The sequence below is a fragment of the Streptomyces sp. 8P21H-1 genome (assembly GCF_013302945.1).
This window is the reverse complement of sequence record NZ_JABTYA010000266.1, coordinates 4350-61290: the sequence shown is the minus strand read 5'-3', so window position 1 is coordinate 61290 and position 56941 is coordinate 4350. Positions and strand designations below refer to the sequence as shown.

Genomic DNA, 56941 nt, shown 5'->3' with positions numbered 1-56941 from the left:
GATCCAACCACCTCGAAGATCATTTCGTTAGGAGTTCTTAGAGGTCCTAACAGAAGCGGTTGATCATGTGACTATCGGCTTGATCGCTCGTTGGTCTGGTTATGGCGAAGCGTGAGTCGCGGCCGTGGATCGTGTCGGATGAACTGTGGTCGCTGATCGAACCGTTGCTGCCCGAGTCGGCGCCGAAGCTGGTCGAGGGCAGACCGCGGGTGCCGGACCGGCAGGCGCTGTGCGGGATCCTGTTCGTGCTGCACACCGGCATCCAGTGGGAATACCTGCCCCAGGAGCTGGGCTTCGGCTCGGGCATGACGTGTTGGCGGCGTCTTGCCGCGTGGAACGAGGCCGGCGTGTGGGACGCACTGCATCTGGTGCTGCTGGAGAGGCTGCGGGCCGCGAAGAAGCTGGACTGGTCGCGGGCGGTGATCGATTCCTCCCACGTCAGGGCGGCCCGGCGGGGCCCAAAAGTGGCCCCAGCCCGGTCGACCGCGCGCGGCCGGGCAGCAAGCACCACGTCGTCACCGACGCCCAGGGCATCCCGCTCGCGGTGTCGCTGACCGGCGGGAACCGCAACGACGTCACGCAGTTGCTGCCGCTGCTGGACAAAGTTCCGGCGGTGGCGGGCGTCGTCGGCCGACCCCGGCGCAGACCCGACGCGCTTCTCGCCGACCGGGCTTACGACCATAACAAGTACCGTCGCCTGCTCTGGGCCCGCGGCATCCGCCCCGTCATCGCCGAACGAGGCGTGGAACACGGCTCCGGCCTGGGCTTTTTCCGCTGGGTGGTCGAGCGCACGATCGCCTGGCTGCACGGCTTCCGCCGCCTGCGCATCCGCTGGGAACGACGCGACGACATTCACGAAGCCTTCCTCAACCTCGCCACCTGCCTCATCACCCACCGACACGTCCAACGCCTTTGTTAGGACCTCTAACGCTGGCGCAGTCAGACTTCTTCCGCCTGTGTAGCCGCAGGCCGGTTACCCGTCGCGTCAGACGGGCTGCCCGTGCGGAACGCCGTTACCAGGAGTGTGTGGGCGGTGCGCGGCCCTGGTCCGCTGGGCAGCACCTCGGTACTGATTTGGGTGAACCCGGCTTCGTCAAGGAGTCTGGTCCACACATGTTCCTGGAGTACCCAGCGGCGGATGAGGGCTGGCCCGCGGTCCGGCGTCTTCGCACCGATCTCGGTGTACTGCACATCTGAGTGTGCAGGCGCGCCGCCGAGATGGTGGGCCAAAGTGGAGAACACCAGTCGTCCGCCGGGCCGCAGCGCGTTCACCGCCGCGGCCAGCAGTTTCCGCGGCTCGGAGAAGTCGACGGCGCCGAAGACGCTGTAAAGCACGTCGTAGGTGTTGGTGCTGGCTCGCAGGTGCAGCAGCACGTCGCAATGAGTGAGGCGCAGGCGCGGGGCGAGATGGCCGTAGAGGTCGCTGGCCATGGCGTGCTGGGCTGGCGAGGCGTCGACAGCGGTGACACGGGCGGGCTGGTGGTGGGCGGTCAAGTGGGCGGCGTGCCGGGCGGTTCCGGCGCCGAGGTCGCCGAGCAACCGGCCGGTGACGTCGCCGAGGGTTTCAGCTCCAGGTCCGCTGTCCTGGCTCCAGTTCCAGAAGAAGCGGTCGGGCACGGTGCGGTCGATGGTGTGCCGGGTGCGGCCGTAGTGATGCCAGAGGTCTGCGGTGCGGGTCACCGGCCCATCCTGGCGGGCGCCTGAGGCAGGCGGGCACGTTCAGTCGAATCTCACCCGGGCGTATTCCGGAGGGTCCCGGCCGCCGGCCGGGACCCGGTGGTCATCGCGCAGCGGGCTGGTCAGTGCGAGTCGCTGCCGGGATGGCAGGGGCCGCACTTGGCGGCGTCCGTCCACAGCGGCAGGTCGACCTCCCAGCCGTCGGCGGCGATCAGGGCGGCCGTGCGCAGCACCGAGCCGTCGTCCTTGGCGTCGACCTCGGGCACGTGGTGCAGGAAGTGGCCGTTGTTGAAGCGCTCACACAGTTGTAGGTAGGTGACGGTGTCGAGGATGACGGTGTGGACGCCGATGTCGACGAGTGTGCTCGGGGCGAGCCCGAGACGCTCGCCCCGGTGGCGCATCGCGGTCAGCAGGTAGGCGTAGCCCTGGTCAAGGACCCGGGCTGCCGTGACCGAGTCGTAGGGGTAGTCCCGCATCAGGAGTTGGACCTGCTTGTCCCACAGGGCGGCCGGTACGGCCTGCCGGGCGCGGCGGACGGTGCCGGTCGCCGGGTCTGCAGCCAGGGGGAAGACGGCGGTTGTCATGGTGCCTCCGATTGAATGGTGCCCCGCGGCTCGGGGCGATGTGCCCAGCACACCGCGCTGGCCAGCTGCACGGTGGTCATCTGCCGTGCGGCGCAACGGCTTTGCACATCGTGCAAGTGGCCTCGACGCCGCCCCGGAGTCCTCTTACCGTGGGATGCCTCGGTAGTGCGTGCGGTGTGGGAGGGTCCTGTGCCCGTAGACCCGCTCTGGAACAGCACGAAAGCCACCCAGTTGGCCGTACAGCGCCGTCCCGGCGCCCTGATCCGGCTCGGGCGCGAGCACCGTGCGTGGACGCTGGCTGCGCTCGGGGGACGCATCGGCTGCTCGGCGGCCACCGTCTCGCGTCTCGAACGCCGCTCGCGGGTGATCGATCTGGCGCTCGTGCACCGGGCGGCGGCCGAGGTGGGCATGCCCCGACACGTCCTGATGACTTCTCTGGCGCCACCCCTCACGGCGGCAACGGTCGGCACTAGAGTGACGGCCTGTTCGCGTGACGCCGAGGAGGACCCCATGCGCCGCCGTACGCTGCTTACCGCCACGGCGGCCGCCGGACCGGCCGCCCTGCTCATGGGGCTGGACGAAGCCCTCGCCGCCACCCCCGCGCCCACCAGCGGCCTGGGACCGCTGGACAGTCGCCTGGCCGCTGCCCGGGAGTTCTACGACAAGGGCGTGCACGGCCGGCTCCTGGCCGTGTTGCCCGGCCTCATCGCGGACGGGCACCGTGCCGCCGCTTCCCGCCAGGACCTCGACCAGGCCCGGCTGTCCGCCGTCTACACCCTGACCTCCTCGGTGCTCAGCAAGGTCGGCTCCTACGAGCGGGCCCGGCTCACCGCGGACCGGTCCCGCACCTGGGCCGAAGTGTCCGGCTCCCCACTCGCGGAGGCCGCCGCCGCCCGGGAGCTGGCGATCGTGCTGCGCCACCAGGACCGCCACGGCGAGGCCCAGCGACTCATGACGTCAGCGGCCGCCGGCGTGGAGGCGACCGGCCTGCGCACCGACGCCTCGGCGGCTGCGTACGCGCAGATGCTGTGCACGCTGGCCTATACGGCCGCGCGCGGCGAGCAGCGCGGTGAGTCGCTGGCGATGGTCGAGGAGGCCCGCCGCTCCGCCCGCCAGCTGCCCCAGGCGCCGCCGCCGGGCCGCTTGTTCCCGATCAGCCCGGCCGGCGTCGCCCTGTATGCGGTCGGCGTGCACTGGGCGCTCGGCGACGCGGGCGCCGCACTCGAGGCCGGGAAGGATCTGCGGCCCGATCAGTTCCCGACCGCCGAGCGCAGGGCGCGGCTGGGCACGGACATGGCGCGGGCCTGGTGGGCATGGAACCGTCCCGAGCAGACCGCCCGCGCGCTGCTGGACGCGCACCGGGCCAGCCCCGGCGAGGTCCGCGACCGGCCCGCGATCCGCCGCATCGTCAGCGAGCTGGGCGAGCGGCACCCGCACACCACCGGCGTACGCGAACTCCACGCCGCCGTGGCGATGGCCGGCTGACCATCGACACCACAACAGGAACACGGCGTGGGCGCACGCGCCTCTGCGGGGTGCCGCCACGCCGCGCTGTGCCTGTTCTTGACCTGTTTAGCCAGGACCGTGGCCCGGATGCGGGCGCCTTCGGCGTCATCGCCCTCCAGCGGTTTGCGCAGCTCCCACGTTCGAGCCCATGGAGCTTTCGGCACTGCAACCCGCTGCGGGCATCGGGCGCCGAGCGGAACAGCACGGCCGGACGCAGTCGGCGCGCACTGGTTTTGGAGCAGTCCGTTGCCGGCGGGGATCGTCGTGCCGGTCCAGCAGGGTCTTGACCGTGCAGGCCCGCCGCCGGACAGAACGCCCGCCTGACATGCTCTGGTGGCCGCAGTGCGGGATCACCCTCTCCTGGCGGGGCGGGCCTGTGGTGATACGCGGGCCGGCCCTCGCCTCGGGCTTCGCCGTACTCAGCGCGGGTGGTTCGGCTAGCGGGTCCTGATGAAGCAGAGCCTCCGGCCGTTCTCATCGGGCGTAGCGTACGCGCACGCCGACTGCCATCCCTCGGGGAGCGACGGTGTGGGGCCGGACTCCTGCCGGCCCTGTCGCTGCGGCTCTGGCGCGTCCTGCCACCACAGGGTCAGCCCGCCCGCGGTGGCCACGAGGACCAGCCATACCGCCACGGCCCACCGCCATGCCCCGCGCCGGCCCGTCACCGCCACGGCTTCACCTCAACCACCGCGTCCACCGGAATCGGGCCGTACACATGCGGGAACTTCTCAGCCCCGGGCTCCGACGCTTCGTACTTCACCGGCACATCCAGCCGCGCAGGGTCCACGACGAGCACCACCAGCTCGTCGGGGCCCTCGTAGGAGCCGTACAGGAAGGCCGCCACGGAGGGGAGTTGGGCGGACGTCGAACAGTGGATGAAGCCCTCCTGCTCAAGGGTGCGACCGCGCGTCGACATCCGATACGCGCCGTGCTCACGAGCCACGTCCCACAAGGAGCGCTCGGTGAGGTGGAGTATGTGCGTGCGTTCAGGCATGAGCCCACGCTACGACCTCAGCCGCACCCTGCTTGCCAACTGCCGCCCGCCCAGCGGCTATTGAGATCCATTGACCTCGGCAAAGCGCGCAGCTCGAACCGGGTGCCTGCGTGCAAGAAACTCCGCCGCAGAGCGGACACGTTGGGATCGGGTGTGGGACGGTGGGGTTCAGGCCTGGTCCCTCACTCCCCCCGTGGTGACGGACCAGGCCTCCGGCGTACTGACGGTCGGCGTCTGCCCGGGCAGGGCCGGGGTGAGGGGCTGTCGCAGGTCGAGGTACAGACGTACCCGTGACCCGGGCTGACCCGGGTCACGGGTGGTGCGGTCGACGGTGGCGGCCCAGGTGCGGGCGATCGCGTTCTGGAAGGCGTACACAGTGTCGTCGTCCAAGGCGGCCACGTCGAGGACGAGCAGGCCGGGTTCGGACAGATGGGTTTCCTGGATGGGGTCCACGCCTGTGATGTACGCGTTCGCGGACATCATGGTTCTGCGCGGGCGCCGGATTCACCCGACCGGGTGCGCCAGCCGACGCCCGCGAAGTCCTTCCGCAGCGGGCGCGGGCCCGCGGGCAGGCTCCCGCCGAGCCCGTTAGGGTGCCGGCTGGTAGCCAACCGCCTGCTGTCCGCAGCTAGCGGCGAGTTCGGTGAGGGCGGAGGCGTTCGCGGTCATCGGCCGTCAGCTGCCGGCGTAGCTTGGTCGCGCCCCAGTTTGCGGCGTAGGACAGCGGGCGTCGGCGAGCGGCGGGGTCCAGTCGGCCGGGTCCTGATCGGACTTCGAGCGGTTGCTGCGGGCGGTGACGGCGACCCTAGACGGAAGTCCTGCAGCATGGTGGTGCCACTCTGAGGGCGGCAGGATCCGCCACGTCTCCGCTCCCGCCTGCCGGCTTGCGAGGGTCCATCCCGTCCGTCAGGTATCGCAGCCGATGCCGTCCCCGTCACGGTCGAGGTGGCTGGCGTAGCCGGGTTCGCCGCGGTGGACGGGCGCGGCGCCGGCAGCGCGGGCCGCATCGCAGTTGGCGTAGTAGGCGCTGCCCTCAGCGCCGTCGTCGTTGTCTGCGCTCCCGGTATCGACGGCGGGCTGCGCTGTCACGGTCTCGGTGACCTTGATCTTGACGGTTTTTGTCTCGGTGACGGTGGGCGCCGGCTTCGCTTTCGTGGACGCGGTCGCCGTGGTCGTGACGGTTGCGGTGGGGCGAGCTGTGCTGGCCGAGTTTTTGGTGTCGGCTGCGGGTTCGGGGGTTCCGGCGCCGGCTCCGATGCCAAGGAAGAAGGCGAGCCCAAGGGCGGGTAGCACGTAGCGTTTGCGCGCCCATCTGGGAGCGGTGCGACTGGGCTGCGGGGCCGGCGGTGTGATGTACGGGCTGCTCATATGTCCCCCTGCTGCTGTCGTAGAGAGGCGAGAATAGGCCCGTGAATGCCGGACAGTGTGGGGCTATTGGTGGACAGTGACTGTTCTGTAACGTGATTATCCGGTTGTCGCCACCGGCCGTCCAAAGGTGAAGCCGCGATCTCGCATTGCCACCAGGGGCACGCACGATGGTGACCGCACCCGCTACAGAAACGGTGACCATGACCGAAGCCCATGAGACCGCTCCAGCGATCAGCCTGTCCAAGGTGCAGGCCGAAGCCCCGGACCTTGTCAGTCTCTACAAAAGGGCAGGTTCAAGCCTGCGCACGCACGGCCTCGAGGGAGTGCGCGCCGCTGTGTACCTGGTCCTGGACCGGTCCGGATCGATGCGGCCCTACTACAAAGACGGCACCATGCAGCACTTCGGTGAACAGGTCCTGTCCCTGTCCGCCCATCTCGACGACGACGGCACCATACCGGTCGTGTTCTTCTCCACCGACGTCGACGGATCCACTGACCTGCACCTGGGCAACTACCCGGGCCGCATCAACAAACTGCACGAGAACCTCGGGCACATGGGACGTACGAACTACCACTGGGCCATGGACGAGGTCATCGACCACTACCTCGAATCCGGCAGCACCGACCCCGCTCTGGTCGTCTTCCAGACGGACGGTGGACCCACCAGCAAAGCCGCCGCCGAACGTTACCTGTGCAAAGCCGCTCCACTACCACTGTTCTGGCAGTTCGTCGGATTCGGCGACCCCGACGACAACGAGTTCGCCTTCCTGCACCGCCTCGACACCCTGGCCGTACCCGCCTGCCGCATCGTCGACAACGCGGGCTTCTTCCACGCCGGCCGCGACCCCCGCACGCTTGATGACGGGCTGCTGTACGACCGGCTCCTGCAGGAGTTCCCTCACTGGCTGACAGCCGCACGCACCGCCCGAGTCATCATGTAAGACCGTGTCCTACGTGGTGAAACTATCGAAGAGCCCGCACCCCGGAATCGGGATCCGCGCTCTCCAGTGTCCGCCCATTTACAAACGTCCTGTCCAAAAAGACGTAGGGGGCCGGACACTCGGCGCCCCTCGCCCACCCCCACCGCCCCGGCCGGCCTCCTCCGCTCAGCCGACATGCGGGCCGCCAGCGCCGGGGCGCATCAGGCCCGCTGGCGCACCAACTCTCCCAGCAACCCGTTGAGCTGAGCGAAGATGCCGTTACTCTGCCATCTGGCGAAATAGCCATAGACACTCTGATACGGCGGGAAGTCGTGCGGGAGGTAGGCCCACTGCCAGCCTGTGCGGTCGATATACAGGATCGCGTTCGTGATCTCGCGCAGGTCATGCCGGGGTGGCCGGCCGAAGTCCAGGGCGCCCGGCGCAGCTACGGGTTCAGCGGGGCAGCCGCCGGGCCGGCGGTTCGATTGTGCAGCGCGGCTATGGGGCAGCTTTGACCTACAAAACAGGGGGTGGGCATGGCGCAGAAGAAGTCGCTGACAGCTCAGCTGATGCAGAAGTACCGCCAGGCGCAGAAAGAGAAGGCGGCCGAGGCGAAGCGTCAGGAGCAGGAGAGGGCGCGGATCGAGAAGGCCGCTGCGCTGGCGCAGCGGGAGCGGGAGCGGGCGGCGGCCAAGCGGGAGCGTGAGCGGGCGCAGGAGTGGGCGCGCGCGAGGAAAGCGAAGGAACAGCAGGAGGTGGAGAAGGCGCGTAAGGCGGATCAGGTAGTACGGGATCTGGAGAAGCGTCAGGCCGCTCGGGAGCGTGAAGCAGAGCTGAAGAAGAAGGCTCAGGTGAAAGCTGCGGCGGAGGCGGTGAAGCTCGCCAGACAGCACGAGGTTGAGCGATTGCGTAATGAAGCAGCTGAGCGGACCGAGGCTGTGCAGCAGCAGGTGGAGCGGTTGCAGTCCGTTTTGGTGCAACGTTCTTCCGGGTTACACGCCCATCGGATCGCGGTGGCGGAAGCGTTGGTGCGGGAAGGTCCTGAAGGGCTGATGGCCACCGTGGATGAAGTCCTCGGCTCGGTGGCGTATCCAGCAGGATTGCGGGGGGGCGTGGCGATCTGCGTTCGCACCCGAGTCGCGGGAGTTGTTGCTGGAGATTGACCTGCCCGGCCAGGAGGTGGCCCCGACGACGGTCCTCTACCGGTTCAAGGCCTCCGTGCCGCCTGCGGTGGTGCCGCAGGCGCGGAAGGATGCTGAGGTCAAAGATCTCTACCGGACCCTGGTGGCACGTCTTGCGCTGCGGGCGATTGATGAGGCGTTCGCGGTTACTCCCCCGTCGCTGGTGGACGTGGTGGCGTTCAACGGGCACGTGCACTCCAAGGACCGGGCGACGGGCAAGGCAATCAGGCCGTGTCTGGTCAGTGTGCGCAGCAGCCGCGAGACGTTCGAGGACCTGGTGCTCGACGAGCCGGAACTCGACCCGGTCACCTGCCTGCGGCATCTCAACGCGATCGTCTCCCAGCACCCGTACGATCTGGAGCCGGTGCGTCCGGTGGTCACCTTCGACCTGAGCCGCTACAAGCGGGCCCCTGAAGTCGATGTTGTGGCCGGCCTCGACAACCGCCCTGATCTCCTCTCGCTGGACCCGATCGAGTTTGAGCATCTGGTCCGGCGGCTGTTCGAAGAGATCGGGCTCAAAGCGTGGGTCACCCAGGCTTCCCGGGACGACGGCGTCGACGCGGTCGCCACCAACGAGGACCCCATCATGGGCGGGCTCTGCATAATCCAGGCCAAACGCACCAAGAACACGGTGCCAGCCGAAGCCGTCCGTGCTCTGGCCGGCGTCATGCACGACAAAGCCGCCGCCAAAGGCATCCTTGTCACCACTGCCTCATTCGGCAAAGCCAGCCACGACTTCGCCCAGCGCACCGGTCGCATGCAGCTCATCGACGGTCGCGGCCTCAAAGCCCTCCTCCAAGAACATCTCAACATCGACGCCCTTATCGGCCTGCCCAAACTTCCCCCAGGCTGGGAAGCCCGCGACCTACGCTGATCACCACCTGGTGGTGGCCGATAAGCCACTGGCTTGTTCCTCATCTTGCTTCCCTTTCGTGCTGCTTGGCCCGAGGGAGGAGCGGACAGGTGACGTCCAGGGCAGTTCGGGTTCTGACGTGTCACCCCTCGTCGCCGCGGGCGACCCGAACATCACCACGGCCTACCGCAAGGTCTTGGTCGCCCGCTCTCAGGGATCGGACACACCCGCCGACGGACGACGGCCCGGGCGCCTCGGTCCTCCGCTGCGGCGAGATCTACGTGTGCCCGCTTCTTCCCGGCAATGACTGAGGTGCGCTGGGATGATCATTAATCCAGGACAGGTCCCGTAGGCGCCGTCAAGTCCCTGCCCTGCTTCAACGGGCCAGGTGCCAGCTCAGGTCTCCCCCATGGTGGCAGACCTGCCACGATGCGAGAAGTTCCATCGCGGCCAGTTGTCCGAGCAGGTCGGACAGTTGCGCGCAGCGGGTTCCACAGGCGCGCGCCATCTGAGCTAGGTCGGCATGGCCGGTACTGGTTCCCGGGTCTGCATGTGCGATGAGGTAGAGGGCTGCCAGTTGGAGCAGCGGGTCGGCTCTTCTCTGTGCCGATGTGGAGGACGTGACGCGCAGTGCCCAGTCCGCGGCCTGCGTTCGGTCGCGGCGTGCCGGTGCTTGGTCGAGGAGGGGGGTATCGAGCAGTTCTGCTCTGATCTTGTTTGTGGCGTTCCAGGGGTTATTGCGCAGCCATCGGGTTCGCTCCAACTCCCGCCATAGGTCCGGGCTGTCGAGACGCTGGCCGCGCAGCATGCCGCGGGCCAGTTGAACGTGCATGGTGGCGTCCATGCGGAGTGCGCATTGCAGAGCGAGCAGGCGCGCTGCGGCTGTGGTGCTTTCAGGGAGAGCGGCGGCCAGGTAGTTGAGCATTTCGCAGACCCGGATTCGCTCGCCAGGGCCCTTGGGCTGGCGCTTGTGCCGTTGGAGCGCGGCCGACCGTGGCGCACGGGCCAGGGCGGTGTCGGGTACCACAGCAGCTTGTTCTGTTGCTGCGGCGCAGGCACTGCAGGTGTCGGCGAGTCGCCACACGCGTCCGCCGCGTTCGCGTGCGAGGAGGAGGCGGATGGGGCCGGTGCAGCCGCGGTGGCGGGAGTGCCAGTGGCAGCCGCGTTCACGGCACTGGCAGGTCCGCAGGTGGAGCGGGAGGAGATGGCTGCGTGCGTGGCGGGCCAGATGGGCGAGGGCTACCGAGCGGGCCATGGGGGCTGCGACCTGTGTACTGCCATGGGGGCAGTGCTGACATACGAGGACCAGCCCATGGGGGTGCGAGTGCAGTTCCACGGTCCAGCTGCGTGGCGTGCCCGTGCATGTTGTGCGCAGCCTCATGGCGCGTGTTCCTCCTGTAGCTTGCGCGCCGGTCCCGTCTAGGGCTGCGGGCGGCGCCCCACCTTAGTGCAGACCTCTGCCCTTCCGCTGCTGCTGTCACCTGCAGAAACAGGGCAGAGGTCTGCACTGACAGGGCAGGGTTCTGCACCGTCGGATGGACGGGTGAAGATCTTGCCGCCCGATCCGGACCTCAACGCGCTGCGCCTGGAGCTCGCGCGCCTGCGGGCCGCTCACGGGTGGACCTACGACGAGCTCGCCGACCGCAGCGGCCTGGCCAGACGCACACTGATCGAGATCGAGCAGGGCCGCACCATCGGCACTCTGAAGTCATGGCACGCCCTCGCCCACGCACTGGGCACGCCGCTCGACGAGCTCTTCAGCACGCTGTGCCGCGGGCACGACCTGCCGGGCTCCTCTGAGGACTGACGCCCGGCCCGCACGGCGGCAGCAGATCACCCGAACCGGCGAGAGCTCCCCGAACGTGCGACCGGCCGTTCGCACACCTGCCTCAGGAAATGAGGCCGACCGGGCGACCTCTCAGTGCTGCGGGCGTGGTTCCGGCGTGTTGGCTGGAAGGTTCGCCCGCATGCGCTCCACACCACCCCCCGTGCCCCGGCACCAGGGCGGCCGCCAGGCCGCCCCTCGCACTCGCCGTTCCCTGCAGCTCTCCTCCGACGGCGCCAGTCGGCTGCTGCGCTGCGGCCAGGGCGGCCGATGCCGCGAATGCGGCAACCGCATCGAGTGGTATCCCCGCGGCACCGGCCCGCAGCGGCGCCCCGTGCGCCTGCACCCGCACGAACTGCCAGCCGCCCAGGTGCCCGCCGACTGCCGCTGGCACGTCAGTTCCGGCGACGCCTACCCGGCCGGGGACGGCAGCAGTTGGTGCCGTCTGCCGCACGCCGCCGTCTGCCCCGCCCGGGACGTGTCGTCGGCCCCTGCCGAACTGGCCGGGCTGCGCCGGTCGCTGGCTGTGAACACCCGCCGCCTGATCGACGCAGGCACCTTCGTCCCTCCCCCGGCCGTAGCCCAGGGCCCGGTGGCCGGAGACGGTGTGCGGGCCTGCCGTCCGGCGCGTCCGATCGTACGGCTGCTGTACGTGCACTACCTCGCCGCCCGGCCGGTGGACGACATCCAGTGCGTCGCCCAGACCCGAAGGCGCCAGCGCTGCACCAACCACCTGCTCTCCTGCGGCGCCCTGCCCGGTACCTGGACGCTGCTGCCGGCCACCGCGCAGAGCGGTCAGCTGGCTCTGCCTGCCGCGGTCATGTCCGTCTACGACCTTGCCGGTCTCCCCTATGCCGAGCAGTTGCGCTGGCGCGCTCAGCGCTGCCTGCAGCACGCTGCCGTGCCCACGGCCGGCGACCTGGCGGTGGCCGACTGGGAGCCCTTCGACCCGCTGCACCATCACGAACATGTCCACGCCCGCCTGCCCACCCGCGTCCGGCGCCCCGGCCCTTCCGGGCCGGCGCAGACAGCGGTGCGCCCGTAACGCCGTGTCATGCCGTCGAGATCCTGCTGACCAGGCCCGCCGACCCCGGCGAACTGCGGTATGTCCGCAGCAGTAGCCGGCTGGCCGTGAACGCGGACCGTACCCGGCTGATGGCGGTGCAGCGCGCCCTCAGCCCGGGCGCCGCCCTGCACCTGCTGCGACGCCGGCTGGACACGCATCTGCCGATCGACGTGCTGAGCACGCACTACCCCGACCGGCACCGGCAGGTCCTGCTCAACGTCGCGCTCGACCGCACCGCGGGCCGGGCCCTGCGCCGGGACGCGGCCGCCCGGGGACAGCGTCCCGGCGACGTACTGCGCCAGCACGTGACCATCGCCCTTGCCCGCGAGGAGGAGCGCCGCGCCCGACGCCTGAAGGAGCGCCTCATGCCTCTGCTCACCGACCACGCCCCCGAGGAAGTCCTCGCAGGCGCAGCCGCCCTGCTGCACGAGAGGCAGCACCACAGCCCATCGGCAACGCCGTAAAGGAGCTGTCCTTGCCGCTTCCCGGGGCGGTCAGCCATCGACGTGGCCCGCGTTCATCCTTCTCGTTTCCCTCTTCACGGAGTCCTTGGTGCACACCCCCACTGACGAACAGGCCCACGCGGCCGACGCCTTCCGCGGCGGGCACCATCTCGTTCTGCAGGCTGGTGCGGGAACGGGGAAGACCAGCACCCTCGGCCTGCTCGCTGCCGGCACCCCGCGCCGCGGCTGCTACCTCGCCTTCAACAAGGACATCGCCCGCGACGCCGCCACCCGCTTCCCCCGCACCGTGACGTGCAAGACCGCGCACGCCACGGCCTACGCCGCCCTCGGCCACCGCTACACCAGCCGCCTGGGCAGCCCCCGCCAGCCGGCCTGGAAGACCGGCCAGGCCCTCGGCATCACCCGCCCGGTACGCATCGGCGACCACGAGATCAGTTCCCGGACGCTCTCCCACACCGTGCTGCGCACCGTGTCCCGCTACTGCTACTCCGCCGACCGCACGCTGGCCCGCCACCACGTACCGTCCCTGCGCGGCCTCAACACCGTCGGCGCCCACGCCGAACTCGCCGGGCAGGTACTGCCGTTCGCCCGCAAAGCCTGGAACGACCTGCAGAGCCCCGACCACGGCGCCGTGCGGTTCGAGCACGATCACTACCTCAAGATGTGGGCCCTCACCGAGCCAAGGATCGAAGCGGACTTCCTCCTCCTCGACGAGGCCCAGGACACCAACCCGGTCCTGGAGGAAGTATTCACCGCCCAGCGCGCCCACGCCCAGCTCGTCATGGTCGGCGACTCCGCCCAGGCCATCTACGGCTGGCGCGGCGCCCGGGACGTGATGACCGGCTTCGACGCCATCCCACTCACCCTGACCCGCTCCTTCCGCTTCGGCCCCCTGCTCGCCGAAGAAGCCAATCGGTGGCTCACCCTCGCCGAAGCCCCCATCCGGCTGACCGGCACCCCAGCCATCGCCACCGAAGTCGGTCCGATGCAGCGTCCCGACGCGGTGCTGTGCCGCACCAACATCGGCGCCATGACCGAAGTCATGCAACTGCTCGCCGCCGGCCACCGCGTCGCCCTCACCCGAGGCGGCTCGCAACTGGCCTCTTTGGCCCTTGCCGCCCGTGACCTCAAGAGCGGCCGCCGCACCTCCCACCCCGAACTTGTACTCTTCCCGTCCTGGGGCGAACTGCAGGACTACGCCGCCCACGACCCCGCCGGACGCGATCTGCAACCCTTCGTCGACCTCGTTGACACCCACGGACCCGACGCCATCCTCACCGCCGTCGACCAGCTCACCGACGAGGCCCACGCCGACGTCACGGTCTCCACCGCCCACACCGCCAAAGGCCGCGAATGGCCTACCGTCCGGATCGGCAACGACTTCCCGCCCCCCAAAGACACCGACCAACTCGACAGCCAGGGACGCCCCATCCCAGAACCCGTCAGTGACACCGACGCCCGCCTCGCCTACGTCGCCGTCACCCGCGCCCGCCACCACCTCGACCTCGGCGGCCTCTCCTGGATCAACACCCACCCCGCCCCGCAGCGAGCGTCAGCTGAAACCCGCGCAACGGCTAGCGTCATGACCTGCGCGGGTTAACGCCCCGCTCCCCGCCGAGCAGCAGGCCCACCGGCCAAAGGAGGCCACCACGATGACATTCACGGCCGCGGAACGAGAAGCGATCGCCGCCCACTCCGCCGCTCTCGGCCTGTCCGCCGATGAGTACATCCGTCGGACGGCAGCCGACCGGGCCCTGTCCTGGCAGCGCGAGCGGGAAACCTTCCACGCAATGGCGCAGCGACGCGGCTGCACCGCCGACGAGCTGGTGCTGCGCGGAACCCTCACCGGCAACAGCCACTAACCAGCCCGCGTCCATAGCCGTCGGGGCAAGCTGCCACCCGAGAGGTGCGGCTCGTCCGACAACGCCACTGCTGATGGCTGGCCCGCCTGTTCAAGCCGATTCGCGTGCTTGGCCTTGCCCTCCGGCAGAAGGCACTGCTGACGGCCACCCGGACCACATGAGTAAAATTCTTTATCGATAAAGTCGGCCTCGCAGGCCAGCAAGGGGCCATCTCCACGCGCGTGGAGGTCTGTCTCCCGTCGTCGAACAGATTTTCCTGGGCCAACGGTCTCTTCCCCACGTGCGTGGGGGTCTGTCCAGGGTGTTGATACTGCCGAAGGTCCGCTCGGCGTCTTCCCCATACCCGTGGGGGTTCATCGTTCCGGGCCTGGGCACACCTGGCCCCCAAGGGAGCCCTCTCCACAGCCGTGGGCAACACCCCGGACATGGAGGTCGTGGCCCGCCTGTGCGGACACTCCTCCCAGCAGATCAAGGAACTGCTCGACCGGCTGGTGTCCGCACACCCTGGCAGCCTGGCAGCACCACCGCGACACTGATGAACTGCACTGGCGGTACCCCCAACAGCCACCAGCGCACCGGACGGGCCCTACTCGACAGTGTCATGCCACAGTCTTCAAAGGCCCTGCCGAAAATTGTTGATCATGTGATTCGCGGTCCGACTGCTTGTTATGGACGAGTGCGGCCTCAAAGACCCCGGGCCCGAAGCGAACGGCGCAAACCGGCCATGTGAGCCTTGCCTGACACCGGCCACCTTGCTGTTCACATCTGCTATCGCAGCATGCAGTTGAGGCCTAGCGCCCAAGCCCCGCCAAGCGTCGCACCTCGCGATCAGCATCCTGGCGGACAGTCGCTGCGCCGAACGCTCGCCTCAGCGCTCGATGCAGCCGAGCATGACCTGGTCATCGCAGCGGCTCGGCTGTTCCAGTCCATCACCTGCTCATGCGACAGCTCTTCGATGACCAGCTTCCAGCCGAAGACCGCACCCCTCGCACCCTAGATCTGGTCCACGTACGGCAGGCACCAGGCGCGGGACGAGCAGCACGATCGGGATCGTAGGCGCGCTCTGCGCGGCCGTGTTTCCGCGCGGTGCGTTGCGACCGCCGTCTGCCGGTTGCAGACGTGCTGCAGCGGGTTTTCGCGAGTGCGGGCTCAAACGGTCACGCTATCGTGCAACTACCGCTTCGGCGTCGTACACCACCGTGCCGTGCGGGCGCGAGGCTTGGGCCGACTGCTGCGGACCGGAGTGCAAATCACACTGTCCCCTTATTCATGCTTGCAACTTACCTTGAGCTTGTTCGGGTGCTGATCTTGAAAGAGCGGTAATCCGATGATGGTTTTCAGCCACAAGATTGAGGAGTAGTGCAGGTGAGGCTTTCGCCTGTCGCCGGTTGGCCTTCCCATCACAAACAGCCCTACCGCCCGGCGGCGTGCAGGGCGGGTTTGGCCGCAACTTGAACTGGGCAGTAACGCAGCGCTCATGGGAGTGGTGCAGCCCTGCCACTCCCTGGAGCTTCACCTCCCCAAGGGGTGAGCCGCCCTCAGGCGGCAAGCCGTAGCGTGGCGTTCGTACAGCTCTTGACCTCACGCTTGACCGATGAACCGGAACTCTATGTACTGTTCCGGCACATCTGAAGATCGCGTGAAGTTAGGGTGGGGGAAGTGCGAATACGCTGGTACGTTGCGTCGGGGGCAACACCACGAAGACGGTCTCGGGGGTTCATCGGTTTTACAACCGGAATAACCTCTCTGGCGATGCTCGCGTCGCTGCCGACGTTCACGGCCCCGGCTTCGGCGGCCCAGGCGGCGCCTCGGTCCGCAGCGGGCGGTGAGACGACTCACCGCAGCGCGACAGCCCGAGCCATGGCCACTGGCGAGCAGGTGGAGGTCACCGAGGAGCGCACCGAGTACTCGACGACCCTGGCCAATCCGGACGGGACGTTCAGCTTTACGCAGTCCGCGGTGCCACAGCGCGTCAAGGGGGAGGACGGAAGCTGGCAGACGGTCGATCCGACCCTTGAGCAGCGTCCGGACGGGACCGTGGGGCCCAAGTCCGCAGTCGTCGATGTCTCCTTCTCGGGTGGCGGGGACGGCAGCGAGATGATTTATCTGGGCAATGAGCAGGGTTCGCTGCGGCTCGGCTGGCCGGGGTCGTTGCCCGAGCCGCGCCTGGACGGCGCCAAGGCCGTGTACCCGGATGTGCTGGCAGGTGTCGACCTGGAGCTCACCGCTACGGCCGAGGGCTACCGCGAGGTACTCGTCGTCAAGTCCGCCGAGGCGGCCGCGGATCCGGCGCTGGAGCAGGTCAAGCTCTCCGCGTCGGCAAAGGGCCTGCAGGTGGTGCCGGGTGCGGGCGGTGGTCTGCGGGCCGTCGACAAGGACGGCAACACCGTTTTCAAGGGTCCCGCCGGACAGATGTGGGACTCCGCGAGCCAGGTCGATGAACCGGCCGCCAGGACCGGGGCCGCCCGTACGGCCGCCTTCGCGCAAGCTGCTCCGGGCGAGCGGCCGGATCCGGTCGAGGAGGGCACCCAGCCCCGCGCCGGCGATGCCAGCGCGGTGATGCCGGTACGCGTCGATGAGCAGACCATCTCCGTCGAGCCCGACCTTGGGCTGCTGCGCGGCAAGGACACGGTCTATCCCGTGCGGATCGACCCGTCCGTGGGGCTGGGGGTGTCCGAGCGGACGGTGCTGTCCTCGGACGGCGACAAGTTCTGGCAGTTCAACGGCGACTACGGGGTGGGCCGGTGCAGTGTTTCCGGTCCTTACTACTGCGGCAACAACTACACCAACCGCATGTACTTCGAGTTCTCGCCGTCGAAACTGTCTGGCAAGCACGTTCTCGATGCGACGTTCCGCGCGTATGAGACCTGGTCGTTCTCCTGCAGTCCGCACTGGGTCGATCTGGAGCGCACGAACAACATCTCCGAGGGCACCCGCTGGCCCGGTCCTACCCAGCTGGACCAGATGGGCGACCGCCACGTGTCTGCCGGGCGCGGTGACAACTGCTCTCCGGAACAGCCTGACCAGTGGGTGGAGTTCAACGACAACCCGGAGGAGACCGACGAAAACCTGGCCTCCACGGTGCGGAAATTCGCCGACGGAAAGATCTCCCGGCTCACCTTCATGCTGCGGGCGAAGGACGAGGACGATCCCGAGGCCTGGAAGCGGTTCGACGACAACGCCGAACTGGAGGTCAACTACGCCTACAAACCGGGCGTTCCCACCGATGTCGGCATCATCCCCGGCGACGGCACGACCGCGTACTGCAAGACGTCCTCGTCGGACCCGCTCACCGTCACGCGGATCGATCCGATGGTGCAGGCCCGGGTGCAGACCAAGGTCGAGCACAACGCGGGCGACGAGGAGGGATCCCTGCAGGCGGAGTTCATCGTCGAGCGCGGTGACGATGCCGCCTGGCACGAGGTGTGGTCGGGCTATCGGCCGGATTCGGGCTGGGACCCGGACGGCACCCTGGAGAAACTACGTACCTCCAACCGGGCGGACGGCGGTCTGTACCGGCTCAAGTCGCGTACCCAGTCGCACTGGTCCTACGGGGGCAAGGAGGGCAATCTGTTCTCCTCGTACTCCTCCTGGTGCTACTTCAAGATCGACTCAACGGCACCCAAGGCCCCGAGGATCACGCCGGGTTCCCCGTACAGCGAGTGCGTTGCCGCGTTGTGCGAAGGCAAGGGCGGTCCGGGAGTCCCCGGCACGTTCACCTTCAAGCCGAACGCGGCCGACACCGACATCACCGGCTACCGCTGGCGGCTGCTCACCTCCTCGGCGAAGGAGACCAGGACAGCCAGCGGGTCGACGGCCTCGGTGAGTGTGACACCTTCCCTGTCCGGCACGCAGGTCCTGTCGGTGGAGGCCAAGGACGTGCGCAACCGGTGGGGCACGCCGACCGAATTCAGTTTCAAGGTCGCTCCCGCGGCCGGAGCCGCCGGCGTCTGGCGTTTCGATGACGGGGCGTCTGGTTCGGGCGTGACGGTGGCCAAGGACAGCGCGACGGAGGGCACCCGGCACGACGCCACGCTCCACGGCAGTGCGGGCTGGTCATCGCTGGCCCGTCGCGGGGATGCGGACTCCTCACTGTGGCTGGACAGCACCGACCCGGCCCAGCAGCAGTACGCGGCGACCGCATCGGCCGCGGTGAACACCAAGGACTCGTTCACTGTCTCGACCTGGGCGTATCTGACCGACACGTCCCAGACCCACGTGGCGATGGCGGCTCCGGGCACGAACGGTTCGGCATTCACGCTGTATTACTCGGCGTCGTACAAGAAGTGGGTGTTCAACCGGACGGCCACCGATGCCAAGGACGGCGCGGTGTACCTGCGCTCGGTCTCCGACACCGCGGGTCCCCCGCTCAAGGTATGGACGCATCTGGCCGGTGTGTTCGACACCAAGGGCGACGCCGACAAGACGAACGACACCATCCAGCTGTTCGTCAACGGCCGACCGCAGGGCAGCCCCGTGGTGCTCAGCTCACTGTCGAGTGCGTACACCCCATGGGTCTCCTCCGGCGGTCTGCAGTTCGGCCGCTCGCTGGTCGGCGGACTCTACGGTGAGTACTTCCGCGGCCGCCTGGACGAGAGCGCCGTGTGGCAGCGTGCGCTGACCGGCGACGAGATCGCCGAGCAGGCGCAGCTGATGGAGAACGGCGTCGCGGCCAACGAGCTGGTGGCGCACTGGGATGCCGCGGGCTCCGCCGGCACCGAGGTCAAAGAACTCACGCCCTATCCGGCGCCGAATCTGAAGCTGTCGGCGGCGGGGGCCGTCCTGGACGCGGAGAACAACGCGCTCGTCCTGGACGGCCAGGCCGGCTATGTCTCGGCGGCCGGCCCGGTCGTCGATGAGAGCGGTTCGTTCACCGTCTCCGCCCGGGTCCAGCTGGACTCCGTGAAGCTTGAGGCCAAGCCGGTGGGCTACCAGGCGCAGGTGGCCGGGCAGCAGGCGTCGGCCGGTGAGTCCTCGTGGGCGTTGTGGGTGGTCAAGGAGGCCGTCGGCGTATACCAGTGGAAGTTCACCCGCAGCGCTGTCGGCGCTGACGGCAAGGTGACGCAGAGCGCCGTGGTACCCGGTGGTGATGCCGCCGAGACCGATACCTGGGTGCAGGTCACCGGGGTCTTCGATGCCCAGCAGGCGTGGCAGTGGAGCGATCCGGCGGACTCCTCGAAGACCGAGACCCGCTACGGGCAGCTTCACCTGTTCGTCAGCGAGTTCGACCAGCCCTCCGAGGGTGCGTCCGGCTTCTCCACCGCCCAGCAGGGCATCGGTACCATCACCGCGGGTCGTGGCAGCAAGGGCGGTACCACCGAACACCACCTGCCCGGCGCCCTGGAGGACCTGCGGGTGTGGACCGGCGCGATGAGCGCGGACCAGATCTCCTCACAGGTCATCGGCGGCGGCACCCGCTGATGTTCTCCTGCGGCGGCCGCTGATGTACGGCTGATGCGGTGTCTGGTCCGGACCCACTTGGGGACGGACCAGACACCGCCGCATCCCAGTCCACCGCGCGTACGCACCACGCCGCGAAGCGTCCTTTCCCTTCTCCTCCCCCACGTATCTGCTCCCCTACCGCCCCGTCCCCCGCCAGAGGGGAACACAGAGCGAGCGGCCTTCTTCGGCCGACCGCAGAAAGAACAGGTCCATGAACCCCTTGGGGAAGTACCGGCTGCCCAGAAGCAGACCGGAAACCGGCAACGGCCGCTGGATGCGGCACGTCGCCCTAGGCGTGGGCATAGCCATGCTGCCGGGCCTGCTGACACCCGTCGCATTCGCCGCGGACACCGATCCGCTGGGCAGACCGGACCTCAAGGCGCCGAAAGCCACCAAGGTCTCACCGTTCACGGCGAAACCAAACAAGAAGGCCGCCGCCGTGATGGCACAGGCGGCGGAGGCCGACCGCACCGCGGCCGCACGCGCACGTAAAGAACAGCAGCAGAAGGTCAGCTGGCCAAAACCGGGGAAGGCGTCGCTGACCATCCCGGGCAAGGGTGCCGCCAAGGCGGCACCCGGCTCGCTGCCGCTCACGGTCGCCGCGCCGCTCAACGGCAAAGCCGCCAAGACCGTCACCGTCCAGGTAATGGACCAGAAGACGGCAGCGAAGCTCGGCGTGAAGGGCGTGGTCCTCAAGGTCACCGGCGCGAAGGGCGGCGGCAGGACTCAGCTGGGCATCGATTATTCGGCCTTCGCCTCTGCGTACGGTGGTGACTGGGCGGGACGGCTTGCACTGAGCCGGCTGCCCCACTGCGCGCCGGCCGATCCGGCCGCGGCGAAGTGCCGTACGGCCGACAGCCTCGACTCCACCAACGACCGGCAGAAAAATCAGCTGTCGGTAGCGCTGGATCTGTCCTCCAGCGGTGCGCCGATGACGCTGGCGCTGGCGGCGGCCGCGAAATCAGGCTCCGGTGACTACAAGGCCACGCCGCTGTCCGCCTCCTCGACCTGGGAAGCGGGCGGCTCGTCCGGTTCGTTCACCTGGTCGTACCCGCTGCGGGTGCCACCCGCAGCGGCCGGGTCAAAGCCGTCTCTGGAACTTTCCTACGATTCGGGGGCCGTGGACGGGCGTACGGCGAACTCGAACAACCAGGGCAGCCAGGTCGGCGAGGGATTCGACCTGACCTCGTCGTTCATCGAGCGTAAGTACGGTTCCTGCGACGACGACGGCCAGGACGAGAAGTACGACCTGTGCTGGAAGTACGACAACGCCTCACTCGTACTCAACGGCAAGGCGAGCGAGCTGGTCAAGGACGACACCAGCGGCACATGGCGGCTGAAGAACGACGACGCCTCCACCGTCACCCGCTCCACGGGTGCGGAGAACGGCGACGACGACGGAGAGCACTGGACCGTCGTCACCGGTGACGGCACCAAGTACGTCTTTGGTCTGAACAAGCTCGACGGCGCAGGTACGGACGACCGCACCCAGTCGGTGTGGACCGTGCCGGTCTTCGGCGACGACGAGGACGAGCCCGGCCACTCCGACGGTACCTCCTTCTCCGGCCGTGCCAAGAAGCAGGCCTGGCGCTGGAACCTCGACTACGTCGAGGACACTCACGGCAACGCCACGTCGTACTGGTACACCGCGGAGCACAACAACTACGACAAGCTCGGCGACGACAACACCGGCACCGACTACGTGCGCGGCGGCTATCTGAAGGAGATCCGCTACGGGCAGCGGGCTGGTGAACTGTTCTCCGGCTCGCCGGTGGCCTCTAACAAGGTGGTCTTCAGCTATTCCGAGCGTTGCCTGGCCTCCGGGACCGGTTGTGACTCGCTGACCGAGGACACTCGGGACAACTGGCCGGACGTGCCGTTCGACGCGCTCTGCAAGGACGGCGATAAATGCACCGGCAACGTCGGTCCGACGTTCTTCACACGTAAGCGGCTGACCACCGTCACCACGTACGCGTGGAACGCGAAGGCCACGACGCCCGCCTACGAGAGCGTGGACGCCTGGGCGCTCAAGCACCTCTATCTGGATCCGGGCGACACGGGTGATTCGACCGACCAGTCGCTGTGGCTGGACGAGATCAAGCACACGGGTAAGCGCGGCACCGATCTGGCGCTGGACCCGGTCAAGTTCGACCATGTGATGATGTCCAACCGGGTGGACGGTACAGCCGATGACATCCTGCCGCTCGACAAACCCCGTATCAAGACAGTCGTCTCCGAGACAGGTGCGCAGACGATCGTCAATTACGCGCCCTCCGAGTGCACGGCCGGCGGCACGAAGCCAAAGCTTGACCAGAACACCAAGCGCTGCTATCCGGTGTACTGGTCACCCAACGGCGGGAAGACCCCGATCCTCGACTGGTTCCAGAAGTACCCGGTCACGTCGGTGTCGACGACGGACCCCTTCGGCGGTTCGGAGGCGGTGCAGCACACCTATCAGTACTCCTCGGACGGCGGTGCCTGGCGCTACAACGAGGATCCGATGACGCCCGCCAAGGAGCGCACCTGGTCTATATGGCGCGGTTACGGCAAGGTCACCCACCTCACCGGCGTCTCCGGCCGCACCCAGAGCAAGACCGTCACCGTCTATCTGCGCGGTATGAACGGTGACCGTGTCCTTGGTTCCGACGGCAAGACTGTGGACCCGGACGCGCGCAAGAGCGTGAAGGTCTCCGGGATCAAGGCCAATGAGGTCACCGACTTTGACCAGTACGCGGGCTTCACCCGCGAGACGGCCAGCTACAACGGGGACATCGAGGTCACCGGCACCGTCAACGACCCCTGGTCGAAGCGGACGGCGACCCAGCACAAGTCGTACGCGGACACCGAGGCGTACTTCGTGCGCACCGACGCCACGCACACCCGTACCAACATCACCAGCAAGGCGACGCCGTACGACCGGGTGCGCACGGTGAAGACCACCTACGACGACTACGGCATGGCCGAAAAGGTCGAAGACCAGGGCGATGACGCCGTCTCAGGCGACGAGAAGTGCACCCGCACTTGGTATGCCCGCAATGCCGAAAGCGGCATCAACTCCCTGGTGTCCCGCACGCGCACCGTGGCCAAGGCCTGCGCGACGGCGGACTCCGCGCTGGACCTTCCAGCGGACTCCAAACGCTCCGGTGACGTCGTCTCCGACACCGCCACCGTCTACGACGACACCACGGCCACCACGTGGTCGGCCTCGCAGAAGCCGACCAAGGGTGACGTGACGTGGACCGGCCGGGCCAAATCCTACGGCAGCGATGACGCAGCCCTCTGGCAGAAGACCGCCACGACGACCTACGACACGCTCGGACGCGTCCTCGTCGTCAAGGACGCCAACGGCGCGGTGGTGGCCAACACCGTCTACGATCCGGTGGCCACCGGTCCGCTGACCTCGACGACGATCACCAACATCAAGACGCACAAGACGGTTACGGCATCGGACTTCGCCACCGGCGCGGTCCTGAAGACCACCGACGCCAACAACAACATCACCGAGTCCGAGTACGACAGCCTCGGCAGGGTGGTCAAGGTCTGGCTGCCCAACCGCTCCAAGGCCCTGAGCAAGACGCCGAACTACGTCTACGACTACAAGGTCACCAACACGGCCATGTCCTGGGTCTCCACAGGGACGCTCAAGGGTGACGGCTCCGGCTACAACACCGGCTACGAGTTCTACGACTCCCTGCTGCGCTCACGCCAGACGCAGACGCCCAGTCCGGCCGGTGGCCGGCTCGTGTCGCTGACGCTGTACGACGACCGGGGCCTGGCGGTAAGTCAGCAGTCGGACATCTGGGACAACACGTCGGCTCCTTCCGGCACCCCGGTGCAGACGGACGGCGGTCAGGCCCCACTCCAGACGGACACGACGTACGACGGTGCCGACCGCGCGTTCAAGACGGTGACGAAGGTTCACGGCGTCACCCGCTGGACGATCAACACCGCCTACACGGGTGACTCGGTCTCCACCACAGCACCGGCTGGCGGCCAGGCCACCACGACGGTCACCAACGCCCTGGGACAGACAACAGAGCGCCGCGAGTACGCCGGCCCGACCCCGACCGGCACCGACTACACGACGACCGGCTACGCCTACACCCCTGCCGGACAGCAGGAGACGATCACCGGTCCCGACAAGACCAAGTGGTCCTACTCGTACGATTTGTTCGGCCGTCAGGTCACCGTGACGGACCCGGACAAGGGCAGGAGCGTCACGGAGTACAACGACCTGGACCAGGTCGTCAGCACCACCCCGAACGACGACGCGGCCAAGAAGCTGCTCTACGAGTACGACGACCTGGGCCGCAAGACAGGCATGTGGCAGGCATCGAAGACGGACGCCAACAAGCTCGCGGCCTGGACTTTCGACACACTCAGGAAGGGACAGCAGGACACCGCGATCCGTTACGACGGCGGCATGGCCGGAAAGGCGTACACCCAGAAGGTCACAGCGTACGACCCGCTGTACCGAGCGACCGCCAGCCAGTTGCTTCTGCCTGAGACCGAACCGCTGGTCGCCGGCGGCTCCGTGCCGAAGACCTTGTCCTTCAGCACCGGGTACAACCTGGACGGCACAGTCAGCCAGGCCAGCGCACCCGCGGTAGGCGGCCTGGCCGCTGAAACGGTCTCCTACACCTACAACGCGACGGGCGGCCAGCTCACCTCCAAGGGCACGAGCGGCTACCTGCAGGGCGCGGCATTCTCCCCGCAGGGCGACCTGCGTCAGCTCACCCTCGCAACGGACGGCACCAGCTCGGCGAAGAAGGCCTACCTCAACTGGGACTACGAGACCGGGACGCGCCGCCTGACGCGCTCCTACGTCACCGACGACGTGCACGGCTACATGCCGCAGGAACTGAAGTTCGCCCAAGACGACGCGGGCAACGTCACGTCGGTCTTCGACGCCAGCACCCAGGGCGGCACAGCCAAGACGGACAACCAGTGCTTCGCCTACGACGGCTACCGCCGCATGACCGAAGCCTGGACCCCGAAGACGGCGGACTGCGCGACGTCAGGCCGTAGCACCTCCAACGTCGATGGAGCGGCCCCGTACTGGACGTCCTACACATACACCGACGGCGGTCAGCGCAAGACGGAGACGCAGCACGCGCCCTCGGGCGACAAAACCACCACCTACACCTACGACGGCACCACCGACACCAAGCCCCACACCCTGGACAAGACCACGGGCGCCCAATCCGCCACCTACGCCTACGACAGCGCCGGCAACACCACCTCCCGCCCCGGAGCGACGGCCCAGCAGACGCTCGCCTGGAACCCTGAGGGAGACCTGAGCAAGCTCACCGAGAGCGCGAAAGAGACGAACTACCTCTACGACGCCAGCGGCGAACTCCTGATCCGCAGGGCCAAGGGGGACGGCGACACGGTCCTCTACCTGGGCGGCACAGAGGTCCGGCTCACGACCAAGGGGACCACAAAGACCCTGTCGGGCACGAGGTACTACAGTGCCAGCGGTCAGACCATCGCGGTCCGAGCAGCGACCTCCGGAGTCTCGGGCACGAAGCTCAGCTTCCTGGCCGCCGACCACCACGGCACATCAAGCATCGCCCTGGACGCGGCCACGTACGCGGTCACCAAGCGCTACAGCACGCCGTTCGGCGGCACGCGCGGCACAAAGGCGACCACCTGGCCGGACGACAAGGCATTCCTGGGCAAGCCTGCGGACGAATCGACAGGACTGACTCATGTAGGGGCCCGTGAATACGACCCCGCCGTGGGACAGTTCATCAGCGTCGACCCGCTCCTGGAACTCGACAGGCACCAGACCCTGAACGGCTACAGTTACGGCGCTCAAAGCCCCGTCACCGAGTCCGACCCAAGCGGCATGGGTCTCGCGTGCGGCGGAGCAGGCGGCTCAGGAGAAGCATGCCCGGGCCGACCTGACGGAACACCCGGAAACGGACGCCCCAACGAGGCCGTCGACCATTCCAAACCCGTTCCATACCGTCCCTGCAACATCAACTGCGGCACGTCCCATACAGACAGCTCCGGGCACACGGGATCAGGGGGTGGAAGCGGCAAAACCCTCATCATGGGACCGGGTGACAAGGACGGCGGCTGCGGCTCCTGGGGCTTCCTGAAGGGGTTGTGCTCCAGTGTCGGAGAGACCTTCTACGGGGTCGTGAGCAATGTCCCGCATATGGCCGAGTACGGTGGCTGGCTCGTTGACAGCGACTGCTGGGGGAATGGCGGTCCTGGAGGATCTGGCTGTAATTACGGAACCCAGTTTGACAACTGGGTGGCCAGTCAGGGTTACGACGTCACAAGTAACGAGTATCAAGTACCCAGTGCCCTTGCGGCCATCTTCGGCGCCAAGTCTGGTGCCGGCGGTAAGGGGCGGGCTGCCGGGCCTGGGGTCGGTCCTGCCGGTAATCGCATCATGATCGGCGGGAACGCCAAGGGAGAAAAAGTTTTTGCCGGGCATGGAAAGTGGAGGATAATAGACGGGTGGACAAAGGTTCCGGAAGGAACCGAATTGAACATGTACAGCAAGCACGGACGCGCCATCTCAGACGGGAACGGATTCTCTATCGAAGCAGGTGTTCCTTTTAGGTCGCCCGTGAATACGTACAAGGGAGGCGCCTGGGTTCGGAACTACTCCTTGTACCCATCCAAAGGTTTGACTGTCCTCAACAGCTCCATAACTGTGGACAGGAGGCATACGCTCAACACCCTCCTCCAGCCAAATTCTGGAGTTTGCCACTGGGCTGCATGCAGGGGGTAAAGATAGCCGCATAGCGACTAGTACTTTCTTTGGTGGGGCGTGCGAAAAAATTTAGGACTCGCACGCCCCACCAAAGGTGTATAATCTTCAAAAGACAGGATTTGAGCTAATGTTCTATCGCGATCTATCTCCTTACGTATATCGCCCCGAGGTGAGTAACGCGATGAATGTGGGATGGCTGGGTTGGCAGAATCCGTTCTTCCCCCGGGGTCACACCCCCGTTTCAGCAGTTGAAAAACTAAAATATTTGGCGACCTTCCACACGGGCCTATCTAGGGGGTATCACACGTGCCAGTTTTGTCTATTTCGATCCGGTTCACAGGTCCTCACCTATCCTACGGGGAAGGAGTTTCGTCTCGGATCCGCTGAGATAATTGTAAAATCCTCTACAGGTATTTCATATGTGGCACCAAACTTGGTGATTCACTACATCGAGCGTCATTCATATCTTCCGCCGCAAGTTTTCCTTGATTCCTTGCGTTAAGCTCGACACTTCGCGACGGCCCACCGATGGAGTCGGCAGGACGTTTCATTTTCCGTGACTGATAGCGGATAGGCTGGCCAGCGACCGGCTGAGCATGGCACGTTACCGGTAGTTCGTTAAATCCGGCGGTAGAGGTCAATGCCGTGTCCGGTGTTGACCGCGTCGATCAGGGCTTGGAGCTCGGAGGGTGGGTCCTTGTCCGTCCAAGCTCGCCACCATAGGTTGAGGGTGATGGCGGGGGTGAGCCAGGAGCGGATGGCGCGTAATGCCCTGGGCCAGCAGGGCTGTTGGTGCTGGTGGGACGGGCCTGGTCCCCCTCTCTGGCCCCTCGTCGGGGCAGGGGTCCGGCGCGGTGGCGTCCAGGGGGCCGGGTGGGGTGAACCACTGGTCCCAGCAGAAGGAGAAGGCGCAGTTGACCAGGGTCTGGTGGCGGCGGATGGCGCGGTCGGAGCGGACCTGGAAGTCGGCCCAGCCCAGTTCGTCCTTGATCTGCTTGTAGCTCTGCTCGATCCAGGGCCGCAGGCCGTAGAGGCGCACGATCTCAGCCAGATCGGCGGGCGGGTGCGGGCTGGTGGCGGCGTATGGTGCGTCGGGGTGGGGCAGGTTGGTGGCCAGGTACCAGGTGGCCTTCTCCGGCAGGGCGGCCGGATCGGTGGTGGCCACGACCAGTCGGCAGGGTGAGTCGGGGCCGTAGCCGCCCAGGCGGGCATCGGCGGCCCACCAGGTCTCGGTGTGCCCGTCGCGGAAGTGACGCTCAACGGGCGTCCAGTCGCCGGGACGCCTTGCATCGCGCCAGGTCAGGGTATGGGCGGCCTCGATGGGAGTGTGCGGCTGGTCGGCCGGAGCCCAGGTGCCGCGGTGCGGCTTGAGCGCGACCACGTAGGCCAGGCCGGCCTCGCGCAGCGCCAGATACCAGGTGTCGCTGACGGAGTAGGCGCAGTCGGCGACCACCGCCCGACAGCCGAAGCCCGCTTCCTTGCCCCGGGCAGCGAGGGCAGCGGCCAGCTGGGGTTTCATGCGGAAAGCCGGATCGGACCGGCCGCGGGCGAAGTGGTGGGCAGGGGTATAGGGAGTCGCGTGCAGCGGGTAGTACACGCGGCCGTCGGTCCACACCGTGGTCACCGTGACGATGCCGTTGTCCGTCTTGCCCAGCCGGCCCAGCCACTGCCGGCCCACATTCGCGGTCGCGGTGCCGTCCTTGCGGTCCCCGGAGTCGTCGATCACGATGACCCCGCCGTCGTGCGGAGCCGTCGCCGGCTCCTCGCGCAGCAGCTCAAGCCGCCGGTCGTTGATCTGCTCGGCCTCCCAGGGCGACTCGGACAGGAAGAACTGCAGCCGCTGCACCCCCGGCTTCCCCGCACCGGCCACTGGCTCCGCCCCGGCCAGGCAGGTGATCGTCTTGTTCCGCTCCCGCGGCGCCAGCAGTCCGGTCAGGTACTCGCGAAAGCCCCGCCGCTGGGCCAGGCTGAAGAAGAGGTCGTCGAACCGGGCTGCGTAGTCCTCCAGCGGCCCCGGCGCGGGCGGACACGGACGGCGAGCAGTCATCTTCAGCCCCCAGCAGAGCGGTTGACTCCTACCACCGGCCTACGACCACCCCGACCCGTCGTCAACCCACACCACCGCCGGATTTAACGAACTACCGGTAGGTTGTTGAGCAGCCCGCAGGGCAGCGGCCAGATGTTCGTCGCCGACGCAGTCGGCACATATTCATCCGTCCGATGACGACCAGCCGCGCTCCCGCTCGGCGATCTGCCAGTCGCCCCCCATGGCCCACTCCCCCCAGACACCAAAACCGGCCTACCTGCATCGGTCGCCAAACCTGACCCTAGTTGTACGCCATGAACCCAGCGTGTCCGCGCATCACTCCTCCCGGGGGGAAAGCAACGGGGCATCATCTGGATACGCTCCCGGTCACAGCGTGTGCTGCAGCATCCGAGCGGTCACGGACATGACGCGCGGAAAATGCTGCGCCGCATGGGACGCTCATGCCCTGAAGGTTGGTGGATCATTGATCTCCTATGCATGAGATTCGAATCGATGCTCTCTTCCAGGCGTCCAGCGAGCCGACCATCGGCCGCATGGGCGAGATCGAGCCCGCTCTGGCCGGGCAGCCTCTGCATATGTGCGTGGGCACCTTCGACGTGGTCTTGGCCTTCCCGGAGTTCGATGGCAGCTCTGCCACGGCGGGGTATGCCAGCTGGTCGGGCGCGGACGCCAGCACGCCGACGGCACTGGGTCCGGCCGTCTTCACGGCACACACGAAGTTCCGCATCCCGGCCGACGCCGGCGGTTCGAGGGTTAGAGACGAGCTGAAAGCGGCGGTCGCAGCCATACGATTCGGCGCCGCGCGTCTGTCTGATGCCCTACGGGTGGAACAGCCTCATGTCGGCATGGTGGGAGACATACCGAGGATGTTGTCCCTCACCGCTCGGGATACGACCCGCGGTGTTGATCTGGCGGTATCCGAACCGCTGAGTCCCGGATACCCCATGGTCAGGGGCGCACCAGTGCTGCGTGCTGAGGCGGCTCTGAGCGCGTTGCAGGACGGTGTGTCACCGCCGCGTGCGCTGATGTCGCAGGCACGGTACTTGACGCAGTCGACCAGCAGCCCCCAACCGGGGATGGCGGTCATGCTGGCTGCGATCGCGGCGGAGACGTTTGCGAAGCAGGCCCTACAGTCGTGCCGGCCTGCTGGCTCCTCCCCCAGTCTGCGGTCGTTGCAGCAGATCCACGGATCGGCGATCGATCTCTACGGCCCGGTTGCGGACGCAGTGATCGGCGAGTCGCTCGATGTCGACAGGCCCGCCCTGTGGGCCGAACTCGGTCTGCTCTTCACTACACGCAACAAGATGGCTCACCAGCTGAAAACGCCCTCGCATCTCGACGCGAGTCGACTCGTCGTCGCCGGAATGCAGGCCATGGACTGGCTCACCTCAGCCCTCGAGAACCGGCGCGGCTGACTCTCGCGAGACTGATCGACCGCTCGCTGGCTTGGAATATCGAGCAGACGACCGACTCCGGATAGGCTAACGACAGCCTGATCGCGGAGCTTCGTAACCTCGGCTCAGTAAGGGGCTTCCTCATATTTGTGGGGTCTTCCATGCCGTCGCCGTTTGGCTGATCGATGACAGTGTCTTCCAAGTGGTAGGTCAATAACGCCTCGTCCGCGCCTTCCCCACGCTTGGGGGTGCGTCCTGCAGTACGTCGCCGTTCCCGCCCAGGCTGCCGCTCTCCCCACCCGCGTGGGGGTCTGTCCTGACGACCTTCCGGACGGGGACGCCACTGATGGTCTTCCCTGCGCACGTGGAGGTCTTCAGGATGCGCGGAACGTAGCACTCAGGCAGCACAGTGAGCCAATAAAACCGCAGCTCAGGCACCTACCCCTACGGCCTTCTCATCTCAAAGCGCTAGGGATTCTCACACGGTGTCACCAGTTGTTCTCATCTAGATGTCCCCGCTTCTGCGCCCTGAGTAGTAGAGATGCATGGCATCCAGATGAGAACAACTGGTGACACCGAAATGAGAAGTCGCAGACAAGCTGCCGAAGTCGTCGATCGACGCGGAGTTCTACGAGCTGGAGGCTGGCCGCCACGTCCCGCCGGACCGCGTGTGGTCGGCGTGGCTGTGCGGCGACCACCTCGTAGCCGAGCGGCGCGAGGTCCTGCGGCAGTTCGCCAACGGCATCGACGCGGCCGGGCACCGGGTCCACCGCGCGTTCCTCGCCAGCGTTCGCGTGCTCGGTGAGGGGGTGGACATCACCGGCGAGCGGGGAGTCGAAGCCGTCTGCTTCGCCGACACCCGCGGCTCCCAGGTCGAGATCGTGCAGAACATCGGCCGGGCGCTCCGGCTGAACAAGGACGGCTCCACCAAGGTCGCCAGGATCATCGTGCCGGTGTTCCTGGAGCCCAATGAGGACCCCACCGACATGGTCGCCAGCGCCAGCTTCCGCCCCCTTGTAGCCGTATTGCAGGGCCTGCGTTCGCATGACGAACGTCTGGTCGAGCAGCTCGCTTCCCGTGCGCTCACCAGCGGCAAGCGCAAGGTCCACCTCCAGCGCGATGAGGACGGGCGGATCGTCGGGGCCGGCGGCGAGAGCGACGGCGAGGACCAAGAGGACGACGACACCCAGGCCTCCGCCGAAGCAGCCCTGCTCCACTTCTCCAGCCCCCGCGACGCGGCGACCATCGCGGCGTTCCTGCGGACCCGGGTCTACCGGCCGGAGTCGCTGGTGTGGCTGGAGGGCTACCAGGCCCTCATCCGCTGGCGGGCGGAGAACGAGATCACCGGCGTCCACGCCGTCCCGTACGACGTGGAGGTCGAGGTGGGGGTCACGAAGGACTTCCCGCTTGGCCGATGGGTCCATCAGCAGCGGAAGGCCCTGCGGGCCGGTGAGCTCGAGGAGCGGCGCAAGACGCTGCTGGACGCCCCGGAGGCCGGGATGGTCTGGGAACCGGGCGAGGAAGCCTGGGAGAACAAGCTCGCCGCGCTCCGGTCCTACCGGCGGGCCACCGGCCACCTTGCTCCGCGTCAGGACGCGGTGTGGGGCGAGGGCGAGGCGATGGTGCCCATCGGGCAGCACATGGCCAACCTGCGCCGCAAGGGCGGCCTGGGCAAGAACGAGGAGCGGGCGGCGGAGCGCGCGCAGCAGCTAGCCGCGATCGATGAGGACTGGAACTGCCCGTGGCCCCTGGACTGGCAGCGGCACTACCGCGTCCTCGCGGACCTGGTCGACGCCGACGGCGTCCTGCCGGCCATCGAACCCGGGGTGCTGTTCGAGGGCGACGACCTCGGCAAGTGGCTGAAGCGGCAGAAGCAGCCGGGAACCTGGGCGCAGCTCCTGCCCGAGCAGCGGGAGCGACTGACAGCGCTGGGGGTGCAGCCCGACCAGGCCCCGTCTCCCGCCCCGGCAGCAGAGCGCGCGACGAAGGGCCCGAGCAAGGCGCAGCAGGCGTTCCAACGCGGCCTGGCAGCCCTCACGCAGTGGGTGGAGAGGGAAGGCGCGGACCGGCCCGTACCCCGCAGCCACGCTGAGGAGATCGCGGTTGACGGCGAGGCAGAGCCGGTGGCCGTGAAGCTGGGCGTATGGATCTCCAACACCAAAACGAGGCGGGACAAGCTCACGGCGGAGCAGCTGGACGCGCTGCGGGAGCTGGGCTTGGAGTGGGCGTGACACTCCCGCCGGCTGGTCGTTGAACCGGTCGGACACCCCAGAGCACAGAGAAGACCCCGGGACGTCATGGCAGATTCCCGGGGTCTCGTGCTGTCTGCAGGTTCAGGCGGTGAGTTTCTTGAAAACCGTCTCGAAGCGGTCGAGGGTCTCGGCATCGACCTGCTCGAAGAAGGCGTCCTTGTCGCGGGTGAGCTGGTGTGCGGGGCCGACGTGGTCGAAGTCCCGGGGCTTGTGTTGACGCTCTCGGGCGATCCCGATGCGCTTGAGGATCGGGAGGGGCGTGTCGGGGGTGATCAGGTCTTCCTCGTTGATGGTCACCTCGGTCGCCTTGTTGTAGAGCCAGAGGTAGTCCTTGGTGGAGAACAGGTCCTCGATGTCGGCCGTGTCCGGGAGCTCGTCGAGCTGGCCGATGACGGTGATGTGGGACGTGTCGACTTCGGCCGCCTCGGCAGCGCTGAGGACCTTGGCGGTCACCTTGGTGGTCTCGGCTCCGTCGATGAGCGCCCGGACGGACAGTCGGCGTCCCATGACGGCGATGAAGGCCGGCATGTTGCCGATGCCGCCGACCGGAATGATGGCCAGCCGGGGGTCGAGACCGGTGCGGCCCTGAGTGACCAGATAGTCGGACATGCGCATGAGGAAGACGAAGTCGCTGCTGCCTTCCACGGCCAGGAGGGGTCCGGCTCCGAGGAACAGGTGCTGCGCCACGGAGTATCCGAGCGCCGCTTCCACCGGCAGGATCGTCTTGGGGTCGGCCGACAGGCTGACTGAGGTGATGACCACGCCCAGGCTCGGGTCTGTGCGGGTCGCCTGGTCGTGGATGGCGCGCATGGTCTCGTACCGCGTGGGGTCGATCATGTGCTGGGAGTGGGTGGTGTAGAGGACCTGCTGGTTGGGCCCGAGCTCGCCGTAGACGTACCGCAGGAAGTCGCCCTGGGCCTCGCCGTGCAGGCTGGTGCCCGGTTCGTCCAGCAGGACGACGACGCGCTCATCGGTGTCGCGGTAGGCACTGAACGCGGCGAGGAAGGAGAAGAACCACTGGAAGCCTGTGGAGCGGGTGGAGAAGTTGGTCTCCACGCCGCCGTGCCGGTCATCGCGCAGCTCTATCTTGAGCAGCCGGTGGTGGGGCTGCGGCTGGCCGTTGACGTCCGGAGGCATGGGGATCAGGTCGGTGTCGAAGACGACCGTGAGGTCCTCGTTCTGCTTCCAGTACTCGAAGACCTGAGCGCTCAGGTCCAGGCTGGCGGCCTGGAGCTCCGCCTTGCGGCTGGCGTAGTCCTCGTCCAGGAAGTCCTCCGGCCCCTCCCCTGCAAGTCGGAGCAGAGACATCATGGTCTCGTCCCCGCGCTCCCACTGCCGGCTCCTCGCGCGTTCGGCGAGTGAGTGGAGGTCGCAGTCGCCAGGGAGCATCTCGTAGTTGGAGAAGTAGAAGAACTTCGGGAGCAGCTCGATCAGCTGGTCCTGCTCATCGTCGTCGAGATTCCCTTCGACGTACTGCTTGCGCCGTTCCAGCTCGGCCGGGACTTTCTCGATCGCCTTGACCCGGGCCGTCTTCTTGCCGGCGCCGACTTCTTTGGCGTGGGCCTTCGCCGCGGCGCTCACGGCCTCGATGGTCGTGTGATCCCCTGTGATGGCCTTCTGGTCGTCCTCATCGTCGACGCCTGCCTCTTCGAAGACGTCCGCCAGGACGTCCTCGAGGGCGCAGTGGACATCGGCTCGGAGGCTGCCGTCGTAGAGGCGGGATGCCGTGACGTACGCCTTCGCTGGCGGCCGTACGCCGACCAGTTCCTCGATCGCGTCGAAGTCCGCATCTTCCAGCTTGAAGACGGCCGTCACGGGAGCGACCGTGTCGAGATCCTTCGTGCGTCGGTGCCTGGACAAGTCCCGCCGTGGGTAGTCGGTGGTGACGTGGAAGTCGTCGGCGTTGTTGGCCGGGTTCAGCCGATGCAGAGCCTTGAGAACTGTCGTCTTGCCCGATTCGTTCTTGCCGATCAGGCACGTGACCTCGGGGTCGACCGCCATGGTCTGCTTGTTCGTGATGTTGCGGAACGCCTCGATCTCCACGGACGTCACCAGCATGGCACTCCCCTCCAAGGGCCAGGTTGCCCTTGTCTGATCCGCGCAGCGCGGCACCTGTGCCACACGAGACAGGTGCGACCACGCGTTGTGGCTTGATCAGTCAGTATGAATCCCGCCACTGACAGTCGCGGCCGATTTCTGTTCGCGGGCAGGGCCGACTTGGCTGGCCACCGAGCGGTTCGCCCCACCTTCCGGGCGGGAAAGCAACTGGGACAACCTCCGACCGCTCCCCGCCGCCGTGTGACCCCGGGCCCGCCGACAGGGCCCGGGGTCTCGTGCGTCAGCGGCGGGGCGCTACCGGCGGCGCGGGAGGGTGACCCGGACCTCCGCCAGGACGGTGCCGGTCGCCAGGTCGCGGTGCACCGGGATATACAGGCCCCAGTCGGAGACACCAGCCGTGGGCCAGCCTCCGGCCCACGGGGCGTCGGTGGTCGTGAGCACGCGCCGGCGAGCGGGTCACCCAGGAGTCGGACGATCACAGCGGTATCTCCGTCCGGCGGGACTCTCCCGCCTCACCCCTTGGTGGGGCTCGGCACCGGGAGGACAGCACCGGCGCGCCAGCTACTTGTGCCCCGGCCAGCCGCCGGGCTGACCGGGGCGAAGCGCGGCGGCCCGGGTGCGCCAGCCTCCTGGCATCTGGTGCCGCGCTGGACGGTGCGTCCGCTGATCTGGCTGATTGCGCGCATCGCGCCGGGGCCGTACGGGACAATCGCCCCGGCGGGCGCGGCGCCCGGGCAGGCACGACCCACGGGCGGGGCGATGCAAGACGTACGGGAACTGCTGGCCGAGTACGGCCAGGCCCACAGCGACGAGCTGCCGGGGGAGGACCGCCACCGGCTCCTGGTCGACGTGGTGGCGGCGCTGATCCGGCGTACCGACCCTGATGCGACGCTCGTCTACCGCGCGCCCTACGAACCGGCCGTGTTCTTCGAGCTCGCCGGACGCGACTACGCGATCACCGTGACGACCGCAGTGGGCGAGGACGCGGTCACCACGGCCCGCGTCGCGATGACCGCCCGCGAGCGCGGCCTCGAGCCGGGAGTGCGATGGGTCCTGATCTGCGCCAGGGCCACAGGCCAGGAGATCGGCGCCGAGGTGAGCGCCCTTCTGCAGGCGCAGGGCGTCCTCCTGGACCGGGACCATCTCGAGGCCGCCGTCTGCGACCTCGCCCCGCTCACCGCCTTGATCCGCGCGGCCTTCCGGCCGCCACGACCACCGCACACCCCGCTGCACGAACTCCTGCTGCAGGAACCCTCGGAGCCCGCCCCGGCGCTGGCCCTGGCGGCCCGCCCGGCCGCGACGCCGAGCGTGCCGTCCCGGACGCCGGCAGGCGTCGGCCTCTGCGTCGTCCTGGCCGGCGAGTCCTGGCCGGCGCGACCGTCCGGGATGGCCTGGGAGTCCGCCGAGCGCGCGCTGATCACCACCGAGGCGGGTGTTGCGGAAGTGGACCTGCAGCGGGGCGGGACCAGGTGGCGGCTGCCCCTGCCCGGCGTACACGGTGACGCTGCGGTCCCGGCGGACGGCTCGATGTGGGTACTGTGCGGGCCGGCCGTGGTGCAGTGGCACAACGGCGTGCTGCATGCGGTCGGCGGCGGATTCGAGGCGAACGCCAGCCTGCTGCTCGGCCCCGACTCCACTGTGTGGGTCCTGTCCGGGTCCGGAGCGACGCTCGGCACCAGAACCGGCTCGACCCTGGCGCTCACGCGACTCGACGAGCAGGTGGGTAACCAGCAGCGCTTCGCCCTCGACTTCGACGCGGCGGTCCGCTCAGCCGCCTGGCTCGGCGAGCGTCGCTTCCTCCTCGCCGCTGGCGGACACAGCGCCGTCGTCGACCTCGCCGTCAGCACCAGCGCCGGACCACATGAGGACTGGATGCTGACCCCGGTGTCCTACCCGGGACACCTCGCTCGCGGCGGAGGCGACACCGTCCTGGTGGCGGGGCGGGCCGGCTCGGGTGTCGGCGTGGAACTGCACGCCCTCGACACAGCCGACCGCACCAGCGACATGGTCGCCGAGATGCAACTCGGCGACGTCCTCGGACTCATCCAGAACCCGGCAGGCGGCCCCGCGTACCTGCTGGGGGTGCGGCCGACGAACGACGCCGATGTCGTCCACCCCGTGCTGGTGAAGGTCACCGGCCACGCGGCCGCCGCCTCGTCGGCCGCCCCGGACCCCGAGCCGCCGGCCGCCGACGCCTACGCCGAGGTGCGCCGCCTCGCCCACGGGGTGAAGAAGGACTACGCCCTGGAGAAGTTCCCGCTCCCGGACGGCAAGGGCGGCATGGGCATCGTCCACGAGGCCGTGCACAAGGCGACCGGGACCGTCGTCGCCTTCAAGAAGCCCCGCTCGCTACGTGAGAACCTGACCGCGAGGATGTTGCGCGAGATCGAGGTGGCGCAGAAGCTCGGCACCAACTGTCACGTGATGCCGGTCCTCGACTTCAGCCCTCGGGCCGAGTGGTTCGTCATGCCGATGGCCCAGAGCACCGCCGAACGCCTCCAGCCCGAACTGCAGCACGATCCGGCCGCGCTGAGGGCCCTGGTCGACGCGGTCGCCTCCGCCCTGGCCGACGCCCACCGCCTGGACTACCTGCACCGCGACATCAAGCCCGCCAACATCCTGCTCCTAGACGGCCGCTGGGTCCTCGGCGACTGGGGCATTGTGCGCCGTCCCCGCGGGCAGACCACCAACCCCAAGCGCACCGGCACCGCGATCGGAACCGCCGAGTTCGGCGCCCCCGAACTGTCCGTCGACCCGCACAACGCCACACCCGCCAGCGACATCTACAGCCTGGGCAAGGTCATCGGCTGGCTACTCACCGGTCTCCCGCCGGAGGTGAACGTGCCGCTGCTGCCGTCCGGACCCTGGCGAGGCGTCGTCCGGCGGTGCACCTACCGCGATCCGCGCCAGCGCCCCCCGACGATCGCCGACTTCCTCGACGTGGTCGAGCAGGAGACCGCACCGCAGATCGACCTGCCCGTCGCACGGGCCCAACAGCTCCTGGCGGCCGCCAAGGAGGAAGACACCAACGCCGCCCGCCAGCTGCTGGCCCTGGCCGCCGACCACGGCGACGACTACGAGCTCTACCTCGACGTCCTTCCCAACCTGGATATGGAGACGACCGCGCCGCTCCTGCTGGACCACCCCGAGCAGACCCGCACCATGGTGCAGGCGATGACCGGGCACGTCCGGGGCGATGGAACCGGCTGGCCACACTGGAACGAGTCCAAGCGGGCCATCGCCTGGCTACGCGGCGTCGCCCGACATGCCGCCAAAGAAGAGCAGTGGGACCTCCTGGAAGAGGCCGCCCGCGGCATGTGCACCTGGGACGAGGCGTCCAACGAGTTCGACCAGCAGATCGCGACCCGCGACTGGCTGCGCCGCCTGCACGGCCAAGCAGCCCGGATCGTCGCCGGTGTACTGCGAGACCACCCCGGCAGCGCCCGTTTCTACTACGAACTTGCGGGTGAGCGCGCCGTAGACATGGCCATCCGCAGCGCCGTCAACCAGGCGACCGGCCACTGACCCCCTGCGAGGTCGGATCGCGCAAGGGCGAACACGTCGGCGGGGCGGGGTGCGGCGAGCGTGTCATAGGTGGCGTTCCAGGCGCCTTGCTTCTGCACCAGGTTGTCGGGGAAGTCGATCACGCCCATACCTGCATAGATCGCTTGTTCGAAACAGGTCGGACCGGGATCACCAGATCGGGTGAAGGGCCCCGAACTCCCGTGCCCTCCCGCGGGGCGGAGGGGTTGAGGTTGCGGCATGGGCTCGATGCGGTACGGGGGGGGACCGGGGTGTCGGTGATGGCCGGGACGGCAGCGGCCGTTCAAGAACTCGACGGGGACCAGCGCGCAGCGCTCGACGCCTGCGTGGTCGCGGCGCTGGCCTTGAGCAGCAGTGAGGGCGAGGCACAGGGGCGAATGCGGCTGCTGATGGAGTGCCATGGTCGCTACGTGCGCTCGTTCGGGGTCCTTGAGCAGGCACCGTCGTACGAGGTGTTCGCCCGTCGGCTCCGTGGAAGCCTGGTGGCCGACCTTCTGCCGGGACGGCCCCAGGGATCAGTGCTCGGCGAGCTGCGGCTGCTCGATGACGACGGCATGCCCAGCTCGGCGCTGCACCGGCTCGCGGTGGAGGCCTCTGAGCACGGCCACCAGGCCCCGGGGATCGGTGCCGACATCCGCCATCTGCACAGCCTGCTGCGGGCGGTGGGGATGTTGCCGGTGAGTACCGGGCTGTCGCGGATCTCCGGCGAGACCGTCCAGCACGCCGTCTTCCGCGCGCTGAGGGCCGCCGGCTTCGAGGCGTACACCCGGGGCCGGGAGGCGATGGTCCGCACACCCGTCCTGACGCGGCGCGATTTGTCCCGGAACACCGCGTTGGTCGAGCTGGGCGCGTACACCGGTATCTCCACCACGCGGCAGTTTGGCGGCCTGTGGGCAGCGTGTCCGATGTGCAGATGGACGATGCGGGCCGCCTACCGCCCCAACGGCGTGGTGGACGTCGAGTGCGAGGACGAGCGCCACAGCCTGCTGGGCGCCCGGTACCGGGCCGAGCTGACTGCGGGGGTGGGCTGGCGCCTGGCCCCGTGCGGCGAACTGCGCACCGTGCCGGAGCTGCTGCCCGTGGAGGGCTACGTGGCGTTGCCCTACGCCCTGTGGCTGTGGGTGACGCTCCCCGGCTTGCTGGAGGTCGAGCTGCGCGACCAGCTGGTCGCCTTGGGCGCGGAGGTGCGGCTGTGGCCGTTCGGCGACGCCTATGACCTGCATGTCACTCGTCCCGGCCGGTCCAGGGCGTGGCGCGTCGACGTCAAGACCTGGGCCGACCCGTACGGGCTGGCCCAGAAGCTGCGCGAGGATCCCGAGGGGCCCGGCGAGCTGTGCTTCGTGGTGCCTGAGCACCTGCGGGGATACCTGCCGCTGCTGCGCCGGGTGGTGCGGAACAGCGGGGCGCGCGTGCTGACCGATGCCGACCTGGTGGCGGAGGTGGAGGGGGCGTGAGCAGGACGCTTGCCGGGGCTCTGGCCTTGGCCGAGTATCTTCTTCCCGCCCGGTTCCGCGACGGGCGGCAGGTGGTGCGCGTCGCGGACGCCCATGTCCTGCTGAGCGGGCACGCGCCGCGTGCCGTGGCGGGCTGGGAGCAGTGGTCGGAGGCGGACAGGCAGCGCCTCGGCGCGCTGTTGGGCACCCGCCATCGGGGGGAGGCGCTGCTGCACCACGTCGAACGGACCGTCTACGACGTCTTCCACACCCCGGACGCGGACGACCCGCTGCCCGCTCTCTACGCGCTCGGGTACAGCGAGCGGGGGCGGGCGCTTGAAGTGCTGCCGGCTCACGGGCAGGACCCTTCGGACGTCGCCGAACGCCTGCTCGCGCCGGCCAGGCGCCGGCGGCTGCTGCGGGTTGCGAGCGGATCGGGCTGGTCGGCGCCGACATCGCGTGGGCGGGTCCAGCTCGCTTTCCCCGACGAGCAGGGGGTGTACAAGCCGCCTCGGGTCGTGACCGCACCGTCGGTGGAGTTGGTGGTGGACGCCGATGAACTCGGCTGGCAGAGTCGGGACACCGACCAGGGCATGAAGGGCCCGGCCTTCCGCGAGAAGCAGATCGCGCTGCTGCTGCGCGGGACCATCGGTGGCGGGCAGCGCCCCCTGGAACCCGTCGTCCTGCCGCCGGGCCGGATGCACCTGCTGAGTGCGCCCCCGGGCGTGGGCAAGAATGTCTTCGGCCGGGGGCTGGCGATCCAGCAGGCGGGCCTGGGCCGCACCATCGTGCTGGTGGTCAGCGACAACGGCGACGTCTACGGCGAGGCCTCCACCTTGCAGCAGGAGCTGCGGGCTGCGGGTGTCAAGGAGACGGCCACGCCGTTCATCGCCCCCAACAGCCGGTACAACTTCGCGCTGCGCTCCGCCGCGAAGCTGGAGGGCACCGGCGTGCCGCTGGTGCAGGCCTCGGCGAGTATCGACTTCCTCGTCAACAACTCCGCCTACGGATGCGCCGCGCAGGCGCAGCTCGAGGGACGCGACGCCTTCGAGGGCGGCAGGGAGCCGTGCACGGTCGCGGCGTCGGATGCTTTCGGCCAGCCGGAGCGGGCGCTGTGCCCGTATGTGTCGTCCTGCGGGAAGTTCTCCCACGTCGAGGCCGCGACGACGGCCAGGATCATCGTGACCACCCACGCCTGCTTCCAGTCCGGGATGATCAAGGTTCCGGTGGAGGTCGACGGGGAGGTCCGCAACAGCATCAGTGTGCGGGAGTTTCTTCTGCGCCTGGCGTCCTATGTGGTCGTCGACGAGGTCGACGCCTACCAGGCGCGGGGGTTCGACGACTGCGGCGTGCTGGAGCTCGCGTCCCGCTCCCGCCCGACCACGGTGCTGCGGCGCATTCGCGACAGCCTGCACCAGGCGCCGCCGCGGCTGGCGGTGGCCGTCCGTCGGCCCCTGACCCGGGCGGTGTTCCTGGCCGAGCAGCTGCTCGACCTGGTGGCCGGGGAGGAGGTCTGCACCGAGGTCGCCCAGGCGCGGGCCCTGGCCCGCGGGCAGGACCCGCGCCGGACGCGGCAGGTCCTGCAGAACCGCAAGCGCTGGTATCAGCCTCATCAGTGGGACCGGTATCTGCTGGAGAACCTGATCGGGGTGGACCTTGACGCTGCGGCCACCGCCGAGCAGGCCGACCGTCTGCAGGCCCTGCTCCCGCGTGTGGCCACCCGGCCGGGTGACCGCCCTTCCTGCGCCGTCCTGCCGGATCGGCTGCTGCCCGTCCCGGACGTGCTGGAGCGGATGCTCACGATCGACGAGGGCGGGGAGTGGCAGCTTGGCCCCCTCAAGGACGAACTGCGGGAGATCATCTCCGCCGCACTGCCCGCCTTCTGCGCCACCGAGGGTGGAGCCGACGGAGCACCTGCCGAATCCACGGTGCCGGCGCAGCGCGGCGGCGGGCCGAAGCAGGTGCGGGCGCCCACGCGCACCGAGGTCACCGCGGGCGTCCTGCACGCGCTGATCATGAAGACGTGGCTGACGGCCATCGTCCACACGATGTTCAGCCTGACGGACAGGGCCGGCGAGCTCGCCGGGCACGGCATCGACGCGGCCTCCGAACTCGCCGACGCGATCGGCCACCAGGGCGCCGGCACCGTCGTCCCGTTCGGCCCGCTGGGCCGCCAGCTGGGCGGGTTCCGCTTCGAGGGACTGGACGACCCCGGCAGTCACGCGAGTTTGAAGATGGAGGTGCTGCGCGCCGACCCCCACACCGAGACGCAGTTCCTCGGCAGCATCGTCTCCCTCGCCCTGAGCGGCCGCCAGCGTACTGTCCTGGGCATGTCCGCCACCGGCTTCATGCCGGGCGCGGCACGCACCCACCTGCTCGCCCGCCCCGACTGGGCCATGCCCGACACCCTCCCGGGCGGCCTGACCATCTTCAACAGCACCCCCGTCGTCGGCGGAAAGCTCTTGGCCGTCGGCAGCACCCCCTACCGCGAACGCGACCAGCGGGTTATCTCACTGGCCGCCGGCTATGCACCGGGCCTGGTGCGCGACCTGGACCGGCTTGCCGCGGAGGCGCGCACCCGGCATCGCGCGCGGGCCCTGATCACCGTCAACTCCTACCGGCAGGCCCGCCTGTTCGCCCAGACCCTGTACGACACCGCGCTCGCCCTCGGGCGGCGGCTGCGGATCTACGTCGCCGTCGCGGACACCCCCGACCTCTCTCTGCCGCCGGTCTGCGACGCGATCGGCCAGCTCACCCGCGACCGTTTCACGGAGCTGGCGGACCGCGACGGCGAGGTGCTCATCTCGCCGCTGCCGCGCACCGAGCGGGGCTTGAACGTGCTGACCGTGTTCGAGGGCGTCGCCGTGTCGGCCATCACCCTGATCGCCATGGGTGTGCGGCCGGTCATGCCGGCCGACGACCCGGCGGTGCTGGCGGCCAGCGTCGCCGCCCGGGCTTGGCGCGACACCGTGCCCGGCGACGACCCCGTCGCCGTCCTGACCCGGGCCCGCGCGGCGGCCGACGCGCACCTGCGCCTGAACCTCAACGCCCCCAAGCGCTTCTCCGCCCTGCCCGACGAGCTGAAGTACGAACTCGTCGCCACCCTCCTCGGGCAGAGCGTCCAGTTGGCAGGCCGCGGACGCCGCGGGCAGACCCACGTCGAGCTCCACTTCATCGACGGCGCCTTCCACGACCCCACCTGGGGATCCGACCTGCCCACCCTGATCCGCGGGCTGCTCGAGCAGTCCCCGCAGGACGACCTCGCCCAGCTCGGCGCTTCTTACGGCCACACCATCGAGGAAATCGCCGAGTACGCCCACGCCCAGCACCTGCTCCCCGCGCTGCGCGCGGGCTTTGACGCCTACCTGGGAGAGTACGCATGAGCCGCCCGCTCGACAGCGTCGCCCGCAAGCAGGCCCGCCTGCTGCAGTTCCGCACCGCTCCCGCCGACCTGGGCGAGGTAATCGCCTACCGGCCAGACGCCCCCGTCATGGACCTGGCCATGGAGCTCTCGCGCGAGTACAAGCGCAACGTCGGCACCGGTCTGGACGTGCAGCCGCCCTACCGGGCGCTGGAGTGTGTCCTGCGCGCGGCGGCGGGCACCTGGGCGCGCTGGCAGTGGAACGACGGCTGCTACGAACTCCTGTGCGCGGCGCCAATCAGCGCCGAGGACCGGCGCGACGTGTTCCGCTTCTGGACCGAAGCCGTGGTCCCCGGCCCCGACGGCCAGCGCATCGGCGAACAACTGGCCGAACTCCTCGCCCGGGCCGAGCCCCGCTGCCCCGTCCTGCCCCCGCCGCCGAGCGCGGGCAAGCGCTCGCGTGGCTGGTGGCCGGGCGAACTCGCCCGCTGGCGCCTGGCCGAGGAACTCGCCGCCCTCGAGTGGCCCCGCAACAACGGCGCCCCCGTCCGTTTCGCCCTGTGCACCGACGGCCGCCTAGCCGCGATCGGCCACGAACTGCCCGCCGAACCCGACCGCAAGGGCATCGTGCGCCACCTGCTGCCCCGTATCACCATCGGCACCGCCGCCAGCGGGCACTCCCGGCGCCACGCGCTGACCGTGAACGCCACCACCACCCTCCTCGCCACCTCCTGGAAGGGTATCGCCACCGTCCTGCTGGCCAACCCCGACCAGCCGCTCATCGTCGCCGCGGCCACCGACGGCCCGCCGTGGAAGCGCCGCCTGAACGTCCCTGCGGTCGCCGCCAGCCGCCGCCTGGCCGCCCTGCCCCGCCTGAGCGCGAACGTGCCGCCCTTCCCCGAGCACCTCGCCGACGACGCCCTGGCCGATACCGCCCCGGGGCCGGTCTGGGCCGTCGCCCCGGCCAGCGTCCGTACCCCCGGCCTGGGCCGCGGACACGGCATGGAGTTCTTCCGCCGCGTCGAGGAGGCCATCGACACCCGGTGCGAGAAGTACAGCCACCGCAGCCCCGTGTTCATCGAGGTCCCCGGCATCAAGGTGCCGCCCACCGAGAGCGGCTCACGCGTCAGCGGACCGATCCCCCTCGAACGGATCCCCGCCGCCCTGGACGCCGCCGGCGTGGGCACCCTCCTCGTCCCCGTCCTGTGGAGCACCGACGAGGTCCGCGCCCGAGTGAAGGCCGCGATCGCCGCCCAATGGGGCCCCGGCGAGGACTGGAAGGCCGTCGAAGGCGTCGCCGAACCCGCCGTCGGCGGGCGTATCGAGGTCGTCTTCCTCCACGACAAGGCCAGTGCCCTCGGCCACGGACCGCGCACCAGCGCGGAGCGCGAGCAGGACCTGGCGCAGATGCTCGCCCCCCACACCCGCAAGGACACGCTCGTCGCGGCGATCTGCGAGACCGACTGGGACCCCGATCGCTGGTACCCGAGCGTCGAAGCCCGCCAGAAGGCCGAAGCCGAGGACGGCAAGTGGCCCTCCAAACAGGCTCTCGCGCGCCTCGCAGCGACCTCCCAGTACATCAAGCAGGCCCCGCCGCCGGTCCCCACCCACACCCGGGAAGGCAAGCCCTACAACGAGAAGTACCGCGCTAAGAAGGTCGCCTCCCGCCAGAGCGGCCTCGACAACTCGACCGCGAACGTGCTGCGCGAGATCCTCAGCGGCATCGGCGCCACCGACCACCGCCTCGGTGCCGCGTTCGGCAAACTGCCGCTCGAGAACTGGTGGCACATCGGCATCCACGTCCGCCGCCACGCCCAACGCCGCACACCCGGCAAGCGCCGCACCACCGAACCGGCACCGATCACCGCAACCCTCACCGCCATGCGCCCCACCGGCGGAAAGGACACCCCCTGGCAGGTCTGGGCCTACAGCCCCCAGGCCGGACAGTGGCAGCCCCACAGCCCGGCCACCACCGCGCTGCACGCCGCCGACCTCGCCTGGGACGTCAGCGGATACCGCGCCGCCGCGGACGAGACACTCCAGGCCCGCGCCGCCGCGGACATCGTCGAGCAGGCCCTCATCGCCGCCCGCACCCAACTCCCCGCACCCGCCCCCGCGGTGCTCTACGTCGACGGCGACACCGCCGAGTACATCTGGGCGGGCCTCACCGACGAAGCCCTGGGCCAGGACCCGCCGCCCGGCATGCCCCGGCCGGCGTCCTGGCTGCCCGGCCACAGCCTCCCCCGCGCCCAACGCCCCCTGGCCACCGTCCGCGTCATCGGCGACCTGGAACGCATCGGCCGCCCCACTGGGGCTCACATGCGCACCAGCGACGGCACCTGGCGCGCCACCGACACCACCAACAGCCTCTTCCAACTCGCCACCGACGACGGCACCGTCACCTACCCCGACCTCCTGCTCGTCAACGTCCCCCGCACCTGGGCCGCCGGCCCCGCCGGCCGCTTCGGCAAGGACGAGACACGCTTCGACAGCGGCAGCCAGAGCAAGAACGGCTACGCCCACACCGCCACCCGGTTCACCGTCATCGCCCAGAGCTCCAACGCCGACTGCGACCTCATCGGAGCCATCGCCGCCGTCCTGACCAACCAGGGCATCACCTCCGACGTCCGCCAAAGCACCCCCACCCCCCTCCACCTCGCCCGCAGGATGGACTCCACCCACCCCTACTACCGCCGCACCGCGGAGAGCACCGAGGACGCCCCCGATGCCGCCGAAGACGGGAACACCGCGCAGGAGGAGACAACCAGCCTGTGACCAAGCGCGCTCACCCCGACGAGGAGGCGCTTGAGGCGCCTTCCGTCATACCGGATCAACGGTGAGGAGACGTCGGTCAAGGTCGAGGCGGACAGTGCCACCAGAACGGCCCGCTATCGTCCGCCATCACTTTCCCCAGGCACGCTCATCCGCCAGCAGCTCCTCAAGCCAAGCGTGCAACCCTCACAGCCATGCCCGGCCCCAGGCACAAGGGGCTCGTCCAGACACCACCACATACCAACGATCACTGAACCTGAACCATGCACAGCACAGATGACACGGCCTGATCACCAACCAGAAAACTGGCAAACCTGCAGCTCAGACCCCACCTCACGATCAGCGCCCACCGCCACTGTCTGTACAGAGGCATCACGATCACCTGATCCCAGCCGCACCACGAACTGATCAGCGCAGGCCAGACCACCGCCTACTGATCACAAAGACTGATCCTGGACAGCCGCCCTGGCGAAGCTGGGCGTGCCCTGGGCAAAGGCCGCAGCGCCTGCGCCAGCCACTCAGGTGGTCCCGGCCCGGCCCGCGGACTGTGTACCAGCGCAGCCCTCGCCGCCGAAGCGGCTGCCGGTGCGGCACCACCACGACGAGTGCGAGAAGACCCTGCACAAGGGCGGCACCTGCACCTGTGACCTCATCGAGCAGTACGGGCCGCCCTCCGAGCGGGAGGACTACTGAGACAGCCTCCTGACCGCTCGCCGATCTGCCGGACCCTGGGCCTCTTCAAGCCCGGGGTCTCGTGATGTCGGGCTGGCAGGTGCCTCCCCCCTTCATACGCCCCAGCCCGTGAGTTGGTGGCGGAAGCCGTCATTGAGGCGGTCGGTCAGGATGTCGCCTTCGGGGGTCAGGACGTACGGCTGGTGAGCTCCCATGTCGGCCAGCAGGTCGGAGACGAGGGCGCAGGCCACGACGACGGCCTCTCGCTTGTCGATGACGATGGCGGCGAGGTCTCCCGTTGTCTGCGCAGGAGTTGCAGGGAGTGGCATCGCGGGGCCGTGTTGGAAGGCGCTCTCTGATACGACCAGGCGGACAGGATCGTCGCTGCCGTCGAAGCGGTGGAGCGCGGCGGACAGCATCACGTCGCCCGCCGCTCCGGTCTCTGTCGCCCAAGCTGCGGCAGCCTGCACCAGGGCCACGAGGTCGAGTTCAATTCCGCGCTGGAACAGCCGCTTGGGGCCGTCGGATTCGAACTGGTCGCTCCGGAAGTTGAGGGGCAGCGCTACGTAGAAGGCACCGTCCTGGTGAAGCTGACCAGTGGGATCGCCCTCGAAGCGGACCTGTCGGCGGCCGACCAGCACGGGACGGTCCGGCTGCACGCGGGTGGTAACTCCCTCGGTGGCGAGGTTGAAGAAGCGGTCGAACGCCGCGTCCCGGTCAGCCTGAGTGGTCAGGGAGTGGGTGCCTCGGACGGCCGGAACTGCGGCCAGGCTGACCCAGGCCGGGAAGTAGGTCGCCCTGGGGCTACCGCCGTGCGCGGTGCTGGTCAGGTAGGCCGACAGGTAGCCGAAGCCTGCGCCGGCGACCTGGTGCAGGCGGTCGACGTCGTCGGAGGCGGCCTGGAAGCGGTCACGGTAACGCTGGGCGATCTCGGATTCGGCGAGGGTGCGGGTCGTGGTGCCGTGCCGGACGTGCACGCGAAAGTTGTAGTCGTTGCCCGGAGCCGCGACCGCGTGAGGGGCCTGGGTGCTCGGCGGCACTGTGAGCACCCAGTAGATCTTCCCCTCATGAACAGTGGACTTCACCGGTCGCACGCCCACGTTGGGAACGACAGGCTGAATCCAGTTCGCGAGCACCGCACGGATCCACTCCTCGCCGCGGCCCGGAACCGGCTCGAAGGGGGCCAGGGCGTGGGCGTGGTCCTGCTTGCCGTCGTCGACGCCGACGACGACCATGCCGCCGGCGGTGTTGGCCATGGCGGACACGTCCTTGGCGAGTTCCTTCTTGTCCGCGTCGGTGCCCTTGTAGAAGTCCTTCTTCCAGTCGAGGTCGACGCTCTCAGGGATGTGGTTGTCGACCGCACGCTGCAGATCGTCCTCGGTGAGGTCGTCGGGGTGTCGTCCCAGTGCGGCAGTGAGCCGTGCGGGCAGTGCCATCGGTACTCCAGTGTGTTCACCACATGCTGCTGACGATCGCCAGCCAGATCACGCTAAACGGGATCACCGGGCCGTCACCACGCATTTCCGGTACTGGGTCCGCCGTCCAGACGGGCACCTCTCAGGCCGGCCGGACGTGCTGCTGGAGCCGGGTATGAGTGGCGTGACGCTTCCGTCGGCGGGTCGTTGAACCGGTCGGACACCCCAGAGCACAGAGAGACCCCGGGCTACAGATGCCCGGGGTCTCGTGCTGTCTCGCCACGACAGGCGAGGGCCGCTTTCTCGCGGTGCGGGTCAGCGCCGCTCGATGCCCTGTCTCGGGGTGACCGCCCTGTTGCGCGCGGGCTTGTCGTCGTTCCTCTTTTCCGTGCCCACGAGAGCCGGGTTGGCGAGGGAGTCAGTGAGGCTGGGTGGGGGCGGAGGGGGAGGCGGAGGAGGTGGGGGCGGGTTCTGCTGGTTCTGTGCGTTTGTCATGGCCGTCAGTGTGCAGCACGAGACTGACAGTCGAGAGGAAGATCCCGGCTGCGACAGCGGCCAGCGTGATCGTCCAGCGTTTTGTCTTCTTCTGGTGCAGGGCATCGTTCTTCTCGAAGAAGCCCACCCTCGTTCCGGCGAGCGCCCCCAGAGTGGCGCCCTTCGTCGCGCGTGCGTAGGTGTCCAGGGTTTCCCGTGGCTTGAGGTCCTCGTACGCGGCAAGGTTGAAGACCGCGATGCCGTAGCCGATGGCGACCGCGTATGCCATGAAGGCTGCGGCGCCGGTGAACGGCTCGAAGTTCCGGGAGGCCAGGAACTGAGCGGCTGTGGCCGCGAACCCCACCAGGAAGATCGCCTTGGTGTCCACCTTCGCGCCCGACTCCGACTGCCGCGCCAGACGCGCCGCGAGTTCACTGTTGATCAGCTCCAGGGTCTGTTCCTGCTGCTGGAGCTCTTCCGGCGTCATCCCCGGAGGCGGGGCTGGTGTGGCGGCCATCTGCCGATGATGCCGCACGCCTGTGACAGTCCGTACCGGGCAGGGGCTCTCAACGGTCGAGTGCGGGAAGGTCAGCCAGGCCGGAGTCGAGCATGATGTGGTCGACAGTCTCCTTCAAGGTGCTGTCGGCGCCGATGACGGTCTCGGCGGCGCCGGGCAGGAGATCGAGCTCCCGGTACCACTCCCGCAGCTGCGGCTCGCTGACCTCGCTCGCGATCGGTTTGGTGGCGTGCCGGGCGAGGCTCTGCTCGAACGGCACGTGCAGGTAGTAGCCGTGGGTCGGGCCGCGATGATCGGTGCGCAGCTTGGTGAGCATGTTGCCGTAGTGGCCGGCGTAGAGGATGCCTTCGACGATCACGTGGTAGCCGGAGTCCAGGGCGTAGCGGGCGGTCAGGTCGATCAGGCCGATGTTCGCGGCACCCGGCCGGTCCCGCTCACGCAGGACGATCCGGCGCAGGTTGTCCTGGCCGACAACAGCCAGTCCGCGGCCGAAGCGGTCACGGATGCCGGCTGCGACGGACGACTTCCCCGACGCACTGTTGCCCCGCAACACGACCAGCCGGGTTTCTTCGGTGCCCACCATCACGACGGTCACGCTACCGGCAGTCGGCGACAGCATGTCGAAGCCACCGAAGGGACGGTCTCGCGCTACCAGCCGCCAGCGTCTCCCCCGTACTGCGCCCACAGCTCATGGGCCTGGCCAGCAACGACGCGGGCGGCGCTCCGCTGCCCCGGCAGCGCCCGTTCGTTGGCCACCACACTGTCCAGAACGTCACACAGCGCGGCGGCCAACGTCACCATCGCGTCGTCAATCACCGGCTCGCCGATCCGGGCGTGGAAGGTGAGATCGAGTTCGGCGAGCTGGGCAAGCCGACCAGCTTCGCCGCGGCGTAGGTCGGCGCGGTAGGCGGCGATCAGCTCCGGACCGACGACGGGATCGAGGACAGCACATGCCTCGTCGGCGAGGACGACGCCAAGGCCGTAGGCTTCGCGCGCCGGGGAAGCGTGGTCGACCAGGACGGTGCTGACAAGCCCGGCGACGGCAAAGGCCCGGTGTGCGCGGGCGAGCAGCACGACCGGCGGGGCCACGCGGCCCCCCACCACCGTCGCGGTCAGCCCGTGCGCCTCGCTGGCGAGGAACTCCGTCAGCCGTTGCTCGTGCGGCTCGCTCGCGGTCATCCTGCGACGGTAGCCACGGCGCCGCACGGCCGGGAGGCCGCTCTCAGCCGGGAGACTGCAGGAACGCCGCCTGGACTCGCAGCAGATGCGTCTCGGGGTGGGTCTTCTCGTAGCAGTCCATGACCTTCTGGTACCGGCCCGGCTCGAAGTCGCGGCGGGCCTGGTCTTCCTCGCCGTCCAGACCGCAGGCGATCGCCAGGGAGGCGCCTTCACGCAGGGCGTCCCGCTTGGTTGCGTAGACCCACACGTCCAGCCGTCCGCTGCCGGAGTAGCCGCGGTGCGCCAGGGTCCACACCGCCGGAGCCCGGGTCATCTGCGTCGAGCCGTCCGACCGGTGCAGAAGCGAGGCCACCTGCTGCTTAATGAACCCGGAAGAGTCAATCACCTGGGCACGGTATCGACAGCCCTCCTGCGGTGCGGCCCGTTCTCGGTAAACCTCCTCGGGGCCGCGTCTGACCCGTCCAGGTACCGGCAAGCCGCAACTGCGCAGTCCGGGACCACAGCCCTTTGAGCTAAGACGGTCTCTCGCTCGCTCTGCCCGCCGCGCCCCAGCCGACCGATGAACTCCTCCAAGGCGCGGCGTTGTTGTTCCTCGCGTGCCATCTGTTCGGCGAGGACGTCGCGGTCGACGTACGGGCCGACGGCAGCGAGGACCAGGCGCTGCAGTTCCGCCGGCTCCAGCGCTTCGACCTCCCACTGCACGGGGTGGTCGATGTCGAGTCCGTGGCGGCGGGCGAAGGCCGGCCACCGGGGATCGCCGCGCTTGCCCTCGGTCGCGGGCAGCTCGTACTCGTCAACCACCTGGTTGTAGGTAAGCAGCACACGCTGGGTCCGGCTCCAGCAGTCGGTGCGTGCGACGAAGTCCCTTTCGAGGTCCTCTCCCGAGCAGTCGAAATCACCGACCGTCAGCAGCACCGCTTCCCTCGACTCGGTGGCGACGCGCTCACGGACGACGTCAATGTGGGACTGGGAGCCGAAGCCGCGCACCACCAGCACCGGGATGCCGTAGGGCGCGAGCCAGCCGGTGAGCAGCTGTCGGAGGGTGTCCTTCTCCGCCGCGACGTACAGCGCATGCGCCTGACCAATCGTGCGGTCCAGACCGAACCAGCCGGGGCTCTCGCGCAGAAATGTGCGCGCGTCCGGCCACGACGCAGGCACGTGGACTTCCCGCAGGGTGTCGACCAGGTCGGGGAAGCGGCCCTCGCGCCGGGCCCTGGCGAGGTGGGAGGACAGGTGCCGGTACATCGACGCCGTGTGCGGCAGCACGCCCTCGGAGACCAGTCGGTACATGACCTGTCGCAGCATCACACCGCCTCGTAGCCCTCCACGATCTGCCGGGCCCGCTCCACGACGGCCGGCCACCGGATCCGCTCCCGCGCCATAGAGGTACTTGTACCCTTCCGCGGCCGCGCCGGACCCCGGGCCCGAAGGGACCGTAGTTGCGCCGCGCGCCCGGGGTCCGTGGTCGATCCCGGGCGCGCGGCAGTTCAGACGCCCCAGGTGGCGGCCGCGGCCTCGAGGCGGTCCAGGCGTTCGTAGAGGGCGCGCACCAGGCGGGCGCGGTTCTGGACACAGTGCACGGTGCCCTCCATCGTCGTGGACAGCCGGCCTTGCGCCTCTTTGAGGATGAGGTCGGCGAGCGCCTTGGGTCCGCTGTCCTTGGGCAGCCGGTCGGCGCGGCGGCGGACGTCGGCGGCGAGCGCGCGGGCGTGACCGGTCAGCTGGAGGGCGATCTGCTCCAAGTCTCGGGTTGTGAGCGTGTCTTCGCCGGTCCAAGCGAGGACGGCTTTGACGAGACTCTCGTACGGTTCGCGATCCAGCGGGAGCCCGGCTTCGATCAGGCCGTCGGGGTCGTGCAGGACCGTGTGGGTGCTGGTGTGCATGGCGGGCCTCGCTGCCGGGAACGTCGTGTGCGGGTGGCCGGCGGTCACCGCTGGGGGGTTCTCGCTGCCATCCGTCCCGTCGTCCTGGTCCTGGGTCTGCTGACCGAGGAACCGGGCGAAGCCGCGGTCCGCGCGGGCGAGCAGGGCCGGGGAGGGGACGCCGTAGGCGAGCGGCTGGAGGCCGCGGCCCTCCGAGGCCGGGGCGGTGGAGTCGGTGTATGCGCGCAGGGGCCCCGCCTTTCCGGGTGGTGGTCCGTCGGTGCCGTCAACGCTACGCACTTGTGGTCCGCGCCCTCAACGAAGTTGCGGAGAATTGCGGAACTTCACTCCAGGGCGTCGATCGCCGCCCGGATGAGGGCGCGGGCGGCGTCGCCGTAGACGGCCATCTCCGCGAGGCCGGCGAACGCCCTGGCGTAGTCGGCGAGCTCGCGCGGCTGCGTCACCTTGATCTCCGCCGTGAGGGTCTCCACCACGGCCATGGTGTCGTCGTGGACGTAGAACGCCTCCAGCGGCCATACGGTGCGCTGCGCGGTGAACGGGATGATCCCCAGCGAGACGGAGGCGAGCGGCATCACGGCCAGGAGATGGCGCAGCTGCCCGCGCATCGCCTCGGGGTCGGCGGTGCGGAAGCGCAGGACGGACTCTTCCATCAGGACGACGTAGCGGTGGCCGCCCTCGTAGAGGAAACGGGAGCGGGCGACCCGGGCCGCGACCGCTTCGGCGACATCGTCCGGGGTGCCCTGGAAGCGGGTGATCTGCTGCATGAGGGCGGTGGCGAACGCCGGCGTCTGGAGGAAGCCGGGCGGCACATTGGACAGGTAGACCCGGCAGTGGCGGGTCTGCTCATGGAGGGCGAGCCAGTCCTCCTGGACCTGTCGCATGCCGTTGCGGTGCAGGCGGCGCCACTCCATGTACATCGAGTCGACCGCGCGGGCGGTGGCGATGAGGTCGTCGGCCTGATCGTCCGCGCCGCACGCCGCACACCAGATCCGGATGTCCGCGTCCGAGGGCGCGGCTGCACCTTTTTGGATGCGGGTGGTCTTCGCGGGGTGCCAGCCGCACCGGGCGGAGAGTTCCTTCCCTGTGAGGCCAGCGTCCTTGCGCAGGTGCGTGAGCCGGACGGCGAGCGCCTCGCGGGCCGCCTGAGCGCTGGACGAGGGGGAGGCGGTCGTCATGAGGTGCGTGGCCCTTGGGTTGCGCGTCGGTCAGATGCGGTAGTCGGCGTGCTCGGTGGCCAGGTCCCACACCGTACGGAACGCCTCCACGCACAGCTTGATGGCCTGCGGGTCGTCGGTGTGGTCGGGCTCGAGGGCCTGGCCGTCACCGGAGAACAGATTCCACCGCACGATGCGGTCGTCGATGAGCCAGAAGTCGTTGCCCGGCAGGGCGAGGGTGGAGGCGCGGCGGCGGGGCAGCCAGCGGACCTGTTCGCCGGCGCGGAGGTTCGCATCGGTAATGGCGTGCTCGAAGCGGATGTAGTCGGTGACGGGCTCGGAGACGATCCGGGCCCGGCGGACCTTCACCCCGCGGGCGACGGTCCGCTTCACCAGGGGCAGCCATCCGCTCCAGTAGTCCGAGTCGTCCGCGGGCACGCTCCCATCGCGCAGGAAGGCGTCGTAGACCTCGCGCTCCTCCCCCACGGCGTAGACGTCGCGGAGCTCCAGGTGCAGGGCGTGGGCCTGGGCGGAGTTGAGCAGGTCCTCAAAGCTGGGTGCCGGCGGCCTCTGCGGCATCGCACGCCCTCCTGATCTGCTCCACCATGCTGAGCGGGATCCGGACGATCCCCTCGTCGTCTGCGGGCGGACTGTCCTGACGGCGTTGTCACGTTGTTGGGTGTGTGACCGGCTGATGGTGCGCCGGGGCGTGGTGTGCTTGCGGTCCGGGCCTGTGTTCAGGCCGCGGCAGGTCGGCCGGCCACGCCGGTGATCTGGTCCCAGATCGCGAAGCGGGCGGTCATCTCGGCTCGGTAGTCGGTGGCGGTCATCAGGTGGCGGCGTGGCCTGAAGTGGGGCGAGATGCCGCTGAACCCGGACAGGAACCGCTGGGCTCCTCCGACGGAGCGGAAGCCTTTCATCGCACGTTCGCGCTGCCGGGTGGGCTGGTGGCTGTTCTCGGCCCGGTTGTTCAGGCCCTTGTGAGAACGGTGTTCCACTGAGGGTATGACCTCGCGGTGGGCCGCACCGTAGGAGCGGAGCTTGTCGGTGACGACCACCCGTGGCACCGTACGGGTCCTTTTCAGCAGCCGGCGGAAGAACCGCCTGGCCGCAGCGGTGTCCCGCCGGTTCTGGACCAGGATGTCCAGGACGGTGCCGTCGGAGCCCACGGCCCGCCACAGGTACTTCTGCTTTCCTTTGATCTTGAGGAAGACCTCGTCCAGGTGCCACTTGTCCCCCGGCCGGGGCCGCCTCCGGCGCAGGCCATTGGCGTAGCCCTGCCCGAACTTCACACACCAGCGCCGGACCGTCTCGTGGGAGACGACAACACCGCGCTCGAGCATCAACTCCTCGACATCACGGAAGCTGAGCGGGAAGCGGAAGTACAGCCACACGCAGTGGGAGATGACCTCGTTTGGGTACCGGTGCCCCTTGTACGACGGCAACGCGGACGACATGAGCGAACCCCTCCCCAGCACGACCAGCCACAAGATCATCCCACGCCGGCCAGCCAACGTGACAATGCCAGTCCATGGGCAGACGTTGGATCTCGGTGCGTCGGGCGCCGGACCAGCCGGCCACGAGCAGTGCGGCGCGTTGGAACGGGCAGGCGATCGCGTCGATGGCTGGCATCAACTGGTCGAGTTCGTCGTCGGGGATGTAGCGGGGCACTTCCAGGGGGAACTTGGGTGCGTCACCGGCGCCGATGAGGGTGTGGCCGGGCACGTCGGGGTACTGCCAGAGCGCGGTGTCCCGGAAGAACTGCGACAGCCCGGAGATCCGCTGAATCCGCGACATGACACCGAGCGGCTTGCCGGTCTTCTCGGTCGGCGCTTCGGCGATGTGCCCGATCCAGCCCAGGCAGTGGTCACGTGTGACGTCGGCGAACGTCGTGATGCCCGGGTGGTTGGCCTCCAGCCACTGGCAGAACGTGCGCACCGCGAGCTCCAGCTTGTCCACTGTCGCGGGAGCGTCGGTCAGTTTGCTGGCCGCCAGCCACTTCTGTGCGGCGGCCAGCATCCGGGGAGGCAGCGTCAGTGGCGGTTTCCACGACGGCATGAGCTTGCGTGGCTGCTTGGCGACCTGGCCGCGGTGGAAGAGCACCACCTCAAGCTGGTGCAGGTGCGTGATCCAGCTCTTCGCCGGGCCCTCGTAGAACTGCTGCACCGACGGGTAGAAGGACGCGAATGAGGCTGATCCTTTGGAGTGGACACCCTGACAATGGATCTTGATGGTCCAGGGAGGGATGTCCAGGTGGGACGCAAGTCTCCGTACCCGGAGGAGTTTCGGAAGGACGCCGTCGCGCTCTACCGCGCCGCGGCGGGCAAGCGGACGTACGCGGCCGTGGCCGCGGATCTCGGCATCACCGCGGAGTCGCTGCGGACGTGGGTTCGTAAGGCCGAGGCCGTGCCCGGACGCCGTGCCGCGGGCGGGAGCGAGGCGGAGGAGCTGGCCCGGTTGCGGGCGGAGAACGCTCGGCTGCTCAAGGCCGAGAAGGAGTGGCAGCTGGAGCGCGAGATCCTGCGCCGGGCAGCCGCCTATTTCGCCCGGGAGGTGAAGTGAGACCCCACCGCTGGGACTTCATCTCCGACAACCGAGCCGACTTCGGCGTCAAGCGGATCTGCCGTGTGCTCGGGGCGTCCCGCGCCGGCTACTACCGGCACCTGGCCACCGAGCCCGCCCGCGCCGAGCGCCAGGCCGAGGAAAAGCGGACCGTGGCCGAGATTCGTGCCATCCACGCCGCACATCATGGCGCCTACGGCGCTCCACGCGTCCATGCCGAGCTGCGGGCGAGGGGACGGAGGATCAACCGCAAGCGCGTCACCCGGCTGATGCGGATCAACCACATCGTCGGCCGGCACTTGCGGAAGAAGAAGCGGACGACGATCGCTGACCACACGGCGCCGCCCGCGCCGGACCTGGTCATGCGCGACTTCACCGCGGACACGCTGGACACCAGGTGGTGCGGCGACATCACCTACATAGCCGTCGGGACGACCTGGCTCTACCTCGCCACGGTGATCGACATCTGCTTGAGGAGGGTGGTGGGCTGGTCGATCGCCGATCACACGCGCACCTCCCTGGTCACCGATGCGATCGAGATGGCCGTGGCCGCCCGCGGCGGCCGGGTCCACGGCGTTGTCTTCCACACCGACAGAGGCGCCCAATACGGTGCGGCCGCCTTCGCCGAGGTGTGCCGCCGGCACGGGATCCGCCGCAGCATGGGACGCGTCGGCTCGAGCTATGACAATGCCCTCGCCGAGTCGTTCTTCCAGGGCCTCAAGCGCGAATTGCTCCACGGGAGGCACTGGGCCTCGAAGGCACAGACGCGGCTTGAGCTGTTCCGCTGGTTGTCGTACTACAACCGGCGCCGTCGGCACTCCGCGCTCGACTACCTCACGCCAACCGAATTCGAACAGCAACTGACCACGTCACGTACTCTGTCACTCATCGCGTGAAACCCGGTGTCCACACCCGGGGATCAACCTCACCGGTGTCGGAGCCGAGGGCTTTGACCAGGTCGTCGACCGAACGGGTGGACACGCCGTGGACGTATGCCTCCATGATGACCGCGTAGAGAGCCTGGTCGATGCGCCGTCGGCGCTCAAGAAGGCTCGGGAAGAAGCTTCCGGCCCGCAGTTTCGGGATCGCGAGTTCCAGGTCACCGGCCTGCGTGGTCACCGTCTTCTCGCGGTGCCCGTTGCGCCAGGTGGTGCGGGTGTCGGTGTGTTCGCCCCACTCGGCGCCGATCTTTGTGGTGGCCTCGGCCTCGATCAGTTCCTGCAGCAGCCTTTCGGCGACCTCGCGGACGAGTTCAAGACCATCGGCCGAACGTAGTGACTCAAGCAGGCGAAGTAGGTCATGCTGGGACAAGGCCATCGTGCACCCCCTGGGGTCGAACTGCCCGTTCACTCCGGACAGTTGCACGGTGGCCTGCCAGTTGAGCAGGGGGCAGACACCGGCAGACGGTGCACCCAAGGGAGCAGAACCCGCGCAATGGCGCTGTCACGTTGGCTGAGCAGGTGGGATGATCTTCTGGTTGATCGTGTTGGAGGGGGCTGTTCCGTGGGGGCCGTGGCTCCGTCGTACAAGGGGCACCGATACCCGGTCGAGATCATCGCGCACTGCGTGTGGCTGTACTTTCGCTTCCCGCTCAGCTTTCGCGAGGTCGAGGAACTGATGCTGGAGCGCGGCGTGCTCGTCTCCTATGAGACGGTCCGCCGCTGGTGCGCCAAGTTCGGGCAGCGGTACGCCGATTCGCTGCGCCGCCGCCGGCCCCGGCCTGGTGACAAGTGGCACTTGGACGAGGTCT

At 68.6% G+C, this 56941-nt stretch carries 40 protein-coding genes and 3 pseudogenes; 21 read left to right on the top strand and 22 right to left on the bottom strand.

All coding sequences use genetic code 11. The features are described from left to right. Positions 1-101 precede the first annotated feature (101 nt). A protein-coding gene (locus HO151_RS05770) for an IS5 family transposase (RefSeq protein ID WP_254594769.1) occupies positions 102-919 on the top strand; the annotation gives its coding sequence in 2 pieces (ribosomal slippage) (positions 102-453 and positions 453-919; 819 coding nt in all). A gap of 20 nt (positions 920-939) precedes the next feature. Here the strand turns inward: HO151_RS05770 and HO151_RS05765 are convergent. Beyond that, positions 940-1680 carry a class I SAM-dependent methyltransferase gene (locus tag HO151_RS05765; RefSeq protein WP_173895014.1) on the bottom strand — a complete coding sequence of 247 codons (741 nt, stop codon included), beginning with the start codon at positions 1678-1680 and terminating at the stop codon, positions 940-942. A gap of 119 nt (positions 1681-1799) precedes the next feature. Continuing rightward, on the bottom strand, positions 1800-2261 hold the full coding sequence (locus tag HO151_RS05760) for a hypothetical protein (RefSeq protein ID WP_173895013.1): 462 nt from the start codon (positions 2259-2261) through the stop codon (positions 1800-1802). Between the two features lie 189 nt (positions 2262-2450). On the opposite strand from HO151_RS05760, the gene HO151_RS05755 reads away from it, so the two are divergent. Further along, positions 2451-3746, top strand: a complete 1296-nt coding sequence (locus tag HO151_RS05755) for a helix-turn-helix transcriptional regulator (protein WP_173895012.1) — start codon at positions 2451-2453, stop codon at positions 3744-3746. A 682-nt stretch (positions 3747-4428) separates the two neighbouring features. Here HO151_RS05755 and HO151_RS05750 read toward each other — a convergent pair. The 3 genes from HO151_RS05750 to HO151_RS05740 all read right to left on the bottom strand — a co-directional run bounded on the left by HO151_RS05750 (position 4429) and on the right by HO151_RS05740 (position 6129). Continuing rightward, positions 4429-4761, bottom strand: a complete 333-nt coding sequence (locus HO151_RS05750; protein ID WP_173895011.1) for a DUF952 domain-containing protein — start codon at positions 4759-4761, stop codon at positions 4429-4431. Between the two features lie 168 nt (positions 4762-4929). After that, positions 4930-5244, bottom strand: coding sequence for a DUF6207 family protein (locus HO151_RS05745; RefSeq protein ID WP_254594768.1), 315 nt, complete (start codon positions 5242-5244; stop codon positions 4930-4932). Positions 5245-5667: 423 nt separating this feature from the next. Further along, positions 5668-6129 carry an excalibur calcium-binding domain-containing protein gene (locus HO151_RS05740; protein ID WP_173895010.1) on the bottom strand — a complete coding sequence of 154 codons (462 nt, stop codon included), beginning with the start codon at positions 6127-6129 and terminating at the stop codon, positions 5668-5670. Between the two features lie 200 nt (positions 6130-6329). Here HO151_RS05740 and HO151_RS05735 point away from each other — a divergent pair, with 200 nt between their 5' ends. Next, the gene (locus HO151_RS05735; RefSeq protein WP_173895009.1) at positions 6330-7070 is read left to right on the top strand and encodes a VWA domain-containing protein; all 741 of its coding nucleotides are present in this window, start codon (positions 6330-6332) and stop codon (positions 7068-7070) included. A 209-nt stretch (positions 7071-7279) separates the two neighbouring features. On the opposite strand, the pseudogene HO151_RS07490 reads toward HO151_RS05735, so the two are convergent. Next, a pseudogene (locus HO151_RS07490) lies at positions 7280-7480 on the bottom strand (transposase); the annotation flags it as partial. Positions 7481-7585: 105 nt separating this feature from the next. On the opposite strand from HO151_RS07490, the gene HO151_RS07485 reads away from it, so the two are divergent. Further along, positions 7586-8212 (top strand): hypothetical protein, encoded by a 627-nt coding sequence (locus tag HO151_RS07485; RefSeq protein WP_254594773.1) that lies wholly within the window; start codon positions 7586-7588, stop codon positions 8210-8212. Beyond that, positions 8196-9104 (top strand): restriction endonuclease, encoded by a 909-nt coding sequence (locus tag HO151_RS05725; RefSeq protein WP_254594766.1) that lies wholly within the window; start codon positions 8196-8198, stop codon positions 9102-9104. The genes HO151_RS07485 and HO151_RS05725 overlap by 17 nt, the downstream gene beginning before the upstream one ends. 355 nt (positions 9105-9459) lie before the next feature. On the opposite strand, the gene HO151_RS05720 is transcribed toward HO151_RS05725, so the two are convergent. Further along, positions 9460-10338 carry a hypothetical protein gene (locus tag HO151_RS05720; protein WP_254594765.1) on the bottom strand — a complete coding sequence of 293 codons (879 nt, stop codon included), beginning with the start codon at positions 10336-10338 and terminating at the stop codon, positions 9460-9462. 288 nt (positions 10339-10626) lie between these two features. On the opposite strand from HO151_RS05720, the gene HO151_RS05715 reads away from it, so the two are divergent. From HO151_RS05715 to HO151_RS05685, 8 genes are all read left to right on the top strand, one after another. Continuing rightward, on the top strand, positions 10627-10890 hold the full coding sequence (locus HO151_RS05715) for a helix-turn-helix transcriptional regulator (protein WP_173895007.1): 264 nt from the start codon (positions 10627-10629) through the stop codon (positions 10888-10890). Between the two features lie 160 nt (positions 10891-11050). Further along, positions 11051-11953, top strand: coding sequence for a DUF6083 domain-containing protein (locus tag HO151_RS05710; RefSeq protein WP_254594764.1), 903 nt, complete (start codon positions 11051-11053; stop codon positions 11951-11953). Positions 11954-12039: 86 nt separating this feature from the next. After that, complete coding sequence (locus HO151_RS05705; RefSeq protein ID WP_368039437.1) at positions 12040-12438, top strand: hypothetical protein; 399 nt, start codon at positions 12040-12042, stop codon at positions 12436-12438. Between the two features lie 88 nt (positions 12439-12526). Then, entirely contained in the window at positions 12527-14038 is a 1512-nt protein-coding gene (locus HO151_RS05700; RefSeq protein ID WP_173895006.1) for a UvrD-helicase domain-containing protein, read from the top strand. A 52-nt stretch (positions 14039-14090) separates the two neighbouring features. Beyond that, positions 14091-14300 (top strand): hypothetical protein, encoded by a 210-nt coding sequence (locus HO151_RS05695; RefSeq protein WP_173895005.1) that lies wholly within the window; start codon positions 14091-14093, stop codon positions 14298-14300. 407 nt (positions 14301-14707) lie between these two features. Further along, positions 14708-14836 carry a hypothetical protein gene (locus HO151_RS07610; protein WP_302479553.1) on the top strand — a complete coding sequence of 43 codons (129 nt, stop codon included), beginning with the start codon at positions 14708-14710 and terminating at the stop codon, positions 14834-14836. A 1324-nt stretch (positions 14837-16160) separates the two neighbouring features. Next, entirely contained in the window at positions 16161-19721 is a 3561-nt protein-coding gene (locus tag HO151_RS05690; RefSeq protein ID WP_254594763.1) for a LamG-like jellyroll fold domain-containing protein, read from the top strand. A 232-nt stretch (positions 19722-19953) separates the two neighbouring features. Then, a complete protein-coding gene (locus HO151_RS05685; protein WP_173895003.1) occupies positions 19954-26493 on the top strand; it encodes a putative adhesin in 6540 nt (2179 codons plus the stop codon). Positions 26494-27112: 619 nt separating this feature from the next. Here the strand turns inward: HO151_RS05685 and HO151_RS05680 are convergent. After that, complete coding sequence (locus HO151_RS05680) at positions 27113-28522, bottom strand: IS701 family transposase (RefSeq protein ID WP_173895002.1); 1410 nt, start codon at positions 28520-28522, stop codon at positions 27113-27115. 533 nt (positions 28523-29055) lie between these two features. On the opposite strand from HO151_RS05680, the gene HO151_RS05675 reads away from it, so the two are divergent. Together HO151_RS05675 and HO151_RS05670 are read left to right on the top strand one after the other, a co-directional pair. Next, positions 29056-29937 carry a hypothetical protein gene (locus HO151_RS05675; protein WP_173895001.1) on the top strand — a complete coding sequence of 294 codons (882 nt, stop codon included), beginning with the start codon at positions 29056-29058 and terminating at the stop codon, positions 29935-29937. Positions 29938-30584: 647 nt separating this feature from the next. Further along, positions 30585-32147 carry a Helicase associated domain protein gene (locus HO151_RS05670; RefSeq protein WP_368039436.1) on the top strand — a complete coding sequence of 521 codons (1563 nt, stop codon included), beginning with the start codon at positions 30585-30587 and terminating at the stop codon, positions 32145-32147. A gap of 102 nt (positions 32148-32249) precedes the next feature. Here HO151_RS05670 and HO151_RS05665 read toward each other — a convergent pair whose 3' ends face one another. Next, the gene (locus HO151_RS05665; protein ID WP_173895000.1) at positions 32250-34226 is read right to left on the bottom strand and encodes an AAA family ATPase; all 1977 of its coding nucleotides are present in this window, start codon (positions 34224-34226) and stop codon (positions 32250-32252) included. A 294-nt stretch (positions 34227-34520) separates the two neighbouring features. Continuing rightward, positions 34521-34667, bottom strand: coding sequence for a hypothetical protein (locus tag HO151_RS05660; RefSeq protein WP_217422908.1), 147 nt, complete (start codon positions 34665-34667; stop codon positions 34521-34523). A 318-nt stretch (positions 34668-34985) separates the two neighbouring features. On the opposite strand from HO151_RS05660, the gene HO151_RS05655 reads away from it, so the two are divergent. The 4 genes from HO151_RS05655 (at position 34986) to HO151_RS05640 (ending at position 45338) form a co-directional block, all read left to right on the top strand. After that, complete coding sequence (locus HO151_RS05655) at positions 34986-37751, top strand: serine/threonine-protein kinase (protein WP_173894999.1); 2766 nt, start codon at positions 34986-34988, stop codon at positions 37749-37751. Positions 37752-38029: 278 nt separating this feature from the next. Further along, positions 38030-39223 carry a hypothetical protein gene (locus HO151_RS05650; RefSeq protein ID WP_173894998.1) on the top strand — a complete coding sequence of 398 codons (1194 nt, stop codon included), beginning with the start codon at positions 38030-38032 and terminating at the stop codon, positions 39221-39223. Then, entirely contained in the window at positions 39220-42585 is a 3366-nt protein-coding gene (locus HO151_RS05645; RefSeq protein WP_173894997.1) for a hypothetical protein, read from the top strand. Before HO151_RS05650 ends, HO151_RS05645 begins: the two co-directional genes overlap by 4 nt. Then, entirely contained in the window at positions 42582-45338 is a 2757-nt protein-coding gene (locus HO151_RS05640; RefSeq protein WP_173894996.1) for an RNAseH domain-containing protein, read from the top strand. Before HO151_RS05645 ends, HO151_RS05640 begins: the two co-directional genes overlap by 4 nt. 782 nt (positions 45339-46120) lie before the next feature. Here the strand turns inward: HO151_RS05640 and HO151_RS05635 are convergent. From HO151_RS05635 to HO151_RS05585, 11 genes are all read right to left on the bottom strand, one after another. Beyond that, the gene (locus HO151_RS05635; protein ID WP_173894995.1) at positions 46121-47443 is read right to left on the bottom strand and encodes a helix-turn-helix domain-containing protein; all 1323 of its coding nucleotides are present in this window, start codon (positions 47441-47443) and stop codon (positions 46121-46123) included. 397 nt (positions 47444-47840) lie between these two features. Then, a complete protein-coding gene (locus HO151_RS05630; RefSeq protein WP_173894994.1) occupies positions 47841-48383 on the bottom strand; it encodes a hypothetical protein in 543 nt (180 codons plus the stop codon). 79 nt (positions 48384-48462) lie between these two features. Continuing rightward, the gene (locus tag HO151_RS05625; RefSeq protein ID WP_173895017.1) at positions 48463-48996 is read right to left on the bottom strand and encodes a kinase; all 534 of its coding nucleotides are present in this window, start codon (positions 48994-48996) and stop codon (positions 48463-48465) included. A gap of 65 nt (positions 48997-49061) precedes the next feature. Beyond that, the gene (locus HO151_RS05620; protein WP_173894993.1) at positions 49062-49592 is read right to left on the bottom strand and encodes a hypothetical protein; all 531 of its coding nucleotides are present in this window, start codon (positions 49590-49592) and stop codon (positions 49062-49064) included. A gap of 43 nt (positions 49593-49635) precedes the next feature. Beyond that, on the bottom strand, positions 49636-49905 hold the full coding sequence (locus HO151_RS05615; RefSeq protein ID WP_217422900.1) for a hypothetical protein: 270 nt from the start codon (positions 49903-49905) through the stop codon (positions 49636-49638). A gap of 68 nt (positions 49906-49973) precedes the next feature. Beyond that, on the bottom strand, positions 49974-50897 hold the full coding sequence (locus HO151_RS07480; RefSeq protein ID WP_254594762.1) for a hypothetical protein: 924 nt from the start codon (positions 50895-50897) through the stop codon (positions 49974-49976). 182 nt (positions 50898-51079) lie between these two features. Beyond that, on the bottom strand, positions 51080-51475 hold the full coding sequence (locus HO151_RS05605) for a DUF6415 family natural product biosynthesis protein (protein ID WP_173895016.1): 396 nt from the start codon (positions 51473-51475) through the stop codon (positions 51080-51082). A gap of 323 nt (positions 51476-51798) precedes the next feature. Next, complete coding sequence (locus HO151_RS05600; protein WP_173894991.1) at positions 51799-52650, bottom strand: helix-turn-helix transcriptional regulator; 852 nt, start codon at positions 52648-52650, stop codon at positions 51799-51801. Positions 52651-52680: 30 nt separating this feature from the next. Next, positions 52681-53208 (bottom strand): DUF6879 family protein, encoded by a 528-nt coding sequence (locus HO151_RS05595; protein WP_173894990.1) that lies wholly within the window; start codon positions 53206-53208, stop codon positions 52681-52683. Positions 53209-53366: 158 nt separating this feature from the next. Beyond that, positions 53367-54086: an IS6 family transposase gene (locus HO151_RS05590; protein ID WP_173894989.1), complete on the bottom strand. Its 720-nt coding sequence runs from the start codon at positions 54084-54086 to the stop codon at positions 53367-53369. Next, entirely contained in the window at positions 53986-54795 is an 810-nt protein-coding gene (locus HO151_RS05585; protein ID WP_173894988.1) for a hypothetical protein, read from the bottom strand. The genes HO151_RS05590 and HO151_RS05585 overlap by 101 nt, the downstream gene beginning before the upstream one ends. A gap of 87 nt (positions 54796-54882) precedes the next feature. On the opposite strand from HO151_RS05585, the gene HO151_RS05580 reads away from it, so the two are divergent. Continuing rightward, positions 54883-56087 (top strand): IS3 family transposase gene (locus tag HO151_RS05580; protein WP_173894987.1). Its coding sequence is split into 2 segments (ribosomal slippage): positions 54883-55123 and positions 55123-56087, totalling 1206 coding nucleotides; the frame shifts between segments, so codons are not numbered across the junction. Positions 56088-56130: 43 nt separating this feature from the next. On the opposite strand, the pseudogene HO151_RS05575 reads toward HO151_RS05580, so the two are convergent. Further along, a pseudogene (locus tag HO151_RS05575) lies at positions 56131-56508 on the bottom strand (transposase); the annotation flags it as partial. A gap of 186 nt (positions 56509-56694) precedes the next feature. Between HO151_RS05575 and HO151_RS07475 the strand changes: the two are divergent. Next, a pseudogene (locus HO151_RS07475) lies at positions 56695-56941 on the top strand (IS6 family transposase); the annotation flags it as partial.

What these genes read in the sequence shown, in the direction of transcription:
- HO151_RS05760 (WP_173895013.1), bottom strand. Translation starts at nt 2,261, where the DNA reads ATGACAACCGCCGTCTTCCCCCTGGCTGCAGACCCGGCGACCGGCACC.
- HO151_RS05750 (WP_173895011.1), bottom strand. Translation starts at nt 4,761, where the DNA reads ATGCCTGAACGCACGCACATACTCCACCTCACCGAGCGCTCCTTGTGG.
- HO151_RS05745 (WP_254594768.1), bottom strand. Translation starts at nt 5,244, where the DNA reads ATGATGTCCGCGAACGCGTACATCACAGGCGTGGACCCCATCCAGGAA.
- HO151_RS05740 (WP_173895010.1), bottom strand. Translation starts at nt 6,129, where the DNA reads ATGAGCAGCCCGTACATCACACCGCCGGCCCCGCAGCCCAGTCGCACC.
- HO151_RS05735 (WP_173895009.1), top strand. Translation starts at nt 6,330, where the DNA reads ATGACCGAAGCCCATGAGACCGCTCCAGCGATCAGCCTGTCCAAGGTG.
- HO151_RS07485 (WP_254594773.1), top strand. Translation starts at nt 7,586, where the DNA reads ATGGCGCAGAAGAAGTCGCTGACAGCTCAGCTGATGCAGAAGTACCGC.
- HO151_RS05720 (WP_254594765.1), bottom strand. Translation starts at nt 10,338, where the DNA reads ATGGCCCGCTCGGTAGCCCTCGCCCATCTGGCCCGCCACGCACGCAGC.
- HO151_RS05710 (WP_254594764.1), top strand. Translation starts at nt 11,051, where the DNA reads ATGCGCTCCACACCACCCCCCGTGCCCCGGCACCAGGGCGGCCGCCAG.
- HO151_RS05695 (WP_173895005.1), top strand. Translation starts at nt 14,091, where the DNA reads ATGACATTCACGGCCGCGGAACGAGAAGCGATCGCCGCCCACTCCGCC.
- HO151_RS05690 (WP_254594763.1), top strand. Translation starts at nt 16,161, where the DNA reads ATGGCCACTGGCGAGCAGGTGGAGGTCACCGAGGAGCGCACCGAGTAC.
- HO151_RS05685 (WP_173895003.1), top strand. Translation starts at nt 19,954, where the DNA reads ATGAACCCCTTGGGGAAGTACCGGCTGCCCAGAAGCAGACCGGAAACC.
- HO151_RS05680 (WP_173895002.1), bottom strand. Translation starts at nt 28,522, where the DNA reads ATGACTGCTCGCCGTCCGTGTCCGCCCGCGCCGGGGCCGCTGGAGGAC.
- HO151_RS05675 (WP_173895001.1), top strand. Translation starts at nt 29,056, where the DNA reads ATGGGCGAGATCGAGCCCGCTCTGGCCGGGCAGCCTCTGCATATGTGC.
- HO151_RS05665 (WP_173895000.1), bottom strand. Translation starts at nt 34,226, where the DNA reads ATGCTGGTGACGTCCGTGGAGATCGAGGCGTTCCGCAACATCACGAAC.
- HO151_RS05655 (WP_173894999.1), top strand. Translation starts at nt 34,986, where the DNA reads ATGCAAGACGTACGGGAACTGCTGGCCGAGTACGGCCAGGCCCACAGC.
- HO151_RS05650 (WP_173894998.1), top strand. Translation starts at nt 38,030, where the DNA reads ATGGCCGGGACGGCAGCGGCCGTTCAAGAACTCGACGGGGACCAGCGC.
- HO151_RS05640 (WP_173894996.1), top strand. Translation starts at nt 42,582, where the DNA reads ATGAGCCGCCCGCTCGACAGCGTCGCCCGCAAGCAGGCCCGCCTGCTG.
- HO151_RS05635 (WP_173894995.1), bottom strand. Translation starts at nt 47,443, where the DNA reads ATGGCACTGCCCGCACGGCTCACTGCCGCACTGGGACGACACCCCGAC.
- HO151_RS05630 (WP_173894994.1), bottom strand. Translation starts at nt 48,383, where the DNA reads ATGACGCCGGAAGAGCTCCAGCAGCAGGAACAGACCCTGGAGCTGATC.
- HO151_RS05625 (WP_173895017.1), bottom strand. Translation starts at nt 48,996, where the DNA reads ATGGTGGGCACCGAAGAAACCCGGCTGGTCGTGTTGCGGGGCAACAGT.
- HO151_RS05620 (WP_173894993.1), bottom strand. Translation starts at nt 49,592, where the DNA reads ATGACCGCGAGCGAGCCGCACGAGCAACGGCTGACGGAGTTCCTCGCC.
- HO151_RS05615 (WP_217422900.1), bottom strand. Translation starts at nt 49,905, where the DNA reads ATGACCCGGGCTCCGGCGGTGTGGACCCTGGCGCACCGCGGCTACTCC.
- HO151_RS07480 (WP_254594762.1), bottom strand. Translation starts at nt 50,897, where the DNA reads ATGCTGCGACAGGTCATGTACCGACTGGTCTCCGAGGGCGTGCTGCCG.
- HO151_RS05605 (WP_173895016.1), bottom strand. Translation starts at nt 51,475, where the DNA reads ATGCACACCAGCACCCACACGGTCCTGCACGACCCCGACGGCCTGATC.
- HO151_RS05600 (WP_173894991.1), bottom strand. Translation starts at nt 52,650, where the DNA reads ATGACGACCGCCTCCCCCTCGTCCAGCGCTCAGGCGGCCCGCGAGGCG.
- HO151_RS05595 (WP_173894990.1), bottom strand. Translation starts at nt 53,208, where the DNA reads ATGCCGCAGAGGCCGCCGGCACCCAGCTTTGAGGACCTGCTCAACTCC.
- HO151_RS05590 (WP_173894989.1), bottom strand. Translation starts at nt 54,086, where the DNA reads ATGTCGTCCGCGTTGCCGTCGTACAAGGGGCACCGGTACCCAAACGAG.